Annotated in this window: 55 protein-coding genes and 1 tRNA gene (1 of these 56 only partly in view); 17 read left to right on the top strand and 39 right to left on the bottom strand. The window is 64.5% G+C overall.

Going from position 1 to position 55,797, the window contains the following annotated elements:
- Together GM672_RS04995 and GM672_RS04990 are read left to right on the top strand one after the other, a co-directional pair.
- Positions 1-2,310, top strand: the 3' portion of a protein-coding gene (locus tag GM672_RS04995) for a TonB-dependent receptor plug domain-containing protein (protein ID WP_229417557.1). Its footprint begins 78 nt before the window's first position; only the last 2,310 of its 2,388 coding nucleotides appear in the window; the start codon falls outside the window, past its left edge; it ends in the stop codon at positions 2,308-2,310.
- Between the two features lie 400 nt (positions 2,311-2,710).
- The gene (locus GM672_RS04990; RefSeq protein ID WP_170299935.1) at positions 2,711-3,649 is read left to right on the top strand and encodes a S41 family peptidase; all 939 of its coding nucleotides are present in this window, start codon (positions 2,711-2,713) and stop codon (positions 3,647-3,649) included.
- 177 nt (positions 3,650-3,826) lie between these two features.
- Here GM672_RS04990 and GM672_RS04985 read toward each other — a convergent pair whose 3' ends face one another.
- The 8 genes from GM672_RS04985 to GM672_RS04950 all read right to left on the bottom strand — a co-directional run bounded on the left by GM672_RS04985 (position 3,827) and on the right by GM672_RS04950 (position 10,553).
- Positions 3,827-4,759: a CysB family HTH-type transcriptional regulator gene (locus GM672_RS04985; RefSeq protein WP_155469420.1), complete on the bottom strand. Its 933-nt coding sequence runs from the start codon at positions 4,757-4,759 to the stop codon at positions 3,827-3,829.
- Positions 4,756-5,829, bottom strand: coding sequence for a sulfate/molybdate ABC transporter ATP-binding protein (locus tag GM672_RS04980; protein ID WP_155469419.1), 1,074 nt, complete (start codon positions 5,827-5,829; stop codon positions 4,756-4,758). The genes GM672_RS04985 and GM672_RS04980 overlap by 4 nt, the downstream gene beginning before the upstream one ends.
- A 21-nt stretch (positions 5,830-5,850) precedes the next feature.
- On the bottom strand, positions 5,851-6,726 hold the full coding sequence (cysW, locus tag GM672_RS04975; protein WP_155469418.1) for a sulfate ABC transporter permease subunit CysW: 876 nt from the start codon (positions 6,724-6,726) through the stop codon (positions 5,851-5,853).
- 4 nt (positions 6,727-6,730) lie between these two features.
- Positions 6,731-7,612, bottom strand: a complete 882-nt coding sequence (cysT, locus tag GM672_RS04970; RefSeq protein WP_371867029.1) for a sulfate ABC transporter permease subunit CysT — start codon at positions 7,610-7,612, stop codon at positions 6,731-6,733.
- Between the two features lie 202 nt (positions 7,613-7,814).
- Positions 7,815-8,453: a peroxiredoxin gene (locus GM672_RS04965; protein WP_155469417.1), complete on the bottom strand. Its 639-nt coding sequence runs from the start codon at positions 8,451-8,453 to the stop codon at positions 7,815-7,817.
- Positions 8,454-8,493: 40 nt separating this feature from the next.
- A complete protein-coding gene (locus GM672_RS04960; protein ID WP_155469416.1) occupies positions 8,494-9,051 on the bottom strand; it encodes an RBBP9/YdeN family alpha/beta hydrolase in 558 nt (185 codons plus the stop codon).
- Between the two features lie 7 nt (positions 9,052-9,058).
- Positions 9,059-10,066, bottom strand: coding sequence for a sulfate ABC transporter substrate-binding protein (locus GM672_RS04955; RefSeq protein WP_155469415.1), 1,008 nt, complete (start codon positions 10,064-10,066; stop codon positions 9,059-9,061).
- Between the two features lie 100 nt (positions 10,067-10,166).
- Complete coding sequence (locus GM672_RS04950; protein ID WP_155469414.1) at positions 10,167-10,553, bottom strand: diacylglycerol kinase; 387 nt, start codon at positions 10,551-10,553, stop codon at positions 10,167-10,169.
- A 144-nt stretch (positions 10,554-10,697) separates the two neighbouring features.
- Here GM672_RS04950 and GM672_RS04945 point away from each other — a divergent pair, with 144 nt between their 5' ends.
- The gene (locus GM672_RS04945; RefSeq protein WP_155469413.1) at positions 10,698-11,480 is read left to right on the top strand and encodes an IclR family transcriptional regulator; all 783 of its coding nucleotides are present in this window, start codon (positions 10,698-10,700) and stop codon (positions 11,478-11,480) included.
- Between the two features lie 81 nt (positions 11,481-11,561).
- On the opposite strand, the gene GM672_RS04940 is transcribed toward GM672_RS04945, so the two are convergent.
- From GM672_RS04940 to GM672_RS04930, 3 genes are all read right to left on the bottom strand, one after another.
- On the bottom strand, positions 11,562-12,740 hold the full coding sequence (locus GM672_RS04940; protein WP_155469412.1) for a serine hydrolase: 1,179 nt from the start codon (positions 12,738-12,740) through the stop codon (positions 11,562-11,564).
- 316 nt (positions 12,741-13,056) lie between these two features.
- The gene (locus tag GM672_RS04935; protein ID WP_155469411.1) at positions 13,057-13,755 is read right to left on the bottom strand and encodes a nitroreductase; all 699 of its coding nucleotides are present in this window, start codon (positions 13,753-13,755) and stop codon (positions 13,057-13,059) included.
- A gap of 7 nt (positions 13,756-13,762) precedes the next feature.
- Positions 13,763-14,665, bottom strand: a complete 903-nt coding sequence (locus tag GM672_RS04930; RefSeq protein ID WP_155469410.1) for a DMT family transporter — start codon at positions 14,663-14,665, stop codon at positions 13,763-13,765.
- Positions 14,666-15,004: 339 nt separating this feature from the next.
- Between GM672_RS04930 and phaP the strand changes: the two genes are divergently transcribed.
- Positions 15,005-15,574, top strand: coding sequence for a TIGR01841 family phasin (gene phaP / locus GM672_RS04925; protein WP_155469409.1), 570 nt, complete (start codon positions 15,005-15,007; stop codon positions 15,572-15,574).
- A 209-nt stretch (positions 15,575-15,783) separates the two neighbouring features.
- Here phaP and GM672_RS04920 read toward each other — a convergent pair whose 3' ends face one another.
- The 6 genes from GM672_RS04920 to GM672_RS04895 form a co-directional block, all read right to left on the bottom strand.
- On the bottom strand, positions 15,784-16,518 hold the full coding sequence (locus GM672_RS04920) for an ABC transporter ATP-binding protein (protein WP_155469408.1): 735 nt from the start codon (positions 16,516-16,518) through the stop codon (positions 15,784-15,786).
- Positions 16,518-17,285 (bottom strand): ABC transporter ATP-binding protein, encoded by a 768-nt coding sequence (locus tag GM672_RS04915; RefSeq protein WP_155469407.1) that lies wholly within the window; start codon positions 17,283-17,285, stop codon positions 16,518-16,520. Before GM672_RS04915 ends, GM672_RS04920 begins: the two co-directional genes overlap by 1 nt.
- A gap of 10 nt (positions 17,286-17,295) precedes the next feature.
- On the bottom strand, positions 17,296-18,513 hold the full coding sequence (locus tag GM672_RS04910) for an ABC transporter permease subunit (RefSeq protein WP_155469406.1): 1,218 nt from the start codon (positions 18,511-18,513) through the stop codon (positions 17,296-17,298).
- Positions 18,514-18,528: 15 nt separating this feature from the next.
- A complete protein-coding gene (locus tag GM672_RS04905) occupies positions 18,529-19,458 on the bottom strand; it encodes a branched-chain amino acid ABC transporter permease (protein WP_155469405.1) in 930 nt (309 codons plus the stop codon).
- Positions 19,459-19,799: 341 nt separating this feature from the next.
- Positions 19,800-20,726 (bottom strand): 4-hydroxy-3-methylbut-2-enyl diphosphate reductase, encoded by a 927-nt coding sequence (gene ispH, locus GM672_RS04900; RefSeq protein ID WP_155469404.1) that lies wholly within the window; start codon positions 20,724-20,726, stop codon positions 19,800-19,802.
- Positions 20,727-20,735: 9 nt separating this feature from the next.
- Positions 20,736-21,179, bottom strand: coding sequence for an FKBP-type peptidyl-prolyl cis-trans isomerase (locus GM672_RS04895; protein WP_155469403.1), 444 nt, complete (start codon positions 21,177-21,179; stop codon positions 20,736-20,738).
- Positions 21,180-21,343: 164 nt separating this feature from the next.
- Between GM672_RS04895 and radC the strand changes: the two genes are divergently transcribed.
- Positions 21,344-22,018 (top strand): RadC family protein, encoded by a 675-nt coding sequence (radC, locus tag GM672_RS04890; protein ID WP_155469402.1) that lies wholly within the window; start codon positions 21,344-21,346, stop codon positions 22,016-22,018.
- A gap of 3 nt (positions 22,019-22,021) precedes the next feature.
- On the opposite strand, the gene GM672_RS04885 is transcribed toward radC, so the two are convergent.
- Positions 22,022-24,004, bottom strand: coding sequence for an LTA synthase family protein (locus tag GM672_RS04885; protein WP_229417556.1), 1,983 nt, complete (start codon positions 24,002-24,004; stop codon positions 22,022-22,024).
- A gap of 499 nt (positions 24,005-24,503) precedes the next feature.
- On the opposite strand from GM672_RS04885, the gene rpmB reads away from it, so the two are divergent.
- From rpmB to GM672_RS04870, 3 genes are all read left to right on the top strand, one after another.
- Positions 24,504-24,740, top strand: a complete 237-nt coding sequence (gene rpmB / locus GM672_RS04880; RefSeq protein ID WP_010400928.1) for a 50S ribosomal protein L28 — start codon at positions 24,504-24,506, stop codon at positions 24,738-24,740.
- Positions 24,741-24,752: 12 nt separating this feature from the next.
- A complete protein-coding gene (gene rpmG, locus GM672_RS04875) occupies positions 24,753-24,920 on the top strand; it encodes a 50S ribosomal protein L33 (RefSeq protein ID WP_134384802.1) in 168 nt (55 codons plus the stop codon).
- Between the two features lie 112 nt (positions 24,921-25,032).
- The gene (locus GM672_RS04870) at positions 25,033-25,737 is read left to right on the top strand and encodes a PEP-CTERM sorting domain-containing protein (protein ID WP_155469401.1); all 705 of its coding nucleotides are present in this window, start codon (positions 25,033-25,035) and stop codon (positions 25,735-25,737) included.
- A gap of 193 nt (positions 25,738-25,930) precedes the next feature.
- Here the strand turns inward: GM672_RS04870 and GM672_RS04865 are convergent, their stop codons facing one another.
- From GM672_RS04865 to purN, 4 genes are all read right to left on the bottom strand, one after another.
- A complete protein-coding gene (locus tag GM672_RS04865) occupies positions 25,931-27,133 on the bottom strand; it encodes a DesA family fatty acid desaturase (RefSeq protein ID WP_155469400.1) in 1,203 nt (400 codons plus the stop codon).
- 110 nt (positions 27,134-27,243) lie between these two features.
- Entirely contained in the window at positions 27,244-28,566 is a 1,323-nt protein-coding gene (locus tag GM672_RS04860; RefSeq protein WP_155469399.1) for a mechanosensitive ion channel family protein, read from the bottom strand.
- A complete protein-coding gene (locus tag GM672_RS04855) occupies positions 28,566-29,867 on the bottom strand; it encodes an RsmB/NOP family class I SAM-dependent RNA methyltransferase (protein ID WP_155469398.1) in 1,302 nt (433 codons plus the stop codon). The genes GM672_RS04860 and GM672_RS04855 overlap by 1 nt, the downstream gene beginning before the upstream one ends.
- A 24-nt stretch (positions 29,868-29,891) precedes the next feature.
- Positions 29,892-30,515 (bottom strand): phosphoribosylglycinamide formyltransferase, encoded by a 624-nt coding sequence (gene purN / locus GM672_RS04850; protein ID WP_155469397.1) that lies wholly within the window; start codon positions 30,513-30,515, stop codon positions 29,892-29,894.
- Here purN and GM672_RS04845 point away from each other — a divergent pair.
- Positions 30,499-30,645: a hypothetical protein gene (locus GM672_RS04845; protein WP_155469396.1), complete on the top strand. Its 147-nt coding sequence runs from the start codon at positions 30,499-30,501 to the stop codon at positions 30,643-30,645. The genes purN and GM672_RS04845 overlap by 17 nt on opposite strands.
- Here GM672_RS04845 and GM672_RS04840 read toward each other — a convergent pair.
- Positions 30,630-31,028: a barstar family protein gene (locus GM672_RS04840; protein ID WP_155469395.1), complete on the bottom strand. Its 399-nt coding sequence runs from the start codon at positions 31,026-31,028 to the stop codon at positions 30,630-30,632. The two genes, GM672_RS04845 and GM672_RS04840, sit on opposite strands and share 16 nt — an antisense overlap.
- A 439-nt stretch (positions 31,029-31,467) precedes the next feature.
- Between GM672_RS04840 and GM672_RS04835 the strand changes: the two genes are divergently transcribed.
- The 5 genes from GM672_RS04835 (at position 31,468) to GM672_RS29125 (ending at position 35,949) form a co-directional block, all read left to right on the top strand.
- Positions 31,468-31,977, top strand: a complete 510-nt coding sequence (locus GM672_RS04835) for a glycine zipper 2TM domain-containing protein (protein WP_155469394.1) — start codon at positions 31,468-31,470, stop codon at positions 31,975-31,977.
- Between the two features lie 123 nt (positions 31,978-32,100).
- Positions 32,101-32,904, top strand: a complete 804-nt coding sequence (locus GM672_RS04830; RefSeq protein WP_155469393.1) for a spermine/spermidine synthase domain-containing protein — start codon at positions 32,101-32,103, stop codon at positions 32,902-32,904.
- Positions 32,905-32,915: 11 nt separating this feature from the next.
- A complete protein-coding gene (gene tfpB, locus GM672_RS04825) occupies positions 32,916-34,685 on the top strand; it encodes a type IV pilus assembly ATPase TfpB (protein WP_155469392.1) in 1,770 nt (589 codons plus the stop codon).
- Between the two features lie 61 nt (positions 34,686-34,746).
- Positions 34,747-34,822, top strand: a tRNA-Lys gene (locus GM672_RS04820).
- A gap of 404 nt (positions 34,823-35,226) precedes the next feature.
- Positions 35,227-35,949, top strand: a complete 723-nt coding sequence (locus tag GM672_RS29125; protein ID WP_229417555.1) for a PEP-CTERM sorting domain-containing protein — start codon at positions 35,227-35,229, stop codon at positions 35,947-35,949.
- Between the two features lie 28 nt (positions 35,950-35,977).
- Here the strand turns inward: GM672_RS29125 and GM672_RS04810 are convergent, their stop codons facing one another.
- Together GM672_RS04810 and GM672_RS04805 are read right to left on the bottom strand one after the other, a co-directional pair.
- Positions 35,978-36,739: a hypothetical protein gene (locus GM672_RS04810; RefSeq protein ID WP_155469391.1), complete on the bottom strand. Its 762-nt coding sequence runs from the start codon at positions 36,737-36,739 to the stop codon at positions 35,978-35,980.
- A gap of 63 nt (positions 36,740-36,802) precedes the next feature.
- On the bottom strand, positions 36,803-37,951 hold the full coding sequence (locus tag GM672_RS04805; RefSeq protein ID WP_371867028.1) for an acyltransferase family protein: 1,149 nt from the start codon (positions 37,949-37,951) through the stop codon (positions 36,803-36,805).
- A gap of 174 nt (positions 37,952-38,125) precedes the next feature.
- Between GM672_RS04805 and GM672_RS04800 the strand changes: the two genes are divergently transcribed.
- The gene (locus tag GM672_RS04800; protein ID WP_155469390.1) at positions 38,126-38,662 is read left to right on the top strand and encodes a hypothetical protein; all 537 of its coding nucleotides are present in this window, start codon (positions 38,126-38,128) and stop codon (positions 38,660-38,662) included.
- Between the two features lie 19 nt (positions 38,663-38,681).
- On the opposite strand, the gene GM672_RS04795 is transcribed toward GM672_RS04800, so the two are convergent.
- Positions 38,682-39,530: a PhzF family phenazine biosynthesis protein gene (locus tag GM672_RS04795; protein WP_155469389.1), complete on the bottom strand. Its 849-nt coding sequence runs from the start codon at positions 39,528-39,530 to the stop codon at positions 38,682-38,684.
- Between the two features lie 97 nt (positions 39,531-39,627).
- Positions 39,628-41,811: a metallophosphoesterase family protein gene (locus GM672_RS04790; protein ID WP_211517332.1), complete on the bottom strand. Its 2,184-nt coding sequence runs from the start codon at positions 41,809-41,811 to the stop codon at positions 39,628-39,630.
- Between the two features lie 240 nt (positions 41,812-42,051).
- On the opposite strand from GM672_RS04790, the gene GM672_RS04785 reads away from it, so the two are divergent.
- Positions 42,052-42,510: a hypothetical protein gene (locus GM672_RS04785; RefSeq protein ID WP_155469388.1), complete on the top strand. Its 459-nt coding sequence runs from the start codon at positions 42,052-42,054 to the stop codon at positions 42,508-42,510.
- A gap of 35 nt (positions 42,511-42,545) precedes the next feature.
- Here the strand turns inward: GM672_RS04785 and gcvA are convergent, their stop codons facing one another.
- The gene (gcvA, locus tag GM672_RS04780; protein WP_229427682.1) at positions 42,546-43,580 is read right to left on the bottom strand and encodes a transcriptional regulator GcvA; all 1,035 of its coding nucleotides are present in this window, start codon (positions 43,578-43,580) and stop codon (positions 42,546-42,548) included.
- A gap of 20 nt (positions 43,581-43,600) precedes the next feature.
- Here gcvA and GM672_RS04775 point away from each other — a divergent pair, with 20 nt between their 5' ends.
- Positions 43,601-44,524, top strand: coding sequence for a DMT family transporter (locus tag GM672_RS04775; protein WP_155469465.1), 924 nt, complete (start codon positions 43,601-43,603; stop codon positions 44,522-44,524).
- An 84-nt stretch (positions 44,525-44,608) separates the two neighbouring features.
- Here the strand turns inward: GM672_RS04775 and GM672_RS28885 are convergent, their stop codons facing one another.
- The 11 genes from GM672_RS28885 to GM672_RS28235 all read right to left on the bottom strand — a co-directional run.
- Positions 44,609-45,463, bottom strand: coding sequence for a BON domain-containing protein (locus GM672_RS28885; RefSeq protein WP_211517331.1), 855 nt, complete (start codon positions 45,461-45,463; stop codon positions 44,609-44,611).
- 108 nt (positions 45,464-45,571) lie between these two features.
- The gene (locus tag GM672_RS04765) at positions 45,572-46,270 is read right to left on the bottom strand and encodes a hypothetical protein (protein ID WP_155469387.1); all 699 of its coding nucleotides are present in this window, start codon (positions 46,268-46,270) and stop codon (positions 45,572-45,574) included.
- 178 nt (positions 46,271-46,448) lie between these two features.
- Positions 46,449-48,206 carry a methyl-accepting chemotaxis protein gene (locus GM672_RS04760; RefSeq protein WP_155469386.1) on the bottom strand — a complete coding sequence of 586 codons (1,758 nt, stop codon included), beginning with the start codon at positions 48,204-48,206 and terminating at the stop codon, positions 46,449-46,451.
- Positions 48,207-48,357: 151 nt separating this feature from the next.
- On the bottom strand, positions 48,358-50,070 hold the full coding sequence (locus GM672_RS04755; RefSeq protein WP_155469385.1) for a DUF8614 domain-containing protein: 1,713 nt from the start codon (positions 50,068-50,070) through the stop codon (positions 48,358-48,360).
- Positions 50,071-50,147: 77 nt separating this feature from the next.
- Positions 50,148-51,728, bottom strand: a complete 1,581-nt coding sequence (locus GM672_RS04750; RefSeq protein WP_155469384.1) for a chemotaxis protein CheW — start codon at positions 51,726-51,728, stop codon at positions 50,148-50,150.
- Positions 51,729-51,738: 10 nt separating this feature from the next.
- Positions 51,739-53,436, bottom strand: coding sequence for a methyl-accepting chemotaxis protein (locus tag GM672_RS04745; RefSeq protein WP_155469383.1), 1,698 nt, complete (start codon positions 53,434-53,436; stop codon positions 51,739-51,741).
- A gap of 315 nt (positions 53,437-53,751) precedes the next feature.
- Positions 53,752-53,973 carry an RHS repeat domain-containing protein gene (locus GM672_RS04740; RefSeq protein ID WP_211517330.1) on the bottom strand — a complete coding sequence of 74 codons (222 nt, stop codon included), beginning with the start codon at positions 53,971-53,973 and terminating at the stop codon, positions 53,752-53,754.
- Between the two features lie 114 nt (positions 53,974-54,087).
- A complete protein-coding gene (locus GM672_RS04735) occupies positions 54,088-54,585 on the bottom strand; it encodes a type II secretion system protein (protein ID WP_155469382.1) in 498 nt (165 codons plus the stop codon).
- The gene (locus GM672_RS04730; RefSeq protein WP_155469381.1) at positions 54,585-54,977 is read right to left on the bottom strand and encodes a type II secretion system protein; all 393 of its coding nucleotides are present in this window, start codon (positions 54,975-54,977) and stop codon (positions 54,585-54,587) included. The genes GM672_RS04735 and GM672_RS04730 overlap by 1 nt, the downstream gene beginning before the upstream one ends.
- Positions 54,952-55,434, bottom strand: a complete 483-nt coding sequence (locus tag GM672_RS04725) for a type II secretion system protein (protein ID WP_155469380.1) — start codon at positions 55,432-55,434, stop codon at positions 54,952-54,954. Before GM672_RS04725 ends, GM672_RS04730 begins: the two co-directional genes overlap by 26 nt.
- A partial coding sequence (locus tag GM672_RS28235) for a hypothetical protein (protein ID WP_170299934.1) occupies positions 55,431-55,797 on the bottom strand: 367 nt, incomplete at its 5' end. The genes GM672_RS28235 and GM672_RS04725, both read right to left, overlap by 4 nt.

The raw sequence follows: 55,797 nt of genomic DNA, 5'->3' as shown, positions 1-55,797 counted from the left end.
GAGGCGCTGCCGGCGCCCGATATGCAGACCGTCGTTGTCACCGGCACCTATGCGAAGAACCGCCGCAGCGCCGATTCCGAGTCGCCCATCGACGTCATCGGCGCCAAGGAGCTGCAGGCCTCCGGCTCGACCGAGCTGGCCTCCGTGCTGGCGCGCGTACTGCCGTCGATGAACTTCCCCCGCCCTTCCGGCGCCGATGCATCGGATGCGGTGCGCCCGGCGCAGTTGCGCGGCCTGGCGCCGGACCAGGTGCTGGTGCTGGTGAACGGCAAGCGCCGCCATTCGTCGGCCGTCATCAACGTCAACGGCACGGCCGGACGGGGCTCGGCGCCGGTGGACCTGAACGCGATTCCCCTGTCGGCCATCGACCATATCGAAGTGCTGCGCGACGGCGCCTCGGCCCAATACGGGTCCGATGCCATCGCCGGTGTCGTCAACATCATCCTGAAGAAGGGACCGAAGGGCGGCGACGTCGAAATCGGCTACGGCGAATACGATGCAGGCGACGGCAAACAAGTCACGCTGAAGGCGTCCGGCGGCTTCGCGCTGGGCGACAAGGGCTGGCTGCGCCTGGCGGCCGAAGCGGCCGACCGCGATCCGACCAACCGCGCGGGCGCCGACACGCGCGACCGCGACGAGCCCCTGTACGGCCAGGTCACGCAGCGCTACGGCGACTCGAAGACGCAGCCGCGCAACGTGCTGTTCAACGCCCAGTACCAGGTCGGCGAGAACACCGACCTGTATGCCTTCGGCCAGTACGGCACGCGCGACACGGAATCGGCCGCCACGTGGCGCACGGCCCTGGTCACGACGGGGCAGCCGCCGCGCAAGGAGCAGCGCACGCCGCTGTTCCCGAACGGCTTCCTGCCCCTGCAGAACAGCACATCGACGGACGCCTCGCTGGTGGTCGGCCTGCGCGGCGACTACGCCGGCTGGCGCTGGGATGCGAGCGTCGACCATGGCCGCAACCGCTTCGAGCTCGATATCGACAACACGGTCAACCAGAGCCTGAGCGCGAACAGCCCGACCCACTTCCACCTCGGCACCTTGACCAATACGCAGTCGGTGGCCAACTTCGACCTGGCGCGGGAAATTCCCGTGGCCGTGTTCAGCGGTCCGCTGACGGTCGCCACGGGTCTGGAAGTCCGCCATGAAGCCTACGAGATCGGCGCCGGCGACGAGGCTTCGTATGCCGGCAGCGGTGCCCAGGGCTTCGCCGGCTTCCGCCCCGTCAATGCGGGCAAGAACAGCCGCAGCAACCAGTCGGCCTATGTCAACCTGGAAGCGCAGGTCACGCCGAAGCTGTCCGGCGCGCTGGCCACGCGCTACGAGCATTACACGGACTTCGGCAGCACGACGTCGGCCAAGGCCTCGGCGCGCTACGCCTTCAACGACCGGGTCTCGCTGCGCGGCACGGCTTCCTCTGGCTTCCGCGCGCCATCCCTGGCGCAGCAGTTCTACACCATCACGACCACCAACTTCTCCGTCATCGGCAACCAGAACGTGGCGGTCGAAACGGGCACCTTCGCCGTCGGCAGCGCCGCCGCCCGGGCGCTGGGCGCCGCGCCGCTGAAGGCGGAAAAGGCGCGCAACTACAGCATCGGCCTGCAACTGGCGCCGACCCGCAACTTCACCACCAGCGTCGACGTCTACCGCATCTTCGTCGACGACCGCATCGCGCTGTCGGCCAACATGACCTTGCCCCAGACGCTGCGCAACGTGCTGGCCGCACAGGGTGTGACGGTCAGCGCGGGCCGCTACTTCACCAACGCCATCGACACCAAAACGACGGGCGTCGATATCGTCAGCACCTACCGCATCGACCTGGCGGGCCGCGACCGCCTCGACTTCACGGCGGCCTACAACCGCAACAAGACGCAGGTGGAAAACGTGGCGGCCAACCCGGCCCTGCTGTCGGCCTACAACGTGCAGCTGATCGACCGCCAGACGGTGCTGCGCAACACGGTCGGCTCGCCCAAGGACAAGCTCAGCCTCGGCGCCGACTACACGGCGTCAAGGTGGAACGCGCACGTCCAGGCCACCAACTACGGCCGCTTCACCGTCCCGCAGAACAATCCCGCCAACGACCAGACCTATGGCCGCCAGTGGGTGCTGGACGTGTCGGGCAGCGTCAAGCTGGCTCAGAACTGGCGCGTCACGGCTGGCGTCGACAACATCACCGACAGCTACCCGGACAGGACCACGTCGACGGCCAACCTGAACGTCAACGGCATCTACCCGTACAGCATCTGGTCCCCCGCAGGCTTCAACGGCCGCCACTACTACGCCAGGCTGAACTACAGCTGGTAAGCCCGCCTTCACCGGCTGAATTCGGCGCCAGACACCGGATTCAGCCGGCCACCACCTCCCGCCCGAACCGGCTGGCCGCAGCCTATGCACGGGTCGGCGCAATGGCCTCGACCGCCGTCAGGCCATGGCCTAAGATGACCTCCTCGCCGGCAAGCCCGATGATGCAGCCATGCACACCGGCGCGCGGGGCGATGCCGCCCACGCGAGGCGCAGTTCCCGCAATTTTTTACATGTCGATCGGACCATCGGCAGTCCAAATGGAGGAAGCATGTCAGGCAAAAGGAAGCTTGTCGCAGGCGTCTTGTTGGGTACCCTCGTGTCGTTTTCCGCCGCGGCGGCGGAAGACACCCCGTTGAAGGCGTCCGACCGCGCTGCGGTCCTGCAGACACTTGCAGCGACGATGACGGCGAATTACATCGATCCGGCAGTGGCGGAACGGGTCGGCGGTGCAATCGCGAGGAAGCATGCGGCAGGCGGCTATGGGGCCGCCGCCACCGTGCAGGCGTTCAGTACCGCGCTGGCGAAGGACTTGCGCGACTTCAGCGGCGACCTGCATTTCGGCACCAGGCTCGGCGAAACGCGGTCTCCCGGCAGCGCCGTCGCCAACAACGCGCACGACGAGGCCATGCGGACAGGCTATGGCATCGAGAAGATCGAGCGCCTTCCCGGCAACGTCGGCTACATCGAGCTGCGCGGCTTCGGCGTCTCGGAATTCGTCGGCCCGGCATACACGGCGGCGATGTCGCTGTTGGCGGGGACGGATGCGCTGATCCTCGACCTGCGCCGCAACGGCGGCGGCAGCCCCGCCTCCGTGGCTTACCTGATGAGCCATTTCTTCCCGTCCGGCGACGTGCGTCACCTGATCGACATCTACGATCGCCCGGACAATACGACGCGGCAGTTCTGGACCTCGTCGACGGTGACGCAGCGTTACGACAAGCCTGTGTACGTGCTGACCTCGGCCCGCACGTTCTCCGGCGGGGAGGACTGCGCCTACAGCTTCCAGGCGCAGAAGCGGGGGACGGTGGTCGGCGAAACCACCGGCGGCGGCGCCAATCCCGTGAGCCTGTTCGGCGTGGGGCACGGCATCCTCGTTGCGATCCCGACCGCGCGCACGACCAATATCGTCACGAAGACCAACTGGGAGCACGTCGGCGTAAAACCTGACATCGCCGTGCCGGCGACGCAGGCGCTGCAGACGGCGCACGCGACCATCCTGCGCAAGCTGGTGGCGGCGGCAAAGGAAGACAAGGAACGCACGACACTGCAGCGTCACCTGGCATTGGTAGAGAAAGGCGAAGCGGAAAAGCCGATCTACATCCTCAGGGGCGAGCGGTGATCGAGCCGCGCGCACCGGCATGCCCCGGCTGCCGACCGGTTACTTCAAGACCGGTGGCAGGCCGCCGCAGCGGACCGCCCGGTTTGAAGCGACCAATTCGAGAAAAGAAAAGTCCCGGCAGGGTCCGGGATCCTTGCTTCACAACCGGCGACTGCGGCTCGCCGCGCCGCCCTCCGCCTACGCCGCCTCGGCCCCCAGCAATGCCTGCTCGATATCGCCCCGCTTCAGCTCGGGGGCGAACTGGGCGATGAATTCGTAGGCGTAGGCGCGCAGGTAGGCGCCGCGGCGTACGGCCAGGCGGGTCGTGTTCGACGCGAACAGGTGCGACGCTTCGATGGCGCGCAGGCCCTGGTCACGGCCGTGGTCGAAGGCCATCGATGCCACCAGGCCGACGCCCAGTCCCAGCGACACGTACTGCTTGATGACGTCCGAATCCATGGCCGTCAGCACGATGTCCGGCCGCACGCCGGCCTTGTCGAAGGCGTCGTCGATATGGCCGCGGCCCGTGAAGCCCACGTCATACGTAATCAGGGGGAATTCAGCCAGGTCTTCCAGCCGCACGGGCGTGCGCTGCAGCAGCGCATGTCCTTCCGGGACGACGATCAGGTGGCTCCACCGGTAGCACGGGAAGGACACCAGGTCGGGAAATTGCGACAGGCCTTCCGTGGCGATGCCGATATCGGCCTTGCCCGACAAAACCCATTCGGCGATGTGTTCGGGCGAACTCTGTTGCAGGGCGATGCGCACGTCCGGGAACGCGTTGCGGAAGTGCTGCACGGCGCGCGGCAACGCGTAGCGTGCCTGCGTGTGCGTGGCCGCCACCGTCAGAGTGCCGGTGCTCTGGCCCTTGTATTCCAGGCTGGCCTGCTGCAGGTTCTCCGCCTCGATCAGCAGGCGGTCGATGATCTTCAGGATGCCCTTGCCCGGCTCCGTCAGGCCCGTCAGGCGCTTGCCGTTGCGTTCGAAGATGACGACGCCCAGCTCGTCCTCCAGTTCGCGGATCTGTCGGCTCACGCCCGGCTGCGACGTGAACAGTGCATTGGCCACCTCCGTCAGGTTGTAGTTGCGGCGCGCCGCCTCGCGGATCGAGCGCAGTTGTTGGAAATTCATATGGATGCCCCCCCGTCGACGAATACATGCAGGCGCTTGGGGCGCACCACCAGGGTCTCGCCTTCCTTCAGCGCCAGGTTGCGGAAGCGCTCGTTCGAAATGGTGGCCTCGATCAGCTGGGCGTTGTCGGCCCGTTCCAGGTCGAGTTGGGCCAGCGGGCCGATGGCATGGGCGCGGCGCAGCTTGACGACGATGCCTTCGGCGCCCTGTTCGTAGCGGTCGATCTCCAGGTCGTGCGGGCGCACATAGGCCGTGCCCTTGCCGTCCTGGACGCGGTGGTGGTCCGGCACGTCGAAGTTGACGCCGTCGCTGGCCAGCACGCCTTCGTGCACGCGGCCGTGGAAGACGTTGACGTTGCCCAGGAAGCCGTACACGAAGGGCGAAGCGGGATGGTTGTACACCTCGTCCGGCGTGCCCAGTTGTTCGACCGTGCCCTTGTTCATCAGGACCACCTGGTCGGCCACTTCCAGCGCTTCTTCCTGGTCGTGCGTGACGAAGATCGACGTCACGTGCAGGTCGTCGTGCAGGCGGCGCAGCCAGCGGCGCAGTTCCTTGCGCACCTTGGCGTCGAGCGCGCCGAACGGTTCGTCCAGCAGCAGCACGCGCGGCTCGACGGCCAGCGCGCGCGCCAGGGCGATCCGCTGGCGCTGGCCACCGGACAGCTGCGGCGGATAGCGGTCGGCCAGCCAGTCCAGCTGCACCAGTTCCAGCAGGTCCTTCACCTTGCGGCGGATCTGGTCTTCGGAAGGCCGCTCGGCGCGCGGTTTCACGCGCAGGCCGAAGGCGACGTTCTCGAACACGGTCATGTGCTTGAACAGCGCGTAGTGCTGGAACACGAAGCCGACCTGGCGCTCGCGCACGTGGCGTGCCGACGCATCGTCGCCATCGAGCAGCACCTGGCCCGAATCCGGATGTTCCAGGCCCGCGATGCAGCGCAGCAGCGTGGTCTTGCCGCAGCCGGAAGGGCCCAGCAGGGCCGTCAGCTCGCCGGCCGGGAAGTCGAGCGACACATTGTTCAGCGCCACGAAGTCGCCGAAGCGCTTGTTGATGTTTTTAACTGCAATCGTCATGTCTTGCTCCGGTATTCGGTATCAGTTGTGCGTGTCGTCGTCGGCGCGGCTTTCGTGCAGGCGCCATTCGATGAAGCTTTTCAGTGCCAGCGTGACCAGTGCCAGCAGCGCCAGCAGCGATGCGACGGCGAAGGCGGCCACGAAGTTGTATTCGTTGTAGAGGATCTCCACCTGCAGCGGCATCGTGTTGGTCTCGCCGCGGATATGGCCGGACACCACCGACACGGCGCCGAACTCGCCCATCGCGCGGGCGTTACACAGGATCACGCCATACAGCAGGCCCCATTTGATGTTGGGGAGCGTGACGCGGAAGAAGGTCTGCCAGCCCGACGCGCCCAGCACGACGGCCGCTTCCTCTTCCTCGCTGCCCTGCGCCTGCATCAGCGGAATCAGCTCGCGCGCCACGAACGGGAAGGTAATGAAGATCGTCGCCAGCACGATGCCCGGCACGGCGAACAGGATCTTGATGTCGTTGGCCGCCAGCCATTCACCGAACCAGCCCTGCGCGCCGAACATCAGCACGTAGATCAGGCCCGAGATCACGGGCGACACGGAGAACGGCAGGTCGATCAGGGTCAGCAGAAGGCTCTTGCCGCGGAACTCGAACTTGGCCACGGCCCACGAGGCGGCCACGCCGAATACGAGGTTCAGCGGCACGGCGATGCCGGCCGCGATCAGCGTCAGCTTGATGGCCGAGATGGCGTCTTCGTCGATGATGGCTTCGACATAGGTTTCCCAGCCCTTGCGCAGGGCTTCCGTGAAGACGGCCACCAGGGGCACGAACAGGAACAGGGTCAAAAAGCCCAGGGCGACGGTCAACAGGACCCAGCGCACCCAGGCCGGTTCGAGGACGTCGGAGACGGTCGGCAGTTCGCCGCGGCGGGTAGATGTACTCATTGGTTTATTTCCCGGACTTGCCGCGCGCCCAGGCCTGCAGCAGGTTAATCGTCAACAACATGATGAAGGACACGATCAGCATCACGACGGCAATGGCCGTGGCGCCCGTGTAGTCGTACTGTTCCAGCTTGGTGATGATGAACAGCGGCGTGATTTCCGACACCATCGGCATGTTCCCGGCGATGAAGATGACGGAGCCGTATTCGCCGGTGGCGCGGGCGAAGGCCAGCGCGAAGCCCGTCATCAGCGAAGGCAGGATGGTGGGGAATACCACCTTGACGAAGGTCTGCAGCGACGAGGCGCCCAGCGAGGCGGCCGCCTCTTCCAGTTCGCGCTCGGCGTCTTCCAGCACCGGCTGCACCGTGCGCACGACGAACGGCAGGCCGATGAAGGTCAGCGCCAGCACCACGCCCAGCGGCGTGAAGGCAACCTTGATGCCCAGGGTGCCTTCGATGAAGGTACCGAGCCAGCCGTTCGACGAATACAGCGCCGTCAACGTGATGCCGGCAACGGCCGTGGGCAGCGCGAACGGCAGGTCGACCAGGGCATCGACCAGGCGCTTGCCGGGGAAGCGGTAGCGCACGAGCACCCAGGCGACGATACCGCCGAAGACGACGTTGAGCGAGGCGGCGATCAGCGAGGCGCCGAAGGTCAGGCGGTACGAGGCCATCACCCGGTCCGACGTGACGGCGCCCCAGAAGGCTTCCCACGTCATCGTAAACGTCTTCAGGAACACGGACGACAGCGGGATCAGCACGATCAGGGTCAGGTAGAACACCGTGAACCCGAGCGAGAGCTTAAAGCCCGGCATGACGCGGTAAGGCGCCCGTTTCTTCTTCGCCGCTTCGACGGAAACCGGCTTTGCAACCGGCAGCACTGCAGACATAGACGCCCCTCTTATTACATTTTCGGATATTGAGGCCGAATATTCGCAGAGAGACGTTATAAACCAAACTAACCTTTAGTCATTTGCTTAGATGCCATAAGCGCTATGGCCACAAAAAAACCGGCTGGCGACGAGGTGTCGCGAGCCGGCTTCCCGGAAAAAGTTGCTCGAAAAATGGGGTCTGTCCCCATTTTTTTGGCAATTACTTGTTCGGCTGTGGCGTCAGGCGCAGGTAAGGTTTCGGGGCGGTGAAGCCTTTCGGGTACTTCTGCTTGATCGTTTCAGGGTCCTGCACGGTCAGCGGGATGATGACATCATCGCCGTCCTTCCAGTTGCCCGGCGTGGCCACGGTGTGCTTGTCCGTCAGCTGCAGGGCGTCCAGCACGCGCAGCACTTCGTCGAAGTTGCGGCCGGTGCTCATCGGGTAGGTCAGTTGCAGGCGGATCTTCTTGGCCGGGTCGATGACGAACAGCGAACGCACGGTGGCCGTGGCCGACTGCTCCGGGTGGATCATGTCGTACAGGGTGGCGACCTTGCGGTCCGCATCGGCGATGATGGGGAAGCCGACAACGGTCTTCTGGGTTTCCTCGATGTCCTTGATCCACTCGCTGTGGGCATCGGCCGGGTCGACCGACAGGGCGATGGCCTTCACGTTGCGCTTGTCGAACTCGGGCTTCAGTTTCGCCGTCAGGCCCAGTTCCGTCGTGCAGACGGGGGTGAAGTCGGCCGGGTGGGAAAACAGCACGACCCACGAGTCGCCCGCCCATTCATGGAACTTGATGGGGCCGATGGTGGAATCCTGTTCGAAATCAGGGGCGGTGTCGCCGAGGCGTAGAGTCATGAGAATCCTCCAGGAATCAAAATTTATTCTTAGGTAAACATCAATATTGTGCAACCCGGACATTGTGCGCCCGTTCCGCCAGTAATTGCAACTGCTGCTGGCCGAACAGCCAGTCGCCCAGGCCGGACTCGGCATTGATATGCCCCAGCGCACCAGCGGCGACATAGCTGCTGCCCCAGCGTTCGGCCCACAGCCGCGCCTTCTCCGCCGTCATCCACGGGTCGTTGCTGCTGGCAATCAGGATGCTGGGGCAAGGCAGTTCCGTCACGGGCAGCTGGCCGGCCACACCGAACTTGTCCGGGTCGGCCGGCGCCACCAGCAGCAGGCCGGCGACATGGGAAGGATCGCACGCCACGCTGGCCACCGAGGCCAGGCAGCCGAAGCTGTGCGCAACGATCAGGGTGGGACGGCGGTCTTCCTGGCGCGCCGCATCGACGCGCGAGCGCCAGGACGCCAGGTCCGGCGTGCTCCAGTCGCGCTGCTGCACCCGTTGAAACGCGGGATACAGGCGCTGCCAGCGGCTTTGCCAGTGATCCGGGCCGCTGTTATGCAGGCCCGGCGCGACCAGCAGGCGAAACGGCGAGAGCGTGCCGGCCATGATGGGCTTACTTGGCGTAGATCTGGTCGAACACGCCGCCGTCGGCGAAGTGGGTCTTCTGGGCCTGGGTCCAGTCACCGGCCACGTCAGACAGCTTGAACAGCTTCACGTTGGGGAACTGGGCGGCGTATTTCTTCGCTTCCTTTTCTACCGACGGGCGGTAGTAGTTCTTGGCGATCAGTTCCTGCGCTGCGCTCGTGTACAGCCAGGCCAGGTAGGCCTCGGCCACCTTGCGGGTGCCGCGCTTGTCGACCACCTTGTCGACGATGGCCACGGGCGGCTCGGCCAGGATGGACACGGACGGCGCGACGATCTGCACCTTGTCCGGGCCCAGTTCCTTGATGGCCAGCAGGGCTTCGTTTTCCCACGCGATCAGCACGTCGCCGATGCCCCGTTCGACGAAGGTGGTGGTGGCGCCGCGGGCGCCGGAATCGAGCACGGGCACGTTCTTGTACAGCTTTTTCAGATAGTCGCGCGCCGTGGCATCGCTGCCGCCCGGCTGGCGCAGCGCGTAGCCGTAGGCAGCCAGGTGGTTCCAGCGGGCGCCGCCGGAAGTCTTCGGATTCGGCGTGATGACCTGGATGCCGGGCTTGACGAGGTCGGCCCAATCCTTGATGCCTTTCGGATTGCCCTTGCGCACCAGGAACACGATGGTCGAGCTGTACGGCGTGGAATTGTGGCCCAGGCGCTTCTGCCAGTCCTTGTTCAGCAGGCCCCGCTCGGCGATGGCGTCGATATCGTAGGCCAGCGCCAGGGTGACGACGTCCGCTTCCAGGCCGTCGATGACGGCGCGGCCCTGCTTGCCCGAACCGCCGTGCGATTGCTTGATCTTCACGTTGTCGCCCGTCTTCGCCTTCCATTCCTTGGCGAAAGCGGTGTTCACGTCCTGGTACAGCTCGCGGGTCGGGTCGTACGACACGTTGAGCAGGGTAACGTCGGCGGCATGGGCCGCGGCGGACAGGGCCAGGGTGGTGACAACGGCAGCAGCAAGCGTACTGATTTTCTTCGAGAACATCTGAATTCCCCTTTTGAATGGATAACGCAGAGTAGCCCGGCGGCTTATAAAATAGAACTAAGCTTTTGTCGCATCCATATGCCCGCAGGGCATATAGAACCTACCAGAAGCGGTTGAACAGTACGACAGCCCACGTGGCGCCGGCCAGCATGACGGCCAGCAGCACGGCGGCGCTGCCGAAATCCTTGGCATTCTTCGACAGCGGATGGCGTTCGAGTGAAATACGGTCGACCACGGCCTCGATGGCCGAGTTGACCAGCTCGACGATCAGCACCAGCACCAGCACGCCCATCAGCGCCAGTTTCTGGAATGATGAGATCGGCAGCAGCATGGCAACGATGCCGCCGGCGACGAACAGCAGCAGTTCCTGGCGAAAAGCGTGTTCATGGCGCCACGCCGATTTCAGCCCATCGACGGAATAGAAGAACGCGGACAGGATGCGTTTCAAGCCGCTTTTGCTCTTGAACTGGCTGACGGGATCGGTCATGGAAGGCGCTTGGAATGAAAGGATAGATGGGAAAATGCTACGGTGCGCCATTATAGCGGCGCCGTGACACCCTCCCCTCGATTCCCATTTTTTTCACATCATGGTATAAAGAAGGAGAACGTACTGCACTGCACCAACCACATCATGAAAATCGAATCCCTGCCGGAACAAAAAACAACTATCCAGGTCATCGAGCGCATGGTTGCCCTGCTCGACGCCCTGGCGAAATACCCGGACCCGGTCAGCCTGAAGGAATTGTCGAAAGTGTCGGGCCTGCACCCGTCCACGGCCCACCGCATCCTGAACGACATGGTGCTGACCCGCTTCGTCGACCGCATCGAGCCGGGTACCTACCGCCTCGGCATGCGCCTGCTGGAACTGGGCAATGTGGTGAAAAGCCGCCTGTCCGTGCGCGAAGCGGCGCTGGACTTCATGCGCTCGCTCCACAAGAAGACGCAGCAGACCATCAACCTGTCCGTGCGCCAGGGCGACGAGATCGTGTACATCGACCGCGCCTTTTCCGAGCGCTCCGGCATGCAGGTGGTGCGCGCCATCGGCGGACGCGGCCCGCTGCACCTGACGTCCACGGGCAAACTGTTCCTGTCGGTGGACGAGCCGAAGGCCATCCGCGCCTACGCCACCCGTACGGGCCTGGCCGGCCACAACAAGAATTCCATCACGGACCTGGGCAAGCTCGAACGCGAGCTGTCGCTGGTGCGGGCGCGCGGTTATGCGCGCGATAACGAGGAACTGGAACTGGGTGTGCGCTGCATGGCCGCCGGCATCCGCGACGACAGCGGCAAGCTGGTGGCGGGCTTGTCGATCTCCGCGCCGGCCGACCGCCTGCAGGACGAGTGGCTGGAAGACCTGGTAGCCACGGCCAACCAGATTTCCGCCACCCTGGGCTATACGGCGGCGGCGGAATAAACAAAACCCGGCGCGGTGCCGGGTCGTGAGCTTCAGTCTTCACTTCCTACGCCGGCGCTTGCCGGCGTTGTCATTTCCAGGCTACATGCCGGCGCTGGTCCGCGGTGCCGCCATGCTGGCGCCATAGCCGGAGCCGCCCATCGCGCCAACGGTGCCGATGGCCGTGCCGCCGCCGGAAGCGGAGAAGCCCGGCGGCTTCAGGGCCGTCAGCCATTTGCGCATGCGCATCGCATCGGCCACGCGGGCCGCGGAACCTTTCGCGTCCAGCAGCACCATGATGACGGCGCGGCCTTCGATCACGGCCTGCATCATCACGCAGCGCCCTGCTTCGTTGATGAAGCCGGTTTTCTGCAGGCCGATTTCCCAGCCCGAATTGGGCGTCACGAGACCATTCGTCGTGCCGAACTGCACCGGGCGACCGTTGCGTTCGACCACCGCCTTCGGATCGGTGGAGAATTCGCGCAGGATCGGGTGCTCGTAGGCGGCCAGGGCCAGGCGGGCCAGGTCGCGTGCGCTGGCCACGTTCTGCTTGGACAGGCCGCTCGAATCGACGTAGCGGGTATCGTGCATGCCCAGCGCTTGCGCCTTGGCGTTCATTGCCGCGACAAAGGCAGGCAGGCCGCCCGGATAGTGGCGCCCCAGGGCCGACGCGGCACGGTTTTCCGAGCTCATCAGCGCGATATGCAGCATATTGCGGCGCGTCAGCTGGTCGCCCACCTTCAGGCGCGAGCTGGAGAACTTGGCGCGGTCGACATCCTCGTCCGTCACGGTCAGCACTTCATCCATGTCCAGGCCCGCTTCGACCACCACCAGGCCCGTCATCATCTTCGTGATGGACGCGATCGGCAGCGCCACGTTGGCATTCTTTTCGAACAACACTTCGGAATTGCTCTGGTCCAGCACGAGGGCCACGTTCGACTTCAGGTCGAGCGGGTCGCGCGTCAGGTTCAGGCCGGCCAGGTCGCCCATCGTGGGACGGGCCGGGGTGCCGACATTGGTCAGGCGCTGGTACACCACCTTGCGCTTGCCCCGCTCGACGACGACACGCTTGACGAGGCGCTCGCGCGGCTGGGCTTCGAATCTGGCGACGCGACGCAGGCCGGCCTTGCTCTTGCTTGCCTTGGCCGGACTGGCCTTGGCGCGCTTGACGGTGGATTTCTTGACGGTGGTCTTTTTCGCGCCCTGTGCGGCGTGCACGGTCGTGACCGGCACCGAGAGGCACAGTGCCGAAATCAGCGCACCGATGAGTAGTTTATGCATGTGGTTCATCCCCGCAAAAGCCGCGGCACGACTCCTCGAAAGCCCTGCCGCATGTTGATGGAACCTCGCCCTGACCCGCGCTCATGCCGCCTGCCGCGTGTCTTCGGAAGATCCCAGATGTCGCTGGCGATGCCCTGGTGGGCGCCGGCCGCAAATGTCGAGGTCCTGAATACAGTTGCAGTGTAGCAAAATTCGGTGCAGCCGCAAGCGTAAATCATATTGTCGTGCGTAAAGTCTGATCAAGCATAAAACACTTCTACGTATCCTGATGCAGCCAAACAACGGAACATTGGCGCAAATATCAGCAAGCGCGTCATCACCCGTCGATGAAGCGGACGAAGCCTTCCAGTGCTTCCCGTTCCGTCACGAGGCTGTTCTCGATTTTTTCCATGTCGGCAAAACCGAGCGCCATCCCGCAGACCACCATTTCATTGTCCGGCAATGCCAGCCGTTCTGCAATGATTCGATGGAATTGTGTCCATGCTGCTTGTGGGCAAGTATCCAGGCCCCGACCCCGTGCGGCCACCATGATGTTCTGCAAAAACATACCATAGTCGAGCCAGGAGCCCTGTTCCATCGTACGGTCGATCGTGAAGACGAGGCCGACGGGCGCATCGAAGAAGCGGAAGTTGCGGGCGTGCTGGGCGGCCATGCCGTCCTTGTTTTCCCGCTTCAGGCCCAGCAGCGCATACAGGTCCCAGCCCACCTTGCGGCGGCGGTCGATATACGGGCTTTTCCATTCGCGCGGGTAGTAGGCGTATTCCTCCTGGTGGCGGGCGTTTTCCGCCGGGTCGAGATAGGCCGCCGTGACGGCATCGCACAGGGCGTCGCGGGCCTGGCCCATCAGCACATAGGTCTTCCACGGCTGCGTGTTGGTGCCCGACGGTGCACGGCGCGCCACCTCGAGAATGGCGGCCACGTCTTCCCGTTCGACGGGTGTGGGCAGGAAGGCGCGGATCGAGCGGCGCGAGGCGATGGCGGCATCGACCGCCTGTTGTTCTGGAGTTGAAATCATGCAGTCCTCATTTCTTGACGACGAAAATGACGCCGACCACGGCCAGCACCATGCCGGCAATGCCCAGCCAATTGAATGCTTCGCCGAACATCAGCCAGGCCATCACGGCCGTCGTGGGCGGCGTCAGGTACAGCAGGCTTGTGACCTGGGTGGCGTCGCTGCGCCGGATCAGCGCGAACAGCAGGAAGATCGCGCCAATCGACAGGGCCAGGATCGACCACAGCAGCGCGCCGACGAAGCGCGGTGTCCATTCGACACTGGCCAGCGCCGGCGTCAGCCCTTCGAACAGGATTGCCAGCGGCAACAGCACGACGGCAGCGGCGCCATACTGGATGACGGTGCCCGCGCGCAGGTCGAACTGGGCACAGTAGCGTTTTTGATACAGGGTGCCTGCCGTGATCGAGCACAGGGCACCGACGCACAAGGCCAGCGACTGCCAGCTCAGGCCCACCAGCGACATCTTCGCCGCCACCACGAGGGCGACGCCGCCCAGCCCGAAAACGAGGCCCAGCCATTGACGGGGCCGCACGGTTTCACCCAGCAGCGGCGCGGCAAACGCCGTCAGGATCGGCTGCATGCCCACGATCAGGGCCGACAGCCCGGCCGGCATGCCCAGCTTGATGGCGCACCACACCCCGGCCAGGTAGCCGGCATGCACCAGCACGCCAGCCACGGCAATATGACGCACCTTGCCGTGCGGCCAGGGCGCGCGCATCACGAGGATCAGCGGCACCAGCAGCAACAGCACGCCGGCAAAGCGCAGCACGAGGAACGTCAGCGGCGGCGCATACGGCAGGCCGAACTTGGCCACGATAAAACCCGTGCTCCACAGGAAGACGAAAAACAGGGGAATCGGGGACAGCAGCACGTGCGGAGAACTTTCCTGCGTGGCAATTGACGAATTGGTCATCGTACGAGTCTACCATGCGCCCGGCAGGCCGGCAGAGCAGCAAAAAAGTGCTTTGGTGCAATGCATCATGAAAAATGACGAACAGCTATCGGTGCTGGCGCTTGTACAAGACCAGTGATGGCGCCGGCACACTCGACGATGCCCTTGTGCAACGCACAAAATACGCTTGACTTAAATTTCAGCACCCGTAGAATAGGTCATGTTGCGTTGCACAATAGCTGTTCGGACCGAAATTCAGGTAGCAAACAGCAAGTAGTCTGCAGGAACTTTAACCACAGGAAACGCTGAGGACCCCACATCGAGGTTCATTCACGTCCACTACTATATTTGGAGAGTTATATGTTTTCGATCCCTGAGCAATTTTCCAATGCGACCAAGGCCAATTTCGAGAGCCAGTTCGCGATCTTTTCCGCGCTGACCAACAAGGCTTTCGAAGGCGTTGAAAAACTCGTCGACCTGAACCTGACCGCCGCCAAGGCGTCGCTGGAAGATTCGTCCGCAGCCGCCAAGCAACTGCTGTCGGCCAAGGATCCCCAGGAATTCTTCGCGCTGACGGCCGCCCGTGCCCAGCCGAACGCCGAGAAAGCCATCGCCTACAGCCGTAACCTGGCGTCGATCGCTTCGGGCACCACCGCCGAATTCTCGAAGGCAGCCGAAAGCCAGATCCTGGAAACGAACCGCAAGGTCATTTCCCTGGTCGAAGAAGTCAGCAAGAACGCACCAGCCGGCACGGAAAACGCCGTCGCCCTGTTCAAGTCGGCCCTGGGCAGCGCCAACGCCGGCTACGAGCAGTTCACCCGTACCGCCAAGCAGGCCACGGACGCCATCGAAGCCAATGTCAACGCCGCCGTGAGCCAGTTCTCGTCGGCCGTGAAATCGGCACCGACGGCCAACGCCACCGCCGCCTAAATCATCTGAAGCATGCCGGGGCCAGCCCCGGCCGCATCGCTGTACCAGGTCTCCTCGGCATCCGTGGATCCTCTCAGCGGATGTCCTTCAGGGCCCCGGTTCACCCCGGGGCTTTTTTTCGTCCATCGATTGGCAATGTTGCTTCAAAAATGGGGTCTGTCCCCATTTTTGAAGCAACATTGCCTGAAAACAGGGGACTGTCCCCGGTTTTACTCGCCCAGGTAGGCGGCCTTGACGCGGGGGTCGTGCAGCATGTCCTGGGCGTTGCCCGTCATCGTGATGGCGCCGGAGTCCATCACGTAGCCGCGGTGGGCCGCTTCCAGCGCCAGCTTGGCGTTCTGCTCGACCAGGAGGATCGTGATGCCCTGCTGCGACACGTCGCGGATCACCTGGAAGATCTTGTCCACCATGATCGGCGACAGGCCCATCGACGGTTCGTCCAGCAGCAGCAGGTGCGGGTGGCACATCAGCGCGCGCGCCATGGCCAGCATCTGCTGCTCGCCGCCGGACAGGGTGCCGGCCAGCTGGGCCGACCTTTCCTTCAGGCGCGGGAAGACGTCGAACCACTTGGCGATATCGTCCTCGATGCCGGCCTGGTCGGTGCGCGTGTAGGCCCCCATCATCAGGTTTTCCCGGATCGACATGCGGGTGAAGACGCCCCGCCCTTCCGGCACCATGGCCAGCTTGCGCTCGACCAGGTGGAAGCTCTGCGTGCCCTTCAGCGACTGGCCCAGGTAGGAAATCGTGCCCTCGACCTTGCAGGCGGGCAGCGTGCCCGTGATGGCTTTCAGGGTGGTCGTCTTGCCCGCGCCGTTGGCGCCGATCAGGGTGACCAGCTCGCCCTCGTTGACTTCGATATCGATGCCCTTGACGGCCTTGATGCCACCGTAGGCGACCTTCAGGCCGGCAATCTTCAGCACATTCTTCGTTGCATTCACGGCCATCAGTGCGACCCTCCCAGATAGGCGTCGATGACGGCCTGGTTGCTTTGTATCTCGTGCGGCAGGCCTTCGGCGATGCGCTTGCCGTATTCCAGCACCGTGATGCGGTCGCACAGGCCCATCATCAGCTTGACGTCGTGCTCGATCAGCAGCACGGTCTTGCCTTCGTTCTTGATCTTTACCAAGAGCTCGCGCAGGGCCAGCTTTTCCGTCGCGTTCATGCCGGCGGCCGGTTCGTCCAGCGCCAGCAGTTGCGGGTCGGTTGCCAGGGCACGGGCGATTTCCAGGCGGCGCTGGTCGCCGTAGGACAGGAATTTCGACGTGCGGCTGGCGAACTGGCCGATGCCGACGAAGTCCAGCAGCTCCTGGGCCCGCTGGCGGATCGACGCTTCTTCCACGCGGGCCGCCTTGTGGCGGAAGATGGCGCCGAACACGCCCTGGTGCGAGCGCACATGGCGCCCCACCATGACGTTTTCCAGCGCCGTCATCTCGCCGAACAGGCGGATGTTCTGGAAGGTGCGTGCAATGCCGGCCTTGGCCACGGCGTGCGGCGCGGACGGCGAATACGGCTTGCCGGCCAGCTCGAAGGTGCCCGTGTCCGGCTGGTACAGCCCCGTGATGACGTTGAAGAACGTCGTCTTGCCGGCGCCGTTCGGTCCGATCAGGCCGTAGATCTGGCCGCGGCCGATGGTGATGCCTACGTCGGTCAGCGCCTGCAGGCCGCCGAAACGCTTGTTGACGCCCTGGATGTTCAGAATGACTTCGCTCATACGTTCTTCCTCACGCGGGCACGACGCCGGACGATTGTGACTTGGTATCGGAATCGCCATCCGGGCGATCCTCGTGCTTCGGTGACGGCCACAGGCCGGCCGGACGGTTCAGCATGATGACCACCATCGCCAGGCCGTACAGCAGCTGGCGCAGCACTTCGGCCTCGATCAGGATCTTGCCGAACAGCTGCTGCTGCAGCGGTTCGACCACGTGGCGCAGCACTTCCGGCAAGGCCGCCAGCAGCAGGCCACCCAGCACGACGCCGGGGATATGGCCGATGCCGCCCAGTACTACCATGGCCAGCACGGCGATCGATTCCGTCAGCGAGAACGATTCCGGCGACACGAAGCCCTGGAACGACGCGAACATGGCCCCGGCCACGCCGCCGAAGGTGGCGCCCATCGAGAAGGCCAGCAGCTTGACGTTGCGGGTGTTGATGCCCATGGCCTTGGCGGCGATCTCGTCCTCGCGGATGGCGACCCAGGCCCGGCCCAGGCGCGAATGCTGCAGGCGTGACGTGATGAAGATGGTGGCGATGGTCAGCAGCAGGAACAGGAAGTAGTAAGCGTTCACCGATGGCATCGACCAGGGGCCCACCTGGACCATCGCGCCGGACCCGGCGGCACCGGCCAGGTCGACGCCGAACACCTTGATCGGGTCGATCAGGTTGATGCCCTGGGGACCGTTGGTGATGTTGATCGGATCGTTCAGGTTGTTCATGAAGATGCGGATGATCTCGCCGAAGCCCAGCGTCACGATGGCCAGGTAGTCGCCCCGCAGCTTCAGCGTCGGCGCGCCCAGGATGGCACCGAACAGGCCAGCCAGCGCGGCCGCCAGCGGCACGATGAACCAGACGGACAGGTGGATGCCGTTGGTGCGGATTTCCTCGCCGAACACGGCGGCCAGCGCCTCGCCCGTGCCGGGGTGCAGGTTGATCAGGGACTCCAGCAAGGTCGCGAACTGGGGCGATGCCAGCAGGCCCGTCAGGTAGGCGCCGATGGCGTAGAAGGCGATATAGCCCAGGTCGAGCAGGCCGGCGAAGCCCACCACGACGTTCAGGCCCAGGGCCAGCATGATGTACAGCAGGGCCAGGTCGGCGATGCGGACCCAGGAGTTACCGAAGTTCTGCGCGATAAAAGGGAAGGCCAGCGCCACGACCAGCAGCAGGCCCATGCTGACGAAGGCCTTCTGCGGGTTGCGCGTGGTATCGAAGTTCAGGAGTGCCATGGTGTGTCCTTTCGATCAGGCGCGGTCGGCCACGCGCTCGCCCATGATGCCGGACGGACGCACCGTCAGCACGAGGATCAGCACGATGAAGGCGAAGATGTCCTGGTAGTGACTGCCCAGGAAGCCGCCCGTCAGGTCGCCGATATAGCCGGCGCCCAGGCTTTCGATAATGCCCAGCACGATGCCGCCGATCATGGCGCCGTAGATATTGCCGATGCCGCCCAGCACGGCGGCGCAGAAGGCCTTCAGGCCGGGGATCGTGCCCATGGCGAACTGGATCGACGCATAGTTGGCACCCCACATGACACCGGCCACGGCCGCCAGCGCGGCACCGATGGCGAAGGTGGCGACGATGACCCGGTTCGAATCGACGCCCATCAGGCCCGCCACGCGGGGATTCTCGGCGACGGCGCGCATGGCGCGGCCCATGCGGGTACGCTCGACCAGCAGCACCAGGCCCGTCATCGACAGCGCAGCCAGCGCCAGCAGCAGGACCTGCGTGATGCTGATGACGGCGCCGCCGACGGCAATCGGTTCGGTCGGCAGCAGTTGCGGGAACGGCAGCGGGTTGCGGCCCCAGATCATCATGGCGAAGGTCTGCAGCAGGATCGACATGCCGATGGCCGTGATCAACGGGGCCAGCCGGGGCGCGTTGCGCAGGCGGCGGTAGGCAATGCGCTCGATAAGGATATTGACGATCATGCAGCCGGGGATGGCGCAGACGATGGCGATCAGCAGTTGCAGCCAGCCGGCCATCTCGGGGAAGTGGGCGCCGAGGATATTCAGGATGGTCAGTCCGATCATGGCGCCGATCATCAGGACGTCGCCATGGGCGAAGTTAATCAGGTTCAGCACGCCATACACCATCGTGTAGCCGAGGGCGACCAGCGCATACATGGAGCCCAGCACGAGCCCATTGATAAGTTGTTGGATAAAGGTATCCATCGTGAGGTTGCCCCTTCAGTGCGCGGCCATGGGGGATCGTGCCCCGTCATACTGCTGCCGCTGCGTAATAAAAACGGCACCCGGGAGTGGTCCCGCGTGCCGCCATTTTTCGCCCCGCCGCGCTGCCCTGTCACGCAGACCCGCTTGCCGGACGATCCAGGTTCCGGTCGCCGTGCAGAAAGCAGTCGGAACGGCAATTTTTCCAAGCGTTCGCAATGATAGCGATTCTTAACGAAAACTAACCATGGAAAAATCGGAGCAATTCTAAATTAAATTCACCCTCACGGTGGTTTTCTCGACAACGAACTGCGCCAAGTGTTGCAGCTCTGATACGAACACTGTCAGGCCAGACCTTTCGGCAGCGGGAACGTGACGTTCTCCTCGACGCCTTCCAGGGGACGCACGCTTTTCACGCCCAGTTGCTTCAGGCGGTCGATGACGGCCTGCACCAGCACTTCCGGGGCCGAGGCGCCGGCCGTGACGCCGACACGGCGGTGGCCGTCCAGCCAGCTCGGGTCGATCTGCTCGGCCCGGTCGACCATGTAGGCGGGCGTGCCCATCTTCTGCGCTACTTCGCGCAGGCGGTTCGAGTTCGAGCTGTTCGGGCTGCCCACGACGATCACCACTTCCACCTGGGGCGCCATGAACTTGACGGCTTCCTGGCGGTTCGTCGTGGCGTAGCAGATGTCGCCCTTCTTCGGTTCCTGGATATTCGGGAAGCGCGCCTTCAGCGCGGCGATGATTTCGGCCGTGTCGTCGACCGACAGGGTGGTCTGCGACACGTAGGCCAGGTGGTCCGGGTTGACCACGTTCAGGGCGGCGATGTCCTCGACCGTCTCGACCAGGTGCATGCCCTCGTCCGTCTGGCCCATCGTGCCTTCCACTTCGGGGTGGCCATCGTGGCCGATCATGATGATCTCGTAGCCCGACTTGCGCATCTTGGCCACTTCGACGTGCACCTTCGTCACCAGGGGACAGGTGGCGTCGAAGATGGACAGGCCGCGCGACTCCGCTTCGGCGCGCACGGCTTTCGACACGCCATGGGCGGAAAACACGAGCGTATTGCCGGCCGGGACGTCTTCCAGCTGCTCGATGAAGATGGCGCCCTTTTCGCGAAGGTCGGCCACGACATAGGCGTTGTGCACGATTTCGTGCCGCACGTAGATGGGCGCGCCGAACTGCTTGAGCGCCCGTTCGACGATTTCAATGGCACGGTCGACACCCGCGCAGAAGCCGCGGGGCTGGGCCAGGAGAAGTTCTTTGTCCATGGGATTCGATTACAGAACGGAAATGAGGTTCACTTCGAAGCGCACCGGCTGGCCTGCCAGCGGGTGATTGAAGTCGAACAGGGCGGCATCGTCGCGCAATTCGCGCAGGATGCCGGCAAAACGGCCGCCGCCGGGCGCCGCGAAGTCGACCAGGTCGCCCACCTTGTATTCCGCCCCCGGTACGGAGTTCTCGTCCAGGGTAGCGCGCGTAACAAGCTGGATCAGCTCGGGGTTGCGCGGACCGAAGGCAACGCCCGGTTCCAGGTCGAAGGTCTTGTGCGTGCCTTCGGGCAGGCCGATCAGCAATTCTTCCAGCACGGGCGCCAGCTGGCCCTGGCCCAGCATCAGGGTGGCCGGGTTGCCGTTGAAGGTGCTGACGATATCGGTGCCGTCCGGAGCGGCCAGGCGATAGTGCAGGGTAAGGTATGCGGAAGCGGTAACGACGTTGGACATGGCGGTTCTTATGGCGTGCAAACCGTTATTGTAAGCCAGCTTGCCTCCCGCCTGTGCGGCGGGACTGCTTTCCCGTCCGCCGCAGCAACGGCGGGCGAACTGGATCAGTACGCCTGCACGGACGCAGCCGATAATGGCCTTCCACCGTCGGAACAGGAGGCCCCATGGCGATCTCGGACTGGCCCGAACAGCAGCGCCCCCGCGAGCGGCTGATCCGCGAAGGGGCGGCCGCCCTGTCGGACGCGGAACTGCTGGCCGTTTTCCTGCGCGTGGGCGTCAAGGGCAAGAACGCCGTCGAGCTGGCGGCCGACACGGTGCGGCACTTCGGCTCGCTGCAGGCCCTGTTCGCCGCCCCGCTGGCGGACTTCACCCGCATCCCGGGCCTGGGCAGCGCCAAATTCGCCCAGCTGCAGGCCGTGATGGAACTGGCCCGCCGCGCCATCAACGAGCAGTTGCGCACGGGCGAGATGCTGGGCTCGCCCACGGCCGTGCGCGAATACCTGCGCCTGTCGATGGCCGGCCAGCCCTACGAATCGTTCCACGTGCTGTTCCTGGACGTGCGCAACCGCCTGATCGAGGCGCGCGAGATGTTTCGCGGCACCTTGACCCACACCAGCGTCTACCCCCGCGAAGTGGTGCGCGAGGCGCTGAACCACAACGCCGCCAGCGTCATGCTGGCCCACAACCATCCGTCCGGCGTCCCCACGCCCAGCCAGTCGGACCTGCTGCTCACCCGCACCCTGGCCCAGGCCCTGGCCCTGGTCGACATCCGCATCCTCGACCATTTCGTCGTGGCAGGGTCGACGGTCCACTCGTTTGCCGAGAACGGGCAGATGTAGAGGCTACGGCTGCAAGCGGTAGCGCTGCTCCCGGTACAGCATCGACGGCAGCAGCACATGGGCCATGGCCTGGTCGACCTTGGCCTGCGATGGCGGCGCGGCAGCGATGTCGAGCTTGCCGCTGGCGGCGTCGTAGCGGCCCGCCAGGGCCGGGCTGCCGGGGCGCAGGATGGTGGCGGATTGGCCTTCCAGCCAGGTGAAATAGTTATCGAACTGCAGCAGCGCGCGGCCCGGCGTCGTGCTGTCACGGGCGAAGTCGCGGCCGATCATCGGGTGCTCGCTGGACACGCCCATCAGGGACAGGAGGGTCGGGCCCAGGTCGATCTGGCTGGCAATCGGCGCGATCTTCCTCGGCTGGATATCGGCGCCCAGGATCAGGCCGGGAATGTGGAATTTCTTGATGGGCACGAGGCTGTCGCCGTAGACGCGGTTGTCGTGGTCGGCCACGATGAGGAAGACCGTGTCCTTCCAGTAATCCTGCTGCCTGGCGGCGCGAATGAACTTGCCCAGGGCAAAATCGGCATACTTGACGGCGTTGTTGACGCCTTGCTTGACGGGATCGTGCAGGGCGATCTTCCCGTCCGGGAACTCGAACGGCTCGTGGTTCGACGAGCTGAAGATCAAGGTAAAGAAGGGCTTGCCGGCCGCGTGCAGGGTGTTCAGGCGCTCGAGCGACTTGTCGAACAGGTCTTCGTCGGAAGCGCCCCAGCTGCCTTCGAACTTCGGCGTCATGTCACCCCGGTCCGTCACCTTCTGGAAACCGTTGCCGGTAAAGAATTGGCGCATATTGTCGAAGTGCGCTTCGCCGCCGTAGACGAATTCCGTGTGGTAGCCCTGCTTGCCCAGGCCCAGCGCCAGCGTATAGAAATTCTGCTGGGCCAGCGACAGCTTGACGACGCTGCGGGCCGGCGTCGGCGCGTACCCGGACACGACGGCCTCGATGCCGCGCACGGAGCGGGTACCCGTGGCGTACAGCTGCTCGAACCACCAGCCCTCCCCTTTCAGCCGCTCCAGCTCGGGTGTCACGGGCAGGCCGCCGAGGGACTGCACGAAGGTGGCGCCCAGGCTTTCCTCCAGCACGATGACGAGGTTCAGCGGCCGCTCGCGGGCAATCGCCGCCTGCTGCCGGTGCAGGGTGGGCAAGCCGGGCGACGGGAACGTCTCCTCGGCCAGCCATGGCGCCGCGCGCACCTGTTCCAGGATCTGCTCGCGCGGCATGGCGCCGTAGATTTCCGACGACTTCGCCTCCTTGCGCAGGGAATTGGCCGCGTCCAGCACGGACCAGGCCGAATTGATGACGAGGGAATTGACCATCGAATCGCCCGTCAGCGCGAACAGGGCCGGATTGGCGGGGCGGTGATCCGTCGTCGAACGGATCTGGCACAGCACCAGCAGCAGGATCACCGGCCAGCTCAGCAGCATCTTGCGGCTCGACCACATATCGGTGCGGGTAGCGGCCGTCTTCAGCACGCGCCACAGCGCATAGCCCAGCAGAAAGGTCAGGCCGAAGCCCAGCAGCACGGTGGTACGGTAGCCGTTCCACAGGGTGGCGGCCACTTCCTTCGGGTAGACCAGGTATTCGATGAACAGGCGGTTCGGGCGGATGTCGAACTGCGTGATGAAACGGGGCGACGACAACTCCAGGAACAGGATCAGCACCAGCGCCAGGGTGGTCCAGCCCACGGCAACGCCCTGCCACAGGCGCGCGCTGCCCCGGTGCGCCAGCAAGGGCGCCAGCAGCAGGGGCACGGCCAGGAAATAACCCAGCAGGATCAGGTCGGCGCGCACGCCCTGCACGAGAATGGCGGCCAGGCTGCCGGTGGCGGCCACGCGTTCCCACTGCCACGTCACGAGCCCCACGCGCGACAGCGACAGCACGGCCAGGCCGATCAGCAGCATCTGCACCAGGGTGATGTAGGGGCCGGCCCACCGGGTTATCCGCGCCAGGTGCACGGCGCCAGCCGCCAGGCCTGCATTGGTTGCCATCACAAACTTCGTCATCGGTTTCGCTTCACCAGCAAGAAAAAATAGGTCGATCGGCCGGACGATTGCTCGCCGGAGGCACTGCTGGTAGTCGGGATGACATCCGGCGGTCCTGCCGCAGGTTTATAGCCTGCTCAGGTGTAACCTGCCGTTAGGCGGGGGTAAAGGTTTCGTTAAGATAGTCGCGTCGAACGTGATGAAAATGATCACTTTCCGTTGACTACTAACAACAGAGGTGCCGCATCGGGCCGGTCCGCCAATGCGGTGGCACCTGGACGACCGCGCCGGTGCGCAATGCAGCGAGAGCGGGCCAGGCTGGCGCCTTTCCAGGTTTACCGTTAGATATCAAGGACTTCGGCGAGTTCTGCCACCTACCCGGAAAATTGTGTCATTTTTCTTGATGCGTACGACACAATTGTTTTCTGCAAGTGATTGAAAACTCTGACTTTTTTCGGTATAGTCTTGTTTTTTCCGAATTCGGAAGTTTACTAAGGAGTGCAACATGGCACGTGTTTGCCAAGTCACTGGGAAGAAGCCGATGGTCGGCAACAACGTCTCCCATGCAAACAACAAAACCAAGCGTCGTTTCCTGCCGAACCTGCAGAACCGTCGCATCTTTGTTGAATCTGAAAATCGCTGGGTCTCCCTGCGTCTGTCCAACGCTGGTCTGCGCGTGATCGACAAGGTCGGCATCGATGCCGTGCTGGTCGACATGCGCGCCCGTGGCGAAAAAGTCTAATAGGGAGCTATCATGGCAAAAACTGGCCGCGACAAAATCAAGCTGGAATCGACCGCAGGTACCGGTCACTTCTACACCACCACGAAGAACAAGCGCACGATGCCTGGCAAAATGGAGATCATGAAGTTCGATCCCAAAGCCCGCAAGCACGTGGCTTACAAGGAAACGAAGATCAAGTAATCGATCTTGTTTCAATAAAGAACCGCTCCTCGAGCGGTTTTTTTTCGTCCTCCGTGAAGAATGACATGTTTTTTTGATAATCTACTGTCAGTTATTTCAACTGGAGGGAACGATGTACCAGAAATCAAGTTTGTCGAAGCATTTCGCCCGTGCCCTGATGGCCATCGGCTTGATTGCAGCCTCGTCGGCCTTCGCCGCGCCGGCAACCCTGTCCACTACCGTTACCGGCCCCGGCTGGGGCGGCACGCCCAACCACATATTCGGGACCTTGCCGCAGGGGGTGGACTATACCCTCACCACGACATTGAACTATGACAGCGATTTCATCCAGAACGACAATGGTGTTGACATTGTCTGGGGAGACATGGTGCTCACGCTCACTGCCGGCGACGTCAGGCTGGAATATGTCACTCCGCAGCAAACTGCGAGTTACCTCGGCGTCAGGCTGCTCCAGAGCGACAATGCAGATGGCTACAATAACGAGCTGCTGATGTACAACGGTTTCACCATTGACAACGGCGGCAATGAGTTTGAAGTATGGCAGAGCATACGCTGGAAGGACGGTACGGCCGCGCCTGTCGATTTCCTCAGGACGCCGCAGCAATTCGCCTGGGGTGACGACTACAGGATCGAAAGCAACATCGTCGCCCGACAGAGCGGTGAATGGCTGGGTTACGTCGACGTCGCGGCTTACCAGGGAAGTGTGACGGTCAGCATGGTTCCAGAGCCATCCCAATTCGGCATGCTGGCAGCCGGCCTGATCGTTGGCGCGGTCGCGCTGCGCCGCCGCCGCCCCGCCGAACGCTCCCGCTACTGACGCAGCGACGAACGAACCGGGTGTCTGACACCGAACTGACACCGATGCCAAAACCCGGTTCTGGCGCAACCTTTACCGCTGCCCGTGTCGACCTCCGTGCCTGACTCCGATGTCGACACGAACTCGTCATTGCGACGCCGGCAGATAAAAAAACGGCCCCGAAGGGCCGTTTCTCGTTGAGCTGCCATGCAACTCAGGCATAGGTGCGCAGGCGCAGCGAGAAGTCCTGCAGGGCCTTGATGCCGGACGCTTCGGCGCGTTGGCACCAGTCCTGCAGCTTGTGGACCAGCTCTTCGCGGGTGAAGTGCGAGCGTTCCCAGATCACGCCCAGTTCCACGCGCATCGTGTGCATGGTTTCCAGCGCCTTGCTGTGCTGGAACAGCTCCGTCAGTTGCTGCTGTTGCGGTGCCGCCAGCTTGGCCGGCTCGCGCTGCATCAGCTTGCGGGCCGACTTCAGGAAGCCCGATTCCAGTTGCGCCTTGTGTTTCAGGTGCTCCACTTCCTCGGCCCACGCGTGCTTGACGGACGCGGCGTACTTGGCCATCACGTCGTAGCGGTTGGCGATGACGGCTTGCAGGGTTTCCGCGTCGGCGTGCGGCTTGGCGACGGAGAAGCGCGGCTTCGGCGGCATCTTCTTGACCTTGGCCAGGCCCACCATTTCCATCATGCGGATATAGCCCCAGCCGATATCGAACTCATACCACTTCGACGACAGCTTGGCCGACGTGGCATAGGTGTGGTGGTTGTTGTGCAGCTCTTCGCCACCGATCAGGATGCCCCAAGGAATGATGTTGGTGGCCGCATCCGAGCAGTCGAAGTTGCGGTAGCCCCAGTAGTGGCCGATGCCGTTGATGATGCCGGCGGCGGTGACGGGAATCCACATCATCTGCACGGCCCACACGGTAATGCCCTTGGCGCCGAACAGCATGACGTTGACGACCAGAAGCAGCGCCACGCCCTGCCAGCTGAAGCGCGTGTACAGGTTGCGTTCGATCCAGTCGTCCGGCGTACCGTGACCGTACTTGGCCATGGTTTCCTTGTTCTTCGATTCAGCACGGTACAGCTCGGCACCTTCCCAGAAGACTTTCTTGATGCCGCGCGTCACGGGGCTATGTGGATCCTCTTCCGTATCGCATTTGGCGTGGTGCTTGCGGTGGATCGCAGCCCACTCCTTCGTCACCTGGCCCGTGGTCAGCCACAGCCAGAAACGGAAGAAGTGCGACGGAATGGCGTGCAATTCCAGGGCCCGGTGGGCCTGGTGGCGGTGCAGGTAGATCGTTACGGCGGCAATCGTGATGTGGGTGACGATCAGCGTGTACACGACGGTCTGCCACGCGGACAGGCCGGTGAGGCCATCGTTCAGAAATTGCAAAACAGCATTCAAGCTAAATTCCATTCAAGCTCCAAGTGTGATTCCCAATGGCGCGGAAATCGGGCGCCGTCGGTTGTACGACGTGTTCTGTCCGTCATTGTACGCTCAGTTGCGGTGACATGCGGAACGATTCGTTACCGCGAATCCGCCTCGGGCCGAACGTCCGGCAATGGCAGCGACCCCAGGATGCGCATTTCCCGTTGAGGAAACGGTACGGATATCTGGTGATCCTTCAATGCTTTCCAGATGGCCCGGTTCACATCCGACGTTACCCCGCCCCTGCCGTTTTCCGGGTCGCTGATCCAGAAACCCACTTGCAGCTCGAGACCGTCGGCGCCGAAGTTCAGCAAGGTTGCCGCAGGCGGCCGTTCCGTCAGGACCCGAGGTACTGAAGCTGCGGCCTCTTCCAGTAATTTCAATGCAAAGTCCACGTCGGTGTCGTACGCAACCGACACTTTCGTCCCGATCCACACGAATTTGCTCGTCAGCGAGGAGTTCTGCACGGCGCCCGACACCAGCATTTCGTTCGGCACGATGGACTCGATGCCGTCCAGGCCCTGCAGCACCGTGTAGCGGGTGTTGATGCGCGCCACCCTGCCGCTGTACTTGTCGACGGTGATCATGTCGCCGATGGCCAGGCTGCGGTCGAGCAGGATGACAAAGCCGGACACGTAGTTGCTGGCGATCTTCTGCAAACCCAGGCCCAGGCCGACGCCGAGGGCACCGCCGAACACGGAGAGCACGGTCAGGTCGATGCCCACCATGTTCAGGCTCAGCAGCACGGCGACGACGATCAGCAGGGCCCGGCCCGTGCGTGCCAGCACGACGCGCAAATTCGAGTGCAGGGTCTCGACATGCATCAGGCGCTCTTCCAGCGCCGCGCCGGCCCACATCGCCAGCACCAGCATGATGACGACGGAAACGATGGCTTGCAGGATTTCCGCCACCGTCACCTTGTTCTTGCCCATGTGCAGCACCAGGCTGTCCAGGTAACGGTAGATATCGTCCCAGTAGCCCGTGATGTACAGGGCGAACGCCAGCCACACCACCAGCTGGAAGATCTTCTCGAAAGTCAGTACGGCCTCGCCGATCTCGCCCTGGCGGATGAAGACGCGCCGCAGCAGGTAGAACACGAAGCGGATCACGGCCAGCGAGCCGAAGATGGGCAGCGCCAGCTTGATCAGGTTGATATGGTGCCAGCGCGCCAGCACCACCTGCGACAGGGCCAGCAGGCAGACGATGGCCAGCGGCCCGACGACGCGGCCGAAACTTTCCATGCCGAAGCGCCGCACACCCGTTTCCGTGGTGCGGCTGCCGACCCGCGCGCGCAGCAGGCGCGACAGGCCCCAGCCGATCAGGACGGCGGCGACAATCGCCCCCACCTGCCACATCAGGCCGGGGTCCTGCAGGTCACCGATCAGGTCGTCGAAGAGCTTGGTCAGGCGCAACTGGTTCATTACTCCTCGCCAGCCTCGTCAGCCTCCCGGGCGGGCTTGGCCGCCATCGGCTTGCGTTCGAACACGGCAGCGAAGAACCCGTCCGTCTGGTGCTTGTGCGGCAGCAGCTTCAGGTAGTCGCCCATTTCCAGGTCGATCTTCTGTTCGGCCAGCACCTTGCTCATCGGCACGAGGTCGAAGTCCGGGTGCGAGGCGATGAATTGCTGCGCCACGGCATCGTTCTCTTCGTCCAGCAGGCTGCAGGTGGCGTACACGAGGCGGCCGCCGGCCTTCACCAGGCGGGCGGCACCGTCCAGGATGGCGACCTGCTTGTCATGCATTTCCGCGATGGCGCTTTCCGGCTGGCGCCACTTGACGTCCGGATTGCGGCGCAGGGTGCCCATGCCCGAGCATGGCGCATCGACCAGCACCCGGTCGATCTTGCCGGCCAGGCGCTTGATCTTGGCATCCTTTTCGTGGGCGATGGCGACCGGATGAACGTTCGACAGGCCGGAACGGGCCAGGCGGGGCTTGAGCTTGGCCAGGCGTTTTTCCGACACGTCGAAGGCATACAGGCGGCCCGTGTTGCGCATCTGCGCGCCCATCGCCAGGGTCTTGCCGCCGGCGCCGGCGCAGAAGTCCACCACCATCTCGCCCCGCTTGGCGCCCAGGATCTGGGCCAGCAACTGGCTGCCCTCGTCCTGCACCTCGATGGCGCCTTCCTTGAACAGGGGCAGGTTCTGGATCTGCGGTTTGCGCAGGATGCGCAGGCCCAGCGGCGCGAACGGCGTCGGCACGGCGGCAATCGGCGCCTCGGCCAGTTGCGCGATGACCTTGTCGCGGTCCGCCTTCAGCGCATTGACGCGCAGGTCAAGCGGCGCCGGCGTGTTCAGCGCGTCGGCCAGTACCAGGGTTTCTTCCTCGCCATACTGCGTCACCAGCTTGTCGAACAGCCACTTCGGCAGGTTGCTGCGCATGGATTTGTGCAGCAGCTTGCGGTCGATCTGCTTCATGCGTTCCAGCCACTCCACTTCTTCCGGCGCCAGGCCCGGCAGGGAGTCGACGCCGACGGCATCGGCCATGCCCAGCAGCATCAGCCGGCGCATCGTCGAACCGCCGCCCGCTTCGGAGAAGTCGGTGAAGAAGTTCTTGTTGCGCAGCACGGCGTAAATGCATTCCGCGACGGCGCCGCGCTCGCGGCCGCCCAGGCGGGGATGGTCCTTGAAGTAGCGGGACAGGGTGGTGTCGGCCGGCGCGGAAAAGCGCAAGATCTCGCGCAGTACCTCTTCGGCACTGGCCAGAACAGCTGGTGGCAATCTCATGTGAATCCTGGTATTGAATACAAATTAATGGGTGGGGCGGGGATGGTGCGGGCCGTAAACCTGGCCGTCCTCGACTTGCAGTTTATCCTCGATAAACCAGCGTATGGCGCGCGGGTACAGCACGTGTTCCTGTTCCAGCACGCGCGCCGACAGGGTCTGGGCGGTGTCGCCCGGCAAGACCGGCACGGCCACCTGGTCGACCATCGGACCGTGGTCCAGCTCGGCCGTAACGAAGTGCACGGTGGCGCCATGCTGGGCATGGCCGGCCGCCAGGGCTGCTTCGTGCGTGTGCAGGCCGGGAAAATGGGGCAGCAGCGACGGGTGGATATTGAGCATCCGGCCGGCGTAACGTTCAACGAAACCGGGGGTCAGGATACGCATGAAACCGGCCAGCACCACCAGGTCCGGCGCGAACGCATCGATGGCCTCTGCCAGCGCGGCATCGAAGGCCTCGCGGCTGGCATAATCCTTGTTCGGCACCACGGCCGTGGCAATGCCATGGGCGGCGGCAAATTCCAGGCCCTTGGCGTCGGCACGGTTGCTGATGACGGCGGCAATCCGGGCCGGCCACTGTTCGGCCTGGGCCGCGCGGACCACCGCTTCCATATTGCTGCCGCGTCCGGAAATGAGGATGACGATGTTTTTCATGGCCGCCATTGTACCTGTTGCCGCAGAGCAGACCAAGAACAGCGACCCGTCACGGCAGGAATATGCTGCGCTGCAGCAGGCCTGCGCGGGCGCCGGCGGTGAGGAAAAAAGCGCTTACTCGAAGGAGTAGAATACCCGGAACGGGACCTTCTTCTCGGCCCAGTAGTCGGCCGCGTCGCGGAACACGTCGAGCAGGGTTTCACGCGCTTCGCGGTCGAATTTCTGGGTATTGGGCAGTTGTTCCAGCACGATCAGGAAACCCGTCTGCGGGCCGGCCTTGAACATGGTCTCCGTCAAGGTCTCGCGCAGCGCATCGAAATTCTTGCCGCAGGGCTTGGGCAGTTTGAACGATTCCGCGATGATCCCCAGGACTTGCTGCTTGGTCAAACCAGCATTGCAATGTGCATACAGAAAATGCTGACCCAGGCGGCCGGCCTCCTCTTGCAGTTCAGTGACACGGAAGGCCCTGATGGACTGAACAAGGTTGGGCGGCACGGTTAAGAACAAACTCATTTTTCCCTCAAATCGACCTATTTATGTAAGGTTGGTTTCAGCGCAGGCACCTGTACAAATACAAGACATTGCAAAATGCGAGACATTGCGACATTCCTTCGGGCAGAAAAGTTTCTTTAAGTCAATTCGAGCCCTAAGCTATAAGGGTAACGTGTTGTCCAGCATGAATCAACTCGAATGTGGTTCTGCACGCAAGATTTGTTAAAAAGGGGTCATCTTCAGTTCAATTTAAGCGTGATTGACGAAAATTTCGCCCTTGGCTGCATCAAGGCCCTTTCCCGGCCGCCGTGACGGCGGTACTGCGGGGCGTTACAAATTGTTGCCATCCGGGTCGTCGCCCGGGCGGGTGCCGGCGTTACTATAACGGTGTGCGATTCGCCTTGCGGTCGAAGCGCCACCCGGACAATCGAGCAGTACACCCAATAACGAGGTATCCCAAATGAAGCTGCAAGCCCATCTGCTGTTAGCGGCCATGGTGGTCGGCGCCGTGCCTGCCGTCCAGGCTGCCGATTTCGAAGATTTCGGCCGTGTCGTACGCGTGACCCCGCAGGTCGAACGCTACAACCGGCCCCGCGAGGAATGCCGGACCGAGTATGTGCAGGTCCAGCAGCAGCCCCAGCGCAGCGCCGGGGGCTCGATCATCGGCGGCGTGGCCGGTGCCCTGCTGGGCAGCAATATCGGCAGCGGCAGCGGCCGTACCGCGGCCACGGCGGCCGGCGCGATTGCCGGCGCCATCGCGGGCGACCGCATCGGCAACCAGAACGTGCCGGCGCCCGGTGTGCAGGAACAGGCCGTGCGCCAGTGCCGCATGGTCGACAGCTGGGAATCGCGCACCAACGGCTACGAGGTGGTGTATGACTACCGCGGCCGCAATTACACGAGCATCATGTCGTACGACCCGGGCGAACGGGTGCGGCTGCGCGTGTCGATCGAGCCGATGACCAACTGATCCGGCCCTGCCCTGGCCCGACTGCCGGTTCGATGCCGGCAGTTTTCATTTGTGCGCTTGCTACGTGGCAAGCAAGCACGGGATAATGGCTTACTTCGTGCTTCACCCTTGCCACCTATCCCCATGCTGATCAAACGTAAATCCATCGAAAAAGAAGAATCGTCCCGCCCGGCCAACAAGCCGCCGCCGGCACCGCGCAAGCCGCGCTATGCGCCGGTGACACTGTCGGAACAGGATGGCGTGCGTTACCTGCACTTCGGAACGGAATGGGTGCAGGGCGCCATGCGCATCCGCAAACCCGACTGGCCAGAGCTGGAATACGCACAGCAGATGATGGCGTGGATGCTGTGGCAGGACGCGCCCCGCGCCATCGCCCAGCTGGGCCTGGGCACGGCCGCGCTGACGAAGTTCTGCTACAGGACCTTCCCCGCAGCACAAGTGACGGCGGTGGAACTGAACCCGCACGTCATCGCGATCTGCCAGTCCATGTTCAAGCTGCCCGACAACGACGAGCGCCTGCACGTGCTGGAGATGGACGCGCTCGACTTCGTCAACGACCCGGCCCGCCACGGCACCCTCGATGCGCTGCAGGTCGACCTGTACGACGCCACCGCGCGCGGCCCCGTGCTGGACACGCCGGAGTTCTACCAGGCGTGCGCGGCCTGCCTGGACGACGGCGGCATCATGACGGTCAACCTGTTTGGCGATCACCCCAGCTATGCGAAGAACCTGAAGGCGATGAAGTTCGCGTTCGCGCAAGTGATCAGCCTGCCGCAAGTCCATGATGGCAACGTCGTTGCGATCGCGTTCAAGACGGCCCGCGCCATCGACCCGGCCCTGCTGGCCGCACGGGCCGCGCGCATCGTGACCGAAACCAAGTTGCCGGCCAAGTCCTGGGTCAAGGGCGTGCTGGCCAGCGACACCTGACGAAAGCCGCCATGCCCGCTTCCCTCGACCTGCAACAGATCTTCACGTGGCTGCTGGCCGACGGCATGGTCGAGAAAGCCCACGTCAAGGCCCACTTCACCCAGGCCCAGGGTATCCTGCGCAACACGGCCGGCTCGATGCACCCGCTGTGCGCCGTGGCCCACTGCAAGCTGGTGTCGACCCGGGCGCCGCACCGGCTGCTGACCCTGGACCTGCTGACGGAATGGCTGGCCAACCGCGTCAACCTGCCCCTGTACCGCATCGATCCGCTGAAGGTCGATTTCACCCGCGTGGCCGACGTGATGTCGGCCAGCTACGCGGCGCGCTTCAATATCCTGCCCGTCGAAATCGCTGCCGACACGCTGACCGTGGCGACGGCCGACCCGTTCGCGCTGGAATGGGAAACGGAGATCGCCCGCATCTCGCGCCGCTCGATCCGCCGCGTGATCGCCAACCCGCTCGACATCGCCCAGTACACGTCGCAGTTCTTCACCCTGGCCAAGTCGATCCGCGACGCCAACAAGTCGACCGGCCAGGACCTGGCGCTGCGCAACAACTTCGAGCAGCTGGTCGAGATGGGCAAGAGCAACCGGCAGGTCGACGCCAACGACCAGCACGTGATCAATATCGTCGACTGGCTGTGGCAGTACGCGTTCGAGCAGCGCGCCTCGGACATCCACCTGGAACCGAAGCGCGACATCGGCAACATCCGCTTCCGCATCGACGGGGTGCTGCACCAGGTCTACCAGGTGCCGGCCGTCGTCATGATCGCCATGACGGCGCGCATCAAGCTGCTGGGGCGGATGGACGTCATCGAAAAGCGCCGGCCGCAGGATGGCCGCATCAAGACGCGCACGGCCGGCGGCCAGGAAATCGAGCTGCGCCTGTCGACCCTGCCCACGGCCTTCGGCGAAAAGCTCGTGATGCGCATCTTCGACCCGGAAGTGGTCGTCAAGACCCTGCCGGAACTGGGCTTCCCGCCGGACGACGCGGCGCGCTGGGATGCGCTGACGAAGCGCCCGCACGGCATCATCCTCGTCACGGGACCGACCGGCTCGGGCAAGACCACGACCCTGTACACGACCTTGAAAGCGCTGGCGACGTCGGAAGTGAACGTGTGCACGGTGGAAGACCCGATCGAGATGGTGGAAGCGTCGTTCAACCAGATGCAGGTGCAGCCGGGCATCGACCTGTCGTTTGCCGATGGCGTGCGCGCGCTGATGCGCCAGGATCCGGACATCATCATGGTGGGCGAGATCCGCGACCTGGCCACGGCGGAAATGGCGATCCAGGCCGCGCTGACGGGCCACCTGGTGCTGTCGACGCTGCACACCAACGACGCGCCGTCGGCCGTCATGCGCCTGCTGGAACTGGGCGTGCCCTACTACCTGCTGGAAGCGACGGTGATCGGCATCATGGCGCAGCGCCTGGTGCGTACCCTGTGCCCGGAATGCAAGACGCCGGACGGCGACATCGCCGACGAAATCTGGAGCGGCATCGGCGGCGCGTGGAATATCCCGAAACCGGCCACGGTCTACCGCCCGGCCGGCTGTCCGGAATGCCGCAGCACGGGCTACCGGGGCCGCACCGGCATCTACGAACTGCTGACGGTGACACCCGCCCTTAACGAGCTGATCGAGGAAGAAACGGATATCGGCGCGCTGCGCCGCCAGGCCATCGCCGACGGCATGCGGCCCTTGCGCATTGCCGGCGCATACAAGATCGTCGACGGCACGACGACGGCCGAGGAAGTGCTGAAGGCGACGGCCTCGCTGGCATAGAAAAAATGTCGCGCCGGCCCTTGCAGCGTGCAATCGCCGTGTATATAATACGGCCTCTTTCGGGTCGTTAGCTCAGCTGGTAGAGCAGCGGACTTTTAATCCGTTGGTCGCAGGTTCGAATCCCGCACGGCCTACCACGAATAGATCAGAAAAGCCAACCGCTCGCGGTTGGCTTTTCTGTTTTCCGCGTCCGGCGATTCTTCGCTGAGTCGTCCTTGCCCGCACTCAATACCCTCACGCGGCGTTTTTCTACACTGCTGAAACGGCCTTCGATGCCGGAATCAACCTGGGAGAGATCGGCATGCGTGCAAAACTGAAGCAGCATATTCTTATTTTCGGCGCCCTAATCATTTCCGGATATTTTGCCGGCCTTGCCATCGGCAAGGCGTTTGCCGATATGTGCGGCTGATTCCAGCTTGTCCGATGCAATTCGACGCGGACGGCACAATCCGTCCGCGTGAAACTTTTACGACAAAATATCTTCTCAAAAAAACAAGTGTTGGCGTTAGCATAGCGGTCTCATCAACTCCATGGAGTTTTCATGAAACTGCTTGCCCTTGCCGCCGTCCTGTCCCTTCCCCTTGCTGTCCACGCCGAATCGACTGCCACTGCCCAGCTAAACAACTTCCGTGTCGAAGTGATCGACCTGGACTTGAACGACGGCATCCAGGCCGCGCTGACCCTGACCGATTCGGGCACGCTGCTGGCCGCCGGCTACTATCCGGACCTGGGTACCCTGCCCGACCCCGTGCAATACGCGACCGATGGCACGGCGCAGATCATCGTGCAGCAAGGCTATTCCACCGCCACCCTGGATGGCGCCAACGTCAATGCCAGCGCCACCTTTACCGGCAGCCAGGGTGAAGTCTTTGCCCAGGCCCTGGGCGGCCACCAGTTCACGCTGACGGCCAATACCCAGCTCGTGCTGCGGGGCGACGCCGGCGTGACGGCCACGTTCGACGCATCCCGCTACGGCTTCAGCCACGCGATGACCTTCATCAGCTATACCGGTGCGGATGGTTCCGAAGTCTTGCTGAGCGACGTCATCGCCAGCACCAATGCCGACAGCATCGACCGCGAGCTGTCCGTTACGTTCTCGACCGGCGGCCAGTCCGTCAGCGGTAACTATGGCTACCTGGTGGGCGCCATCGGCACCGTCAGCGCCGTGCCGGAGCCATCGACGTACGCGATGCTGGCGCTGGGCCTGGCAGGCATCGGCTTGCAGGCGCGCCGCAAGCGCGCGGTGAAGCAAGCAGGTAAGTAAGCACTGAAGTAAGCAATGAAGTAAGCGGCTATTGGGCGCGCGCCAGCCGGCGCGTCACCAGCTGCACCGCGAGCGCGCAGCCGAAGGCCATGGCGAACGCCGGGCCTGCCGCTTGTGTGCGCAGTGCCGTCGCCAGCACGGTGCAGAACACGGCAAAGGCGAAATATCCCGTTACCATCCCGCGCAACAGCTTGACGGCAAACGCGGGGCCCGACTGCACGTGCGAGAAACCCACCAGCACCGTGCTCATTACGGGGAACATGGCGAAGAAGCCTGCCAGGCGCGGGCCCAGCCGGGTCGCGCCATACGTCACCGCCAGCACCAGCAGGGCCGCGGCCAGCATGCGCCACGGGAGGTCCGAACCGGCGGCACGGCCTGGCGCGGCCTCCTGTGCGGGCGGCATCAGCCTGGGCGTGAGCAGCAGCGCGCCGATGACGGCGACGAAACTGACGGCCAGCGGCAGTTCCAGCAGCCGCAATCCCGCCACGGCGACGGCGTAGGCGCCCAGCGCGCACGCCATCGCACCCCACATCGCCAGCCGCGCGGCGGCCCACGCATACACGACGGTGAACACGAGGATCGCCAGCACCGCCATCAAGGTACCTTCGGCGGCCGTGGCTGCGAAGGGTGCGCCCTGCTCCAGGGTCAAGGCCAGCAGGATGGGACCGGCGACGATGGGAAAGGCCGACATCCAGCCCGCCACGGCCGGCCCCCAGCGCCGGCCGGCCAGGGTCACGGCGTAGATCAGCAGGGGCACCAGGGTCAGTTTCAGCAGCAGGATGGCAGGCATGCGGGTGCGCTATCGTCAAAAGCGGCGATAGTAACATGGCAACTTCTCGCCGTGACAAGCATGTCAGCGGGCGACGACGAGACGCTCGGTCCGGGCCGGACGCGCGACGAACTGTCCGGCCAGGCCGCCGATGAAGCGGCCCAGCGGCAGCTCGATCCAGCGGTGGAAGGCGGCACCGCCGGCCAGGCTGGCGGCCCACGCCAGCAGCACGCCCACGGCCTGGGCCGCCGGTTCGTCCGGCACGAAGCGGGTAAAGGCCGCGTTCACCACCAGGCAGATGGAAAAGTGCACGAGGAAGACGGCATACGAGATCCTGCCAAGGCCATTGACGACGGACCAGGCCGGCCCCGAGGCGGCCGTGCGGGTGCGGCCGAACAGGACCAGCACGAGCGCCACCAGCACGGCCAGCGCGATGCGGCTGCGATATTCCACGGCCAGCGCTGCCAGCGCGGGCACCAGCAGCAGGGCCAGCAGCGCGGCCACGGCGGCCGGATGACGGCAGCGGTCGCCGGCCCACCAGGCCAGCACGCCCATGCCATAGCTGCCGAAGAAGTACGGTGCCCAGTTGTCCCAATCCGCGTCGAGGTTGAAGTGCAGCAGCGACAGCGCCATGCCCGCTGCCACGGCCACCGGCATCAGCCAGGTCCGGGCGCGGGCGCCGGCCGGCGTGCCGCCCAGCCACAACAGCAGCACCATCACGGCATACAACTGGAAGTCGATGGCCACGTACCACGCTCCCGCCGACAGCGACTCGTAGCCCAGCACGCCGTGCAGCAGCAGCGCGTGCGCGCTCAGCTGGCTGATGGTGGCCGGGGCCGACAGGGAATCGTGCGTCATCCAGCCGGCCGCCCACTGCGTGGCCACGGCGGCCAGCAGGGTGGCGGCCAGGAAGGGCGGGGCCAGCTTCACATAGCGCCGCCCGATTGCCGCCAGCGGTCGCGCCAGTCCGGGCCAGCCCGCCGGGCTCAAGGACTTGGCGGCCAGGAAGCCGCCGATGACGAGGAAGACCTGCACGGCGATGCGGGCGCTGTCGCCCAGCCAGTCGATCAGCTCGGGCCACAGGGGCCGCGCCCGGTCGGCCATCGGTCCATAGAACGCCAGGTGGTGCAGCACGATCAGTTGCGCCGCCCCTGCCTTCAGTAAATTGATCAAGCCAAACTGACTTCCCTGCCCCGCTGCCGGGGCCATGCCTGCCACTGCCGTCATCCACATCCTTCGCCCGCCCTGCCTGCCGGCATGACGAATTATCAACAGGGCGGGATCATAGCCGAGTTGACGCTCCGGTGGCGCATGGAATGAGAGAACGGCACCGGCCGTGACATTCGGAGAGACTTGCAAGGCACTGCCCTTGCTAACATTGGCATTCTTGCAAAACGGAGACCGACAGTGGCAAATCGCGCTATCTTGCTGGGCCTGGACCAGGATTTTTTCGAAGACGAGGAAGTGAAACTGCACGAACTGGCGGAGCGCAACTACGCCATTCCCCTGCTGTGGCTGATGCTGTTCCGGCCCGGCGACGTGCGCATGTACCACGACATTCCCCTGCTGCTGGCGTCGCGCGAAGCGGCGCTGGCCAACCTGGCGCGCAGCGCGCCCGCCGTGACGGCCTTCCTCGGCCCCGGCAGCGCCGGATTGGTGCAGCAATGGTGCGAATACATCGGCAAGAACAGCTTCGCCAACTACCTGCTCAATACCTACGACCTGAAGATCATGGAAGACGAGGAAGGCCGGTTCCGCACCGAACTGCAGCAGTGGCTGGACGAATTCGCGCAGCTCGCCGACGGTACCGCCACGACGCGGGAACTGGCCGTCGTGACACAGGCCAGCCCCGAGCTGGCGGCCTTCCCTTACACGGGCAGGCCCCTGCCCCTGTGCGGCACGTCGTTCACGCGCTCGATGCCGTGGGAGCGCCGCGCCGCGTAGGCATAGCGCCGGCGCGCGGTCAGGCGATCAGCCGCGCGCTGCCCGACACCTGGACCGGGCTGCCCGGCTCGGGGCCGATATCGACATGCAGGTGGCAGGGCACGCCCATGTCCTCGCCCTGGACGATGTCGATGGCGCCGCCATGCGGCCAGCCGCCGTCGCGCAGGTAGCCGGCCAGTGCGGCCGCGCCGGCACCGGTGGCCGGGTCCTCATAGACGCCGCCGGAAGCAAACGGGTTACGCGCATGGAAGCGCTGCGCGCCTTCCGCATGCACGATGACGATGGTGGCGAAGCCCTCGCGCCGCATCAGCGTGCGGCCGGCGTCGAGGTCGTAGCGCATGGCCGCAAGAAGCTCGCGCGACTTCAAGGCAATGACCAGGTGGCCGGCGCCGCCATTGGCCAGCGCCGGCGGCAGGCGTGGATCGAGATCGGCCGCCGTATAGCCGAACAGCGCCAGCGCCTCGTCGACCAGCGCCTGTGGCGCCGGTCCGCTCGACGTCGGCGGCGACTGCAAGGTGGCGGCAATGGTGTCGCCCCGGCGTGCGCCGCGCACGGCAATTTCGGCATGGTTCGTGGTGAGCCGATAGCTGCCGTCGCCGTGCTTCAATGCCAGCACGGCGCCCAGCGCGATGGTCGCATGGCCGCAGAACGGCACTTCCGACTCGGGCGAGAAATAGCGCACGCGCCAGCCCCCGCCCGCGCCCGCCGGCACGGCGAACACCGTTTCCGAATAACCGACCTGCGCGGCCACGCGGCGCATGTCCGCCTCGTCCGGCATGGCCGTGCCCAGGTACACGCCGGCAGGATTGCCGCCCACGTCGCCGGCGCAAAACGCCGCGACCCGTTCCACTTGTTCGATCATCTGCATCCTCCTTGGCCGGCCAGTATAGCCCGGCCAAGGAGCAATGTTGCCGCATGCCCGCTGGCAGCCATCGGCGGATTCGGTGTCTGCCACCGGCTGGGCCTCAGTTGAAGCTCAACGCGGCGCTGTTGGCGTTGCTGACCTTCTTGCCCTTCAGGTCGATCGTGAAGTGCTCGCTGGGCTTGGCCGAGCCCAGACCCTTGAGGATGCCGAAGACCTGCTTGAACTGGTTCTGGAACGGTACGCCGACGGGATTCTGGTCGGACAGCTTGTCGCCGGCCCTGGCGACGGCGGCGGGATTGGCCGGGAACGCGGCCATCAGCACCTTGTACTGGGCGACGCGGTCGGTGCCCATGTCGCGCAGGGCCAGTTCCCCGGCGTAGACGGTGCGGTGGAAGTCGCCGTAGAAGATGTAGGGCGTGATCCTGGCGAAGTCGTCCAGCTTCAGGCCCGCCTTGGCGGCCAGCGCTTCGGCCCTGGCCGTGGCCTCCAGCCAGTCGGCCTGCAGCTGGCTGGCAGGCACGCCGCCCGTGGCCACCGTGCCTGCGGCCGCGCAGCTTGCCGTGAGCGGCACGATGCCCGGTGCGTCCTTCAGCTGGGCCAGGGTGACCTTCGTCTGCAGCTGCGACAGGATCAGCATCTGCCGGCCGTCCAGGTTCATCGCCGCCTCCTTCATCTCGCACGGCCAGTATTCGTCCATGAAGCGCAGGCGCGACAGCTCGCCGAAGTAGTAGTGCGTGAACTCGCCGTACGAACGCGTGTCGAGGATGGCGCGGTCCCATCGCTTGCCGAGGTCTGCGCTGGCGCTGCTGCCCTGCAGGTAGTCGTATTCGGCCTGGTACAGGGGGAACAGCTCGCTGAAGCGGGCCACGTCCTTCAGGGCCACCGTCTGCACGTCGATCGTGTCCCGGTCCTTGTAGCTGACGATCTTGTACGCGGCGCCGTACACGGCCAGCGAGGGCGACTGCACGTTGACGAAGAAGTTGCCGTTGGCATCGACGACGTCGTTGGTGCCGTTGAAGTGCATGTGGCCGCCCACGTGCATCGGCAGGCCCGTCGCCGCCACCGCCGCCGTGGTGGCGGCATCGGGCACGCGTGCCGTCTGGAAGGCGCCAGGCTTGAACACGGCCTTCATCGCGCCTGTCTGGTTGGCGTAGAAGTCCATCGTCGGGTAGTGCGAGAACGCCATCAGCTGCTTGTTCTCGGCCTTGGCGCGGGCGGCAACCTGTTTGATCCACTCCATCAGGTGCTGCTTGTGCGTGACGACCTTGTTCCAGCCGGCGTTGCCGGCACCGTCGAAGCCCTTGATGTTCTTCGGATTGGCCGGATCGAAATTACCGTTCGGGACGAACACATTACCGTCGATGGCCAGCAGCCACAGGCCCTTGACGGGTTCGACCAGGTAGGAAGAATCGAACATGGCCGTGCATTTCGTGTACGAGCGGCCCAGCTTCGTTTCACCGGCCGCCTTGTAGCTGCCGCCCGAGCCTTCCGCGCAGATCTCGAACTGGCGCTTGTCCAGCGCGCCCTGCGCCACCGCTTCGTCGTAGCTGTATTTGCCACTCGTGTATTTCGAGAACGGCGTCTCCCACAGCACGTCCGCGCGGTTCGGCATGAAGCCGAAGTCGGACAGCTTGGCCACCAGCTTCTCGTAGCCCTGCTCCATCAGCTGGTCCGTGCACACCACCGTCGTGTCCTTGGCCTTGCAGGCGGCATTGCCGGTGGCGTAGACCTTCTGCTCCTTGCCCTCCCTGGTGAGGAAGTCGTTCTTGCCCGCTTCCATGTCGTCGTACGGCTCGTTCGGATCATGGTTGCCCGGCGCCAGGAAGAAGCGCATGCCCTTGGCCTGGTATTCCTTCAGGATGTCGACGATGCCGTCGATATTGATCGGCTGGGCGTCGTCGGAGAAGTCGCCCGGCAGCGCCACATGGCGGATGCCCTTGGCATGGGCGTCGTCCAGCGCGGCGCGGAAGGCAAAGTAGTTTTCGTTGAACAGGCGCGTCGATGTCAGCTGGGCATACATCGTGCGGATGGTGGCGTTCCTGCCGTCCTTCATCGGGATGCCGGCAAACTGGGCGCTCTTGAAGTCGCCGTACACATTCTCGAAGTGCACGTCCGTCATGAAGGCCACGGCCGGCGGCGCGGCCGACACGGGTGGCTGCGGCGCGACCACGGGCGGGGCTGCTTCGCTGCGGTCGTTGTCGCTGCCGCAGGCGGACAGCAGTGCCAGGGCCATCGTGGCGGCAACGCTTGCGGCCAGGGACGACGCGGGGCGGTTCTTGGACATGCACGGACTCCGGAGAAAGACGAAAGCGCCATGCTGCCAGCCGAATTTGACGCCGTGATGACTTGGCTTGCATCGTGCAAGGCCATTGCACGCCTGCTCTTCATGCCACCGGCACGTCGCGCCCACGCATGAGTGCAGCATCGCACCGATCCCGTCCCGCCATCGGCGTATCGTGAAAGCAACCGGACGACGCTTGCAAGCCGGGCGCGTCCGCCACTCACCTTCTCGATTAGGAACCTCATGCAAAAGCACAAAGCAGCCGTACTGGGCGGATTGGTCGCCGGCATCGTCACCACCGCCGTCATGGTCGCGGGCCGCAAGACCGGCTTGATGACCAAGACATTGGACCGCGACGCCGTCGACTGGATCGACCGCACGACCGGGTCGCGCGACGTCATCGGCGACACCGGCACCAGCGTCGTCGAATTCGCCAACCACCTGGGCGCGTCGGCCGCATTCGGCGCCGCCCTGCCGACGCTGCGCGAGTGGGCGCCGAACCTGTCCCCCGTGGCGCTCGGCACGCTGTACGGCACCGCGCTGTACGCCGTCAATATCGCCGGCATTGCGCCGGTCCTCGGCATCACGGAGGGCGAAGTGCAGGCCGGTCCGCGCAAGGCAGCCGAGCGCTGGGCCGTGCACGTGCTGCAGGCCGTCGTCACGGCGATGGTCGCCGAACGGCTTGAGCGGCAGGCCGACTGACCTGCGTGCCAGCGCTCCTCGGGCGCATCGAAGGTTCAGGAAGGCGACAGCACCCCGGGTTCAGCTTGCGCCAGTAGCCATTGCCGGAAGCGCTGGCAGTGCTGGTGCAGCAGGACCGTGCTGTCATACACCAGATGGTAGGCAATCGGCACCTGGGCGGCGGCAGGAAACGCGATGACAAGCTTGCCGCTCGCCAGTTCGTCCTGTACCAGCGACTTGCGTGCCAGGGCCACCCCCAGTCCTGCCACGGCAGCGTCGATCGCGCCGTTCGACGCGACAAAGACCGGGCCCGTGGCAGGGTCGAGGTCGATGCCCGTCGCGCGCAGCCAGATGCGCCAGTCGTCCCGGTGTTCGTCATGCAGCAAGGTGATGGCCCCCATATCTGCAGCCGGATCGGTCGGCGACAGGACAGCGCTGCAAGCGGGCAGCAGTGCGGGACTGCACACGGGATACAGACGATCGTCGATCAATCGCTCCACCTGGAAACCCGCGTAGGCTCCCAACCCATGCCGCACCGCGAAATCGACCTCGTCGACGAGTAAATCGACCAATTTGTTGGTCGTGTTGATCCGCACATCGATATCGGGATGGACCGCCTGGAATTGGGGCAAGCGCGGCAGTAGCCATTGCATGGCAAAACCGGGCGTACAACTGACGGTAACGATCTGCGCTTGCTGCTGCTGCGTGATGCGTTGCGTTGCTTGCTCGATGTGCCGCAGGGCGGGACTGACGGCACGCAGATAGGTCTTTCCGGCCTCCGTCAATTCCATTCCCCGCGAAGTCCTGGCAAACAGTGACAAGCCAAGGATCTCCTCCAGCTTGGCGACCTGCTGACTCACCGCGCCCGCCGTGACATTCAATTCTTCCGCGGCAAGCTTGATGCTCATATGGCGACCCACGACCGCAAAACACAACACGGCATGCAGCGGCGGCATTTTCATGGCGGGTTTAGAAAAACTGGTTTTTTCACAGGAATAGTCGCTTGAACGGGGCTGTATTGGATGATGAAATAACGCCAGCAAAACAGGTTCTTCGCCGCGGTGGATCGGAAACGATACTGCCAGGTTCACCCTTCGTGAGAAATGACATGATGAACAATTCGGATTACTTTCGGCTGCTGCTGCTGGGCGCCATCTGGGGAGCGAGCTTCCTGTTCATGAAAATAGCTGCGCCAGCCCTGGGAGCGATTTCGACCGCTTTTTTCAGGGTATTGTTGGGTACCATTGGCCTGGCCCTGATCCTCGCCGTCCTGAAAACCCGTCGTGATTTTAACGGGAAATTTTCGTCCACGCTGCTGCTGGGGGTGATCAATTCAGGCGTGCCGTTCCTGATGTATGGCCTCGCGGCAAAGCTGCTGCCGGCCGGGTACTCTGCCATATTCAATGCCACGACGCCGTTGATGGGCGTGCTGATCGGATGCTTGTTCTTTCAAGAGCAAATCACCGTCAAGAAGGCGCTCGGCGTGGCAATAGGCATCGGCGGCGTCGTCCTGCTGACGGCGACCGGTCCCGTGGCGTTCAACTTGTCCGTGGTCCTTGGCGCCCTGGCATGCCTGGTCGCCACATCCTGCTACGGCGCCGCCGGCTTCCTGACGAAGCGCTGGATCACGGAGCGCGGTGGGCTGGATGCAAAGCTGGTGGCCTTCGGCAGCCAGATCGGCGCGACCATGTTCCTGGCACCCTGCCTTGCGGGGTCGGCGGCAATGTCGTCCCAGGCGTGGGGAGACCTGAATGTATGGCTGGCACTGGCCGCACTGGGCCTGATCTGTACCGCCTGGGGATATATCCTGTATTTCCGGCTGATCGCGGATATCGGTCCCCTTCGTTCACTGACGGTAACGTTCCTGATCCCGCCATTCGGCGTGTTGTGGGGCAAGCTGTTCCTTGGCGAACAGGTAACCCTGGCCCATCTTGCCGGCGGTACACTGATTGCCGTGGCGCTCCACCTGGTGTTGAGCCGCTCGAAACGTGCTGCGGCATTCCCCGAGGCGGGAATAAAGCGTTCTGACGCATGAAGTTGGGCCGCAAACGCCAGCCCGCCCAGGCGACGGCAAAAAAAAGACCCGCCGAGGCGGGTCTCTCACTACGATGCAGTGCGATTATTTCTTGACCTGGATCGACGATTTCACGTCGGCCACGCCCTTGACGCCACGGGCCAGTTCGACCGCGCGGTCCGCTTCGGCTTTCGACGGCACGAAACCGCTCAGCATGACGACACCCTTCTGGGTTTCGACGTGCACGTCCATGGCTTTCACGGTCCTGTCGGCGGCCATGTCGGCCTTGACCTTGGCGGTGATCATCGTATCGGACATGGCAGCCGAGGCGGCGACATCCGAGGTTTTCTCACGGGCCGATTGGGCCATGTCCGACGTCTTTTCCTTGGCGGTCTGGGCGGCGGCCGCCGTCTTGTCGCCCAGGCGGTCGGCAGCGGCGGCAGTCTTGTCGCCCATGCGGTCCGCGGCGGCAGCGGTACGGTCGCGCGCGTCGGCGGCATTGGCCGCTACGGTGCCGCGGTCGGCGTTCGGTACCAGCACGGCGGTGCGGCCATCACCGGCCGTGCCGGCGGTGCCCAGCGAGGCCAGGGTGCTGGCCTTGGTGCTGCGGGCCTGGTTCTGGCAGGAATCCTTGGCGTCGCCGCTCAGGTCGTCGCATTTTTCCTTGGCCAGTTCGTACTCGGCATCGGCCAGCTTGCGGTTGGCCTTGTCGAGGTCGCGCGGCGTGTTCTTGTACTGGGCAATGGCTTCGCGCTCGGCACGGGCACGCGCCACCTTGGCTTCTTCCTCGCAGACGTCCTGTGCATTGTCCTTCAGGGACTTGCACTGGTTCTTGGCGGTCTTGTAGTCGGCTTCGGCCTTGTTGTGCGCCTGCTTGTAGCCGGCGGTATCCATGTTCTGGGCGAAGGCAATGCTTGCGCTGGCTGCGGTAGCCAGGGTGAACAGTACGATTTTTTTCATGTTAGTCCCCTTAGGATGGTTGGCAAACACATTAGACCCTGTCGAGACAGTTCGTTCTGTGCGCCGCCGTACACATTTGGGGACTGGCGAATGCTTGTTGTTTTGTCGTCACTCGCCGTGCAGCAGGCCGGCGCTCCACACGGGCGCCACCTGCTCGAATGGCGTGCCGGCACCGGCGAAGACGGCGCCCTGCCCGGCCAGTCTCAGCCACGTGCGCGTGTCGTGCGACGTATGCGTATGCGGTTGGGCGTCGCGCACCTTTTGCAGCCAGGCATGCACGCGGCCATACTCGGCCGGGTGGCTGCGCTGGATCCATGCCAGCGCCACCAGGTCGGAGTAGCCCTCCTCGCGGCGGGTTTCGCGCTGCTGCTTCGACAGTTCCAGCAGGGCCGGATCGTCGGCCTGTTCCGTGCCCATTTCCGTGAATCCGGCCGGCAGCGCGTGCCAGCTGCCCTGCACGATGCGCCAGCAGTGGCCCACTTCATGGGCCGCCATCGCTTCGATCAGCACGTCGCGCTGGACGTCCGGCACGCCGTCGAGAATGGTTTCGGCCTGCGGGTTGCCCCGCATCGACAGCACCAGCTTGCAGCGCCCGTCGGCCATGCCCATGGCCAGCGGCACGTCGTTCGGTCCCGCCTGGGGCTGGACGATGATGTCGATCGGCAGGTCCACGGACTTGGCATATGCCAGCACGGGTGCTGCAGCATTGAGCCAGCGGGTTTCGACGGGCGTCAGCTGGGCGGCGGAGACAGGCAGCGCGGCGGCAGTGGCGGCGGCAAGCAGCAAGGACGGCAGGATTTTCAACATGGCGAACTCCGGGTACGAGAATTCACTATACATGCCGTGCGGCAATTTATTACACCGTCAGGCCGGCTGTTACAAAATATTCCCTTGAAGAAATTTCCATTTTTCGGAAAAAATAAGGCCGGGCACCAGTCGCGGGCGACCGGCCTTCAAGGGCTGCGGGGGTAAAGCGGTGGAGGATTCAGAACTCTTCCCAGGACTCATCCGGCGCCACACGGGCGTTGACGGTCTGGCGGGCCGCCTGGCGGACCGGCGCGGGGGACGCGGGCGGTACCGGCGGCGTGGCAACGGCACTGGTGCGTGTCTTGCGCGGGGCCGTCCTGGTCTTCGGGCGCGCGTCGCGCAAGCGCAACATGGGCGCGGGGGCCTGCTCTGCCAGCTTGAACACGGCCACTACGCCGGCCAGGGTGCCGGCCTCGTCCTGCAGCGACGAGGCGGCGGCGGCAGCCTGCTCGACCAGCGCCGCGTTCTGCTGCACCACCTGGTCCATCTCGGCGATGGCCGAGTTGACCTGTTCGATGCCGGCCGTCTGCTCGATGCTGGCGGTGGAGATTTCGCCCATGATGTCGGTCACGCGGCGCACGCTGTCGACGATCTCGGCCATCGTGGCGCCGGCCTGGTCGACCAGGCGGGCACCTGCATCGACCCGTTCCACGGAATCGTCGATCAGCGTCTTGATCTCGCGGGCGGCGGCTGCCGAGCGCTGGGCCAGGTTGCGCACTTCCGTCGCCACGACGGCGAAGCCGCGGCCCTGTTCGCCGGCACGGGCCGCTTCCACGGCGGCGTTCAGGGCCAGGATATTGGTCTGGAAGGCAATGCTGTCGATGACGCCGATGATGTCGACGATCTTCTTCGACGACTGGTTGATCGAGGCCATCGTGTCGACCACCTCGGCCACGACGGTGCCGCCCTTGGTGGCCACTTCGGACGCGGACAGCGCCAGTTGGTTGGCCTGGCGGGCGTGATCCGAGTTCTGCTTGACGGTGCCCGTCAACTGCTCCATCGACGACGCGGTCTGCTCGATATTGCCGGCCTGCGTGGCCGTGCGGCTGGACAGGTCGTGGTTGCCGGCGGCGATCTCGCGCGAGGCCGTGGCGATGGTCTCCGTGCCCTGGCGTACCTGCGTGACGATATTGACGAGGCTGTCACGCATGCCGCGCATGGCAAACAGCAGGCTGGCGTCGTCGCCCGGGCGCGTGTCGATCTGCACGGCCAGGTTGCCGGCCGCGATCGAGGCGACGATGGACGACGCATAGGCCGGCTCGCCGCCCAGCTGCGTGAGCAGGCTGCGGCCGATGCCCCACGCAGCGGCCGTGCCGATGGCGATGGCACTGACGCCCAGCAAAATCATGAAGAAGGTGAAGTTGTGGGCCACGGCGCGGGCCGCGGCGGCTTCCTCGGTGGCCGATTTTTCTTCCAGGTCGATCAGCCGGTTGATGGCGGCCAGCCAGGCCACGAAGGCCGGCGCCGCCTGCTGCTGCAGCAGCGCCGTGGCTTCGGGCACCTTGCCGGCCTGGCGCAGCGCGATGACCTGATCGACCAGACCCTGCGTGGTGGCCTCGGCGGCCTTGATGCCGGCCAGCGCCTCGCGCTCGGCCGGCAAGGTGTCGGACCGGCCCGCCAGCAGCTGGTCGAGCGGCCCGGCGGCACGGGCGTAGTTCGCCGCCAAGGTGGCGATGGTGTCGGTATGGGGCTTGATGTCCTGCGACAGCACGACGTCCCGCAGGGCAATGGCGCGGTCGTGCACGCTGCCGCGGAAATTGATGGCGTGACGCTGCTTGACCTGCGTCACGTCCGAGATGTTATTGAGGATGGCGTCGATCTGGCCGACCCGGACCATGCCGAGCCCCGTGACGACGATCAATAGCAGGAAAACCAGGCCGAAGCCGGCGAAAAGGCGGCTGCGGATGCTGCCGGTGAATACGCTGCGAATGCCCATATGTGCTCCTGAAACCGTTGTAGTACGGCAAGGAGGTCACAGTAGCACGGCACTACGACGATTTCCGTAGAGCATCAACGAAAGTGGATGAAGTATTGCTTTGCGCCAAAGATTGCGCGCCTTCATCCCCTGTTTTCGTTGTTTTCCCGTTTTAGCGGGCCAGCAGTGCGTCCGCCGTCGGGAACGACGGACGGATATCGTTCGGCACCGCCTTCATCTTGTTCAGCGCCTTCTGCACTTCCGGACGGATGACGACGTACTTCGTCATCATGGCCTTGGCGCGGGCATAGTCGCCCGTGGCCTCGATGGTGAGGAACTCGCGGTCCAGGTCCATCACGGCCTGCTTGATCTTGGCGAAGTTGACGGAGAAGGTGCCGTCGCGATGGGCGACGAAGGCGCCCTTGTCGAGCAGGTAGTTGACCTGGATGGCCATGCCGCGCGCGTGCGAGTCCGTCAGGCCGAAGTGCAGGGTGCGGAAGGCCGATGCCAGGAAGGTCGTGTGCAGCTTGCGCTCGGCCGCCTCGCCCTGCCCCAGCGTATCCTTCAGGTAGCCCTGCTCCATCATGTACATCAGCACGAACAGGCCGGTGACGTCCGCTTTCGCTTCCTCGATGGTGGCGTAGGCATCCTTCAGGTCCTGGCGCGGCGTCGATTCGACGCCGTTGCGGCTGGTCTTGTGCGGGCCCAGGCCGTGTGTGATCTCATGGGCCAGGATGTGGGTGAAGAAGGCGTCGAAGTCGACGTCGGCACGGTCCTGCGGGCGCAGCACCAGTTGCGCGATCGGCGTCAAGGTGGCCTTGAACTTGGCTTCCTGCACGTTCTTCAGCATCACGCGCTTGGAGCCGCGCTGGCTGATGATGCGCTCGTCGTTCGGCAGATTGTAGGCGGCCGTCTGCACGCCCATATTGCCGTCACCGGCGCCGAAGACCTGGTTCACCACCACCATCGGTGCCACCGCGCCCACTTTCGGGTTGCGGTACTGCTTGTCCAGCGGCAGGTTGTCTTCCAGCTCCTGCATGTGCTTGGCGAAGAAGTTCAGCTTTTCCGTTTCCTTCTGGTCGCGCAGGCTGACATAGGCCTCGAACGCCGCCTTGTAGCCGAACAGTTCATCGTTATACGTCTCGTAGGGGCCGATCGTCACGTCCACCGGCGAATCGAGGTCCATCCAGGCCAGGTCCGAGGCCAGGTAATCGTTGCTGAGGAAGGCATCGGCGCGCAGTTCGAGGAATTTCTTCAGCGACGCGTTGTCCGTGAAGGCGGCGGCTTCCTTCAGCAGGATGGACAGCTGGGTCAGCTCGGCCTTGTACTCGTCCGAATACTTGACGACCTGGAACTTGCCGTCCTTGTCCTGGCGGATCGTCGTGAAGAACCACTGGGCCTGCTGCTTGTCGGCGGCCGGCAGGCCGTTCATCCATTTTTCCAGCGCCGCCTTCTTGGCCGTTTCCGGATAGAAGTTCGCCCCTTCCGGCTTCTTGGCCGGAATCTTCAGCTTGCCGATCTGCGCCGGCAGGAAGGACTTGTTTCCGTCCAGGATGGACCACGGACCCTTGTTGAGCCAGAAATAGTCGGCCCGGGCCTGGCCCAGCGGAGAGTTGTCGTTCTGAAGCAGGCCCAGCAGCGTCTCGTTGCCGGACCAGCGCTGGCGCAGCTGCAGCATGTCGATGACCTTGGCCGCTTCGATCAGCTTGGCGATGGCACGGCGGTCCCCGGTGGACAACGCGCCCGCGTTGACGACCAGCTCGACCGGCGCGTAACGCTGCGTCATTTTGTTCAGTTGGGCGGCAGTCGCGGGGGCGGCGGCGGCGTGGCCGGCCGCGATGCTGGTGACGGCAGTGGCAACCAGCGCTACGAGAAGTTTTTTCATGGGGACCTGCGGTTCGGATAAAAAGGTCCACATTGTAAACCGCCGCGCCCGGCGCACGCTTTCCGCCGCAAGCGTCCTCAGGCGGCGCCGCCTTCCTGCCGTGCCAGCTTGGCGAAAAAGGTGCTGCAATCGAACAGGCTGCGCACGCTGCGAGCGTCGTCCGGGCCGTCGGTCTCCACCACTTCCGAGACGTCGGCACGCAGGTCGCAAGGATTGCCGTTCACGCGCAGCAGGCGTGGCGAAGGCCGCCGCGCGGCGGCGCACAAGGTCAGGATGCTGTCGACCCGGTCGACCATCAGCCCGTAGCGCTCGCCATTGCGCTCGAGCACGAGGATGCGCCGTTCGCCCGCCATCTCGCCGTCTTCCGGCGAGGCCGGCATGCCATACAGCCGGCGCGGGTCGATGACGGTGACGATTCGCTTGCGCAGGTTCATCAAGCCGTGTACGGAGGAATGGGCACCGGGCGGACGGGCCAGTGTATCGCCCACAGGCACGATTTCCAGCACCTGGCCGATATCGACGACCCAGTCGCAATCGAGCGTGAAGGCCAGCCACACCTGCCGCTGCGTCGCCCTCGTATCGCGCGCCGCCTCGGCCGCTTCGGCCTGGTACAGACGGCGATGCCCAGCGCACAGCTCGGCCAGCTCGGCCCCCGTGAAGATGGCGGCAGGATCGAGGAACAGCACGGCCGGCCCCGCCGGGCGCGCCAGGCAGCCACGGTACATGGCACCCCGCTGCGAGCCCAGCATGGGAATCGGCAGCACATCGGCCTCGTAGTAGCTGAGGATGGTGTCGACGGAATCGACGAGCAAGCCCAGCAGCTCAGTGCCGATCCGCACGATCAGCACGCGCCCCGTGCCGCCGCCGGCGGAGCCGGCCGCGCAGCCCATCAGCGCGCCGAACTCCACCACGCCCACCGCCTGGCCCCGGTGCTGGAACCAACCCTTGCACAGCTCGCCCAGCATGACGGAGTCGCGCAGTTCCGGGATGGCGATGATCTCCTGCACGCCATCCATCGGCAGCGCAAAGGCCGTGCCGCCAGCCGAGAAGCACAGGCATTTCAGGGCGTTGGCGCGGCGCAGCAGTCGCTCCCGCTCGGCCGCCCGCGTTAGCGCCACCATCGAGCGCACATAGGGCACGTTCTCCACGCTGGCCAGGGCCGCCACGTTCAGGATCTGCAACAGCCGCGCGTGCTGCGGCAGCAGGATCGTGCCGCACACGAGCGGCGTGTCCTGGCCGTTGCGGCAGGCCACGACGCTGCGCTGTTCGGGACGCACCCGCAGCACTTCGCCGGTGGCATCGAACACCAGGCCGACCAGCACGTCGTCATGGTCGAGGATGGCGATCTTCTGCGCGGGCCGGGCCGGGCCCGCTGCCGGATCGACGATGCGCGCCAGGTTCAGGATGGGAATGGCCATGCCGCGCAAGGTGAAGAAGCCTTCCAGGCACGCCGGCGACAGGGGGATGACGGTAACGGTGTCCGGATAGTTGACCACCTCGCGGATGGCGGCCGCCGGCAGGGCGAACTCGTCGCCTGCCAGCAGGAAGGTGCCGAACAGTTCCGGCCCCACGGCGGGGGCGATGGTGCCGGCCACGGTGCCGTCACTTGTCCTGTCGACTGCGATGGCGGCGGCCACGCCGGATTCCACGGTGTTCATGCCGGCCTGCTCAGACGGCGAAGCCGGAGACGGTCTGTTCCAGCTCGGCCGCGGTACGGTTCAGCGACTCCGTCGACTGGGCGATCGTGTCGCAGGAGCCGGACGATTTCTCCGTTTCCTCGGCAATATGGGCAATGGCCACGCTCACTTCGCGCGCCGTCAGCGACTGCTCGTTGACGGAATTCGAGATATTCGAGATCGCCAGCGAGGTGCGGCCCACGCCGGCGGAAATGCGGCCGAAGGCGTCGCTCGCTTCACGCGAGATTTCGCTGCCCGCCGCCACCCGCTTGACCGACTCGGCGATCAGCTTGGAGATTTCCTTGGTGGCCTGGGAAGAGCGTTCGGCCAGCTTGCGCACTTCGTCGGCCACGACGGAGAAGCCCAACCCGTGTTCGCCCGCCCGCGCCGCCTCGATGGCCGCATTGAAAGCCAGCATATTGGTCTGGCTGGCGATTTCGCCGATGACCTTGACGATTTCGCCGATGTCCTCGGACGACTGGTTGATCTGTGCCATCGAGTCGATCGAACGCGCCACCGCCTTTACGCCCACTTCCGCCTCGGCCTGGGTGGCCTGGGCCAGGTCGCTGGCCTGCTGCGCCTCGCGGGCAATGGTCGTGATCGATTCGGTCAAGCCGTCGACGGAGGCGTTCATCTGCTCCACCGTGGCACCCAGCGCCTGGGAGCCGCCGGCCAGCACGCTGGAGCGTTCGGCGATGGCGCCGGCCGAGCTCGACAGCTTGCCGGCCTCGGACACCACCTGGGCGATCACGCCGCGCAGGTCGCCGATCATCTTGGCGATGCCGCTGGCCAGCTGGTCGATGGGCTGGTCGCCGCCCGTGTCGATATTGACGGTGAGGTCGCCACGCGCAGCCCTTTCCACCTGTTGCAGCAAGGTTGCCACCTTCAGGCGCTCGGCCGTCGCCTTCTGCTCCACCAGCGCCTCCAGCAATACCTGCTCGGTGACGTCGGTGGCGAATTTCACGACCTTGTACGGCTTGCCCGTCAAATCCAGGATGGGATTATACGAAGCCTGGATCCATACAATCTTGCCGTTATTGCCAATACGCTTGTAACGACCGCAATCGAATTCGCCGCGGTTCAGTTTTTGCCAGAATTTCCGGTATTCTAGGCTGGTCGCATAATCGTCCTCGCAGAATACCCTGTGGTGTTCCCCGCGAATATCGGACAGCTCGTAGCCCATCACGGCAAGGAAATTCTCATTGGCGCTGATGACGTGGCCGCCCATGTCGAATTCGACGACGGCCTGGGATTTCTCCATCGCATTGACGAGGCCGGCATGCTCGTTGGCCCGGATTTTATATGCCGTGATATCGATGGCGAACTTGACCACCTTGTACAGGCGTCCGTCGGCATCGAAGACGGGATTGTAGGAAGCGTCGATCCACACATCGCGGCCGCCCTTGGCGAAACGCCGGTACTGGGCATGGTCTTCCTCGCCCCGCCCCAGCTTGGCCCAGAAATCCTGGTAGGCCTGCGAGCGCACGTAATCGGGCTCGCAGAACATCGAATGGTGCCGCCCCACCACTTCGTCCAGGCCATAACCCAGGGTGCGCAGGAAATTCTCGTTCGCATGCAGGACGGTGCCGTCCAGGTTGAATTCGATCAAAGCCTGGGCCTTGTCCAGCGCAATGGCGATGGCGCGCAGGTCTTCGTTCGTATGGGGCACGGCGGGATGGGCACTGTTCATATCGATCTCGTTAATGTTTCAAGAAATTTCACATCACCGGATGCCATGAGCGATCCGCTGCGATTGACGGAATTATTTTATCGTCAGGAAACGCAGGGCCGGCCGTTGCCGGCGCAATTAACGGGATAAATTCTGCCGGATGTTGCGGGACTCGAACACTCTGGCTCTTAAAAATAATCCTGGATTAACTAGTTATAAGAAGATAATGGACCGGCGCGGGTGCCGATTTTGCCGGAAGGGCAATGCGGCAATGCCGGGCCGCGGGCACCGCGGCCGGGGGTGGCAGGTCGTCGTGCGCGCCGGCCAGTCAGGCGATCAGGACGGCGCGCCCGTGACCGTCACCACCGTGCGATTGCCTGCGGCATCATAGGCATAGGTGATCACCACGCCGTTCGAATAGGTCGCCTTGCTCAGGCGGCCCAGCGTGTCGTAGGTGTAGGTCACCGATCCGGCCAGCGCGATGCTGGCGGCCGAGGCGGCAAGGACGGGAACGAGCATGCGAAACAGCGGCCTGCAGGCCGATTTGAGCGATCTCATGGGCTTCTCCTGGAAAAAATAGGGTGGACGATGCGGGGTGGAACAAGCGCAACGCCGTTCGATCATTCCATGGAACAGGGTCGCCCGCAGCTACCAGAATTCGTAGCACTGCCGCTACGGCACCGGCAGGAACACGGCCGGCAGTTCGCGCGTGCGGTGCGGCGCGTGCACGAACTGCCAGTCCGCATAACGGCGCTTGCCGTGGAAGGCATGGTTGGCCTCGTCGAAATTGGCCCGTTGCAGCGGCGCGCCGGCCGCGACGCTGTAGACCCCGGCGATGGCCTGGTCCGGCGTGCGCACCAGCCCCCAGGCCTGGCCGGAAACGGGATCGGCATACGGCCCGCGCAGGTGCCGCAGCGGCGGCGTGGTGCGGCGGTCTTCCAGCAACTCGTGCAATGCACGGGGAAACTGGCCGGCGCCGCCGGGCGTGTGCGCGTAATAACTGGCGATGGCTTGGCGGTACTGGCCGCCGACGAACAGCAAGGCCCGTTCGCGCTCGCGCTGTTCCTCGAGCGACCACAGGGTCGCCATGCCGGACAGCGCGACGCTGCCGATGGCTAGCACGAACAATACGGCCAGATAGGTGAAGCCCCGCTGCCCGCTGCCGCCCATCACCAGTCCCGGAACGGCACGCCGTCGTCGCCGCTGCCGGGCGCGCCGCTGCGGATGTCGCCAACCTGCCCCTTGGCCGGGCCGGCGGGCGCGACGACGATCCAGGTGTCGCTGCGGTTCGTCACGGGGTCGTCCGGTATCCGGCGCAGGTAGCGCCGCGCCACCAGCTCGTCGAGCGAGTCGGGGTAGCTGCCCTGGTCCGCGTGGAAGCGGTCGAGCGTACCGCGCAGTGTGGCCAGGTTTTCCCGCAGTACCGCGTGGCGCGATTTCTCGATGCTGCGAAAATAGCGCGGCGCGGCCAGCGACAGCAAGGTGCCGATGATGGCCAGCACCACCAGCAGTTCCAGGATCGTGAAGCCGGGCGGCCTACCAGGCCTTGTAGGGAATGCCATTGATGCCCTTTCCGTCACCGAGCGGATAGATATCGAACACGTCGCGCCCCGGCCTGGGCTGCTCGTGGGTGGATGCGTAGCTGCGCAGGCCCCAGGTTTTTTCCGGCGCCGTGTCCGGCCCCTGGTAGACGGGATTGCGCGGCACCCGGCGCAGGAAGCGCAGCTCGCCGCCGTTCGGGTCCTTCTGGTCGGGGACGCCGGTCAATTCGGCCAGGGAGCGCGGATAGCCGGATTCGCCCACCGCCCTGGCGATGCGGCCTTCGGCGCTGGCACGCTTGAAGGCGTCGATGGCGGCGCGCAGGTCGCGCAGGGTTTCCTTCAGTGCCTGTTCGCGCTCGCGCTGTACCAGCAGTTCGCCGGCCGGGACGGCGATGGCGCCCAGGATGCCGACCAGGGTGACCGTCACCAGCAGCTCGATGATGGTAAAGCCGCCGGCCGGGGCACGCCGCCCTTTCATGGCTGCACCGTGATGAGGTAGGGCGAGGCCGGCGCGGCCGGACCGGCCAGCCGTACCGAGGCCTGGCCGGCGGCGGCGGCGGGCGCGCGTAGCGTCAGCGACAGCAACTGGCCATTGACGGGCGCCGTCAGGTTGACGCCGGCCGTGCGGGTGCCCTGCTCGAACGTGACGGTGTTCGGACCGGCGTCGCTGCCGCCGCGCGCATCGAGCAGTTCCAGTCCGGCCACGTCCAGCCCCAGCGCGCCGGCCGGAAGCGGCGCGATGGCCCGCAGCGACAAGGTGAATTCGTCGCCCGGCTTGACCTGGTTCGGCCCGCTCCAGACGAACTGCGGCGCCACCGGCACGGCGGCGGGCGGCGCGGCC

Origin of the sequence: Pseudoduganella buxea (assembly GCF_009720835.1) — a bacterium.
Classification (GTDB): Bacteria; Pseudomonadota; Gammaproteobacteria; order Burkholderiales; family Burkholderiaceae_D; genus Rugamonas; species Rugamonas buxea.
Note: the sequence above shows the minus strand (reverse complement) of the source record. Positions and strands in the feature narration are given on the sequence as shown.

What these genes read in the sequence shown, in the direction of transcription:
- GM672_RS04990 (WP_170299935.1), top strand. Translation starts at nt 2,711, where the DNA reads ATGACGGCGAATTACATCGATCCGGCAGTGGCGGAACGGGTCGGCGGT.
- GM672_RS04985 (WP_155469420.1), bottom strand. Translation starts at nt 4,759, where the DNA reads ATGAATTTCCAACAACTGCGCTCGATCCGCGAGGCGGCGCGCCGCAAC.
- GM672_RS04980 (WP_155469419.1), bottom strand. Translation starts at nt 5,829, where the DNA reads ATGACGATTGCAGTTAAAAACATCAACAAGCGCTTCGGCGACTTCGTG.
- cysW (WP_155469418.1), bottom strand. Translation starts at nt 6,726, where the DNA reads ATGAGTACATCTACCCGCCGCGGCGAACTGCCGACCGTCTCCGACGTC.
- cysT (WP_371867029.1), bottom strand. Translation starts at nt 7,612, where the DNA reads ATGTCTGCAGTGCTGCCGGTTGCAAAGCCGGTTTCCGTCGAAGCGGCG.
- GM672_RS04965 (WP_155469417.1), bottom strand. Translation starts at nt 8,453, where the DNA reads ATGACTCTACGCCTCGGCGACACCGCCCCTGATTTCGAACAGGATTCC.
- GM672_RS04960 (WP_155469416.1), bottom strand. Translation starts at nt 9,051, where the DNA reads ATGGCCGGCACGCTCTCGCCGTTTCGCCTGCTGGTCGCGCCGGGCCTG.
- GM672_RS04955 (WP_155469415.1), bottom strand. Translation starts at nt 10,066, where the DNA reads ATGTTCTCGAAGAAAATCAGTACGCTTGCTGCTGCCGTTGTCACCACC.
- GM672_RS04950 (WP_155469414.1), bottom strand. Translation starts at nt 10,553, where the DNA reads ATGACCGATCCCGTCAGCCAGTTCAAGAGCAAAAGCGGCTTGAAACGC.
- GM672_RS04945 (WP_155469413.1), top strand. Translation starts at nt 10,698, where the DNA reads ATGAAAATCGAATCCCTGCCGGAACAAAAAACAACTATCCAGGTCATC.
- GM672_RS04940 (WP_155469412.1), bottom strand. Translation starts at nt 12,740, where the DNA reads ATGCATAAACTACTCATCGGTGCGCTGATTTCGGCACTGTGCCTCTCG.
- GM672_RS04935 (WP_155469411.1), bottom strand. Translation starts at nt 13,755, where the DNA reads ATGATTTCAACTCCAGAACAACAGGCGGTCGATGCCGCCATCGCCTCG.
- GM672_RS04930 (WP_155469410.1), bottom strand. Translation starts at nt 14,665, where the DNA reads ATGACCAATTCGTCAATTGCCACGCAGGAAAGTTCTCCGCACGTGCTG.
- phaP (WP_155469409.1), top strand. Translation starts at nt 15,005, where the DNA reads ATGTTTTCGATCCCTGAGCAATTTTCCAATGCGACCAAGGCCAATTTC.
- GM672_RS04920 (WP_155469408.1), bottom strand. Translation starts at nt 16,518, where the DNA reads ATGGCCGTGAATGCAACGAAGAATGTGCTGAAGATTGCCGGCCTGAAG.
- GM672_RS04915 (WP_155469407.1), bottom strand. Translation starts at nt 17,285, where the DNA reads ATGAGCGAAGTCATTCTGAACATCCAGGGCGTCAACAAGCGTTTCGGC.
- GM672_RS04910 (WP_155469406.1), bottom strand. Translation starts at nt 18,513, where the DNA reads ATGGCACTCCTGAACTTCGATACCACGCGCAACCCGCAGAAGGCCTTC.
- GM672_RS04905 (WP_155469405.1), bottom strand. Translation starts at nt 19,458, where the DNA reads ATGGATACCTTTATCCAACAACTTATCAATGGGCTCGTGCTGGGCTCC.
- ispH (WP_155469404.1), bottom strand. Translation starts at nt 20,726, where the DNA reads ATGGACAAAGAACTTCTCCTGGCCCAGCCCCGCGGCTTCTGCGCGGGT.
- GM672_RS04895 (WP_155469403.1), bottom strand. Translation starts at nt 21,179, where the DNA reads ATGTCCAACGTCGTTACCGCTTCCGCATACCTTACCCTGCACTATCGC.
- radC (WP_155469402.1), top strand. Translation starts at nt 21,344, where the DNA reads ATGGCGATCTCGGACTGGCCCGAACAGCAGCGCCCCCGCGAGCGGCTG.
- GM672_RS04885 (WP_229417556.1), bottom strand. Translation starts at nt 24,004, where the DNA reads ATGGCAACCAATGCAGGCCTGGCGGCTGGCGCCGTGCACCTGGCGCGG.
- rpmB (WP_010400928.1), top strand. Translation starts at nt 24,504, where the DNA reads ATGGCACGTGTTTGCCAAGTCACTGGGAAGAAGCCGATGGTCGGCAAC.
- rpmG (WP_134384802.1), top strand. Translation starts at nt 24,753, where the DNA reads ATGGCAAAAACTGGCCGCGACAAAATCAAGCTGGAATCGACCGCAGGT.
- GM672_RS04870 (WP_155469401.1), top strand. Translation starts at nt 25,033, where the DNA reads ATGTACCAGAAATCAAGTTTGTCGAAGCATTTCGCCCGTGCCCTGATG.
- GM672_RS04865 (WP_155469400.1), bottom strand. Translation starts at nt 27,133, where the DNA reads ATGGAATTTAGCTTGAATGCTGTTTTGCAATTTCTGAACGATGGCCTC.
- GM672_RS04860 (WP_155469399.1), bottom strand. Translation starts at nt 28,566, where the DNA reads ATGAACCAGTTGCGCCTGACCAAGCTCTTCGACGACCTGATCGGTGAC.
- GM672_RS04855 (WP_155469398.1), bottom strand. Translation starts at nt 29,867, where the DNA reads ATGAGATTGCCACCAGCTGTTCTGGCCAGTGCCGAAGAGGTACTGCGC.
- GM672_RS04845 (WP_155469396.1), top strand. Translation starts at nt 30,499, where the DNA reads ATGACGATGTTTTTCATGGCCGCCATTGTACCTGTTGCCGCAGAGCAG.
- purN (WP_155469397.1), bottom strand. Translation starts at nt 30,515, where the DNA reads ATGAAAAACATCGTCATCCTCATTTCCGGACGCGGCAGCAATATGGAA.
- GM672_RS04840 (WP_155469395.1), bottom strand. Translation starts at nt 31,028, where the DNA reads ATGAGTTTGTTCTTAACCGTGCCGCCCAACCTTGTTCAGTCCATCAGG.
- GM672_RS04835 (WP_155469394.1), top strand. Translation starts at nt 31,468, where the DNA reads ATGAAGCTGCAAGCCCATCTGCTGTTAGCGGCCATGGTGGTCGGCGCC.
- GM672_RS04830 (WP_155469393.1), top strand. Translation starts at nt 32,101, where the DNA reads ATGCTGATCAAACGTAAATCCATCGAAAAAGAAGAATCGTCCCGCCCG.
- tfpB (WP_155469392.1), top strand. Translation starts at nt 32,916, where the DNA reads ATGCCCGCTTCCCTCGACCTGCAACAGATCTTCACGTGGCTGCTGGCC.
- GM672_RS29125 (WP_229417555.1), top strand. Translation starts at nt 35,227, where the DNA reads ATGAAACTGCTTGCCCTTGCCGCCGTCCTGTCCCTTCCCCTTGCTGTC.
- GM672_RS04810 (WP_155469391.1), bottom strand. Translation starts at nt 36,739, where the DNA reads ATGCCTGCCATCCTGCTGCTGAAACTGACCCTGGTGCCCCTGCTGATC.
- GM672_RS04805 (WP_371867028.1), bottom strand. Translation starts at nt 37,951, where the DNA reads ATGTGGATGACGGCAGTGGCAGGCATGGCCCCGGCAGCGGGGCAGGGA.
- GM672_RS04795 (WP_155469389.1), bottom strand. Translation starts at nt 39,530, where the DNA reads ATGCAGATGATCGAACAAGTGGAACGGGTCGCGGCGTTTTGCGCCGGC.
- GM672_RS04790 (WP_211517332.1), bottom strand. Translation starts at nt 41,811, where the DNA reads ATGTCCAAGAACCGCCCCGCGTCGTCCCTGGCCGCAAGCGTTGCCGCC.
- GM672_RS04785 (WP_155469388.1), top strand. Translation starts at nt 42,052, where the DNA reads ATGCAAAAGCACAAAGCAGCCGTACTGGGCGGATTGGTCGCCGGCATC.
- GM672_RS04775 (WP_155469465.1), top strand. Translation starts at nt 43,601, where the DNA reads ATGAACAATTCGGATTACTTTCGGCTGCTGCTGCTGGGCGCCATCTGG.
- GM672_RS28885 (WP_211517331.1), bottom strand. Translation starts at nt 45,463, where the DNA reads ATGAAAAAAATCGTACTGTTCACCCTGGCTACCGCAGCCAGCGCAAGC.
- GM672_RS04765 (WP_155469387.1), bottom strand. Translation starts at nt 46,270, where the DNA reads ATGTTGAAAATCCTGCCGTCCTTGCTGCTTGCCGCCGCCACTGCCGCC.
- GM672_RS04760 (WP_155469386.1), bottom strand. Translation starts at nt 48,206, where the DNA reads ATGGGCATTCGCAGCGTATTCACCGGCAGCATCCGCAGCCGCCTTTTC.
- GM672_RS04755 (WP_155469385.1), bottom strand. Translation starts at nt 50,070, where the DNA reads ATGAAAAAACTTCTCGTAGCGCTGGTTGCCACTGCCGTCACCAGCATC.
- GM672_RS04750 (WP_155469384.1), bottom strand. Translation starts at nt 51,728, where the DNA reads ATGAACACCGTGGAATCCGGCGTGGCCGCCGCCATCGCAGTCGACAGG.
- GM672_RS04745 (WP_155469383.1), bottom strand. Translation starts at nt 53,436, where the DNA reads ATGAACAGTGCCCATCCCGCCGTGCCCCATACGAACGAAGACCTGCGC.
- GM672_RS04740 (WP_211517330.1), bottom strand. Translation starts at nt 53,973, where the DNA reads ATGAGATCGCTCAAATCGGCCTGCAGGCCGCTGTTTCGCATGCTCGTT.
- GM672_RS04735 (WP_155469382.1), bottom strand. Translation starts at nt 54,585, where the DNA reads ATGGGCGGCAGCGGGCAGCGGGGCTTCACCTATCTGGCCGTATTGTTC.
- GM672_RS04730 (WP_155469381.1), bottom strand. Translation starts at nt 54,977, where the DNA reads ATGGCATTCCCTACAAGGCCTGGTAGGCCGCCCGGCTTCACGATCCTG.
- GM672_RS04725 (WP_155469380.1), bottom strand. Translation starts at nt 55,434, where the DNA reads ATGAAAGGGCGGCGTGCCCCGGCCGGCGGCTTTACCATCATCGAGCTG.